A 56,275-nucleotide genomic window follows, 5' to 3' on the forward strand; every position below is an offset into this window, starting at 1 on the left:
CCGGCCCAGCACCGCCGGCCCCCTGTGTTCCCCGGGGGGGGCCCCGGGGGGGGGGGGGGGGGGGGGGGGGGGGGGGGCCCCCCCCCCCCCCCCGCGACCGCCGGACCGGAGCGGCCCGGCGGGAGGCTCCCGTCAGGCGGCCAGCAGTGCCTCGATCGCCGCCACCAGCTCCGGGGCCTCCGGCTCCGTGCGGGGGCGGATGCGGGCCACCGGCTCACCGGCCGGAGAGATCAGGAACTTCTCGAAGTTCCACTGCACGTCGCCCGCCTCGCCGTCCGCGTCCGGGAACCGGGTCAGCTCCGTGTACAGAGCGTGGCGCCCGGCACCGTTGACGTCGACCTTCTCCAGCAGCGGGAAACTGACCCCGTACGTCGTCGAGCAGAAGGTCTGGATCTCCTCCGCGCTCCCCGGCTCCTGGCCGGCGAACTGGTTGCACGGCACACCGAGCACGGTGAAGCCCCGGTCCCCGTACTCCTTCTGCAGCCTCTCCAGGCCCGCGTACTGCGGGGTGAGTCCGCACTTGGAGGCGACGTTCACCAGCAGGACCGCCTGGCCGCGGTAGGCGCCGAGGGTGGTCGGCTCGCCGGCGAGCGTGCGGAGCGGAATGTCGTGCAGCGTCATGAGGGTCTCCTTGTGAGTCGCTTCCGATGCCATTCTTGCGCCCACCGGTTCATCGGTGTGCAGGCGGTCGCCCGGCGGCCCGGACCGGGGGTGCCCCGGCCCATGGGCCGCACCGCGCGGAGCGCCACCGTCCGGCCTGCGACGCACGGACGGGTGAGGGGCGCGGAGAAGCGCGGCGCCGGACTACGAGGCCGCCGACGCACCCGCCGTCCCGTTCTGCGCACCGTCGATCGCCTTGTAGTAGAAGGTGGTCGGCTTCAGGACACCGGCCGGGTCCCCGGCGTACCGCGGAACGGATCCGCACTCGGTCCAGCCCGCAGAACGGTAGAGACGCTCGGCGGGACTGCCGGTCTCGGTGTCCAGGACCAGCAGCGTCAGGCCGGCCGCGGCCGCCGCCTCCTCGACGGCGGCGAGCAGTGACCGGCCGAGCCCCTGACCGCGCCGTGAGGGGCGCACCATCACCTTGGTCACCTCGGCTCGATGACGCCCGTTCGGCAGCGAGGCCAGGTTCAGTCCGATGGTCCCGGCCACCCGCTCGCCGTCCCGGGCGAGCCAGACGCGCTGATGGCCCGCGTCGACTTCGGCGGCGCGCCCCCGCCACCAGGCCGCGGCCGCCTCGCGGTCCAGCGGTGCCAGAAACCCCACCGACGCCCCGCTGTCGACGGTCTCCACCAGAAGGGCGGCCAACTCGTCGGCGTAGGTGATCAGTTCGGGGCCGGAAACGGCAACGATCTCGGTCATGGCAGGGGTCCTTTCACGGCAGAACGATCATCACGGCATAGCGCACCCGGTCCGGGCCCGGGCAGTGGAAGCGCGAAGGGCCACGCAGCCGGAACCGCAGGCAGTCACCCCGGCGCACGGTGTGGACGGTGTTCTCGACGGTGATCTCGACCGTCCCCTCCAGTACCCAGATGTGCTGCTCCAGGCCGGGCACCGGAGCGTCGTCGTACGCGATCCCGGCGCCCGCATCTAGCACGCCCTCGATGATCTCGGCGCGCAGGGCCGAATGCGGGGGCGACACCGAGCGGCGTACGAAGCCGGACGCCTCGTCCCGCCAGACCGGTTGCTGTCCGGCGGGTACCAGCTGCGGCGGCTCGGCCTCCACGTCCATCAGCAGTCTCGACATCGTCCGCTCGTACACCGTGCACAACCGCCCGAGCTGGGCGGCGGTCGGGCTCAGCTCGCCGCGCTCCAGGCGCGACAGCGTCGAGCGGCTGACACCGCTGCGCCGGGACACCTCGTCCAGTGACCAGCCGCGCCCGGCGCGGAGCTCGCCCAGCCGGGCCGCCAGCCGGGCATCGACGGCGGCGGCCGCCGCCTCCTCAGCGCTTCTCACATCTGGGACTGTATCCCAGATGTGAGAAGAGCAGGTGGGCGAGGCTCGGGCGGCCGGAGTGCCGACCCGGAGGGGTCGTGCCACGCTGGGGCGGGGGATTCGGGCAGTCGGTAGGCCGACGGCTCTGCCACTCCAAGGAGACCCACATGACCACCAGCAGCGTCAACCGGCCGGGAGCGGGCAGCGCCGACCGAGGTCCGGGGCGCCCGGCCCAGTCCGGCTGGACCGTTCTCGCGGCATCCCTGATGATCTTCGGCGGGGCGATGGCGATCTTCGAGGGCATCTCCGCCATCGCCAAGGACGACCTGTTCCTCGTGACGCGCCACTACGTGTTCCAGTTCAGCCTGACCGGCTGGGGCTGGATCCACCTCATCCTGGGCATCGTTCTCGTCATCGCGGGCTGCGCCGTGTTCGGCGGAGCCGTGTGGGCGAGTTACTTCGGCGTCGCCATCGCCGGACTGGGCGCGATCGCCAACTTCCTCTGGCTGCCGTACTACCCCATCTGGGCCACCGTGCTCATCGCCATCAACTTCTTCATCATCTGGGCGCTGTGCGCCGGGCTCCATCATGAGGCCGACCTCGGCACGAAGAGGGCCTGAGAGGTCCGCGATGGGGCACACGAACCACCGTGCACGCGGGTCGGCCGCGAGCGGCTCCCACGGCAACCCCTGCGGCAGACGGCCCTGTCGGGGATGAGTAACCGGGACTCGCCGCCTAGGGTGCGAATCATGCCGGAGAGCGCAACGTCCAAGGGCGACGCGGCGGGGCGCGAGGCGGCCCCGGCGCCCGACCCCCGCCGCTGGCAGGCACTTGCCGTGTGCCTCGTGGCGGGCTTCATGACGCTGTTGGACGTGTCCATCGTCAACGTCGCCCTGCCTTCCATCCGCAACGGCCTGCGGAGCCCGGAGTCCGATCTGCAATGGGTCCTCTCCGGATACTCCCTGGCCTTCGGACTGCTCCTCATTCCGGCCGGACGGCTCGGTGACGCCCGGGGACGCCGCGTGGTGTTCCTGGCGGGCCTGGCCGTGTTCACCCTGGCTTCGGCGGCGTGCGGAGCCGCTCAGTCCAGTCTCTGGCTGGTCGTCGCCCGCGTGATCCAGGGCCTCGGCGGTGCCATGATCTCGCCGCAGATCTCCGCGCTGATCCAGCAGATGTTCTCCGGCCGGGAGCGGGGCCGAGCGTTCGGAATGTTCGGCACGGTGGTCGGCATCTCGACCGCCGTGGGACCTCTGCTCGGCGGGCTCCTGATCCAGGCGGCAGGACCGGGCGAGGGCTGGCGCTGGGTCTTCTACGTCAACATGCCGCTCGGCATCGTCTGCTTCCTGCTCGCCCGGCGGCTGCTGCCCGACACACCGTCGGCGAGCCGCGTACGACCGAGCGAGCTCGACCCCGTCGGCGTACTCCTCCTCGGCGCGGGTCTGCTGGCGCTGCTGCTCCCCTTCGTCCAGGCGCAGCAGTGGCCCGGCGACGGGAAGTGGCTGCTGCTGGCCGTGGCCGTGGCGCTGCTCGCCGCCTTCGCCTGCTGGGAGTCCCGGTGCGGCAGACGGGGCACAGTGCCCGTCCTCGACCTCTCGCTGTTCCGGCTGCACTCGTACTGGCTGGGCTGTCTGCTCAGCCTGCTGTACTTCGCCGGATTCACCTCCATCTTCTTCATCAGCACGCTCTATCTGCAGGCCGGTCTGCACTCCACCGCGCTCCAGGCCGGACTGGCCATCACCCCCTTCGCCGTGGGGGCCGCCGCCGCCGCGGGGCCCGGCGGCCGGATGGTCAGCCGCTACGGGCGGCCGCTGGTCGTCTTCGGGCTGTCCATGGTCGTCGTCGGGCTGGCGGGCACAGTGGCGGCCGTGCACCTCGTGCCGGGCCGCGGGGTCGCCTGGGCGATGGCCGCGCCCCTGCTCCTGGCGGGGCTGGGGAGCGGCCTGGTCATCGCCCCGAACCAGACCCTGACCCTGTCGCAGGTGCCGGTGTCCACCGGCGGCAGCGCCGCCGGGACGCTCCAGACCGGCCAGCGCGTCGGCTCCGCGATCGGGATCGCCGCCGTCGGCTCGGTCTTCTTCGCGCGACTGGAATCCAGGAACTGGACCACCGCGTACGACCTGGGGCTCGTGGTCTCGGTCGCCTTCGTGCTGGGGGCGCTCGTCCTGGCACTGGCGGATGTGACGGTCTCCCGGCGGGCACGAGCACGTACGAACGAGGTGTCCGGACCCGGCCCGTCCGAGCGAGAGGGATATCACGATGACCACCCCGACCGGCAGTGACCCGGGCAGCAATGCGGCCTACGGTCACCAGCCCTTCAAACGCTCCGCGAGCCATTTCCCCGACCGGATCACCGCAGACGGCAGGGACGGCTGGCCGGTGGAGGCGGGCCGCTACCGGCTGGTCGTCAGCCGCGCCTGCCCCTGGGCGAGCCGCGCCCTCGTCTCCCGGCGGCTGCTGGGACTGGAGGACGCGCTGTCGCTCGCCGTGGCCGACCCGATCCAGGACAGCCGCAGCTGGCGCTTCACCCTGGACGAGGACGGCCGGGACCCGGTGCTCGGCATCGCGTACCTGAGCGAGGCGTACGACGCCCGCGAGAGCGGCTACCCGGGCGGTGTCAGCGTGCCCGCGATCGTGGACGTACCCAGCGGGAAGCTCGTCACCAACGACTACCAGCAGATCACCCTGGACTTCGCGACCGAGTGGACCGCGCTGCACCGGCCCGGGGCGCCCGATCTCTACCCCGAGGGGCTGCGTGACGAGATCGACGAGGTCATGGACGGCATCTACCGAGACGTCAACAACGGCGTGTACCGGGCCGGGTTCGCCGACGGACAGGACACCTACGAAGCGGCATACCACGATGTGTTCCGACGGCTGGACCTCGTCTCCGAACGCCTCAAGGACCGGCGCTACCTGGTGGGGGACACCCTGACGGAGGCCGACATCCGGCTGTTCACCACACTCGTCCGCTTCGACGCCGTCTACCACGGCCACTTCAAGTGCAACCGCTCGAAACTGACCGAGGACCGCGTGCTCTGGGCCTACGCCAGGGATCTCTTCCAGACCCCCGGATTCGGCGACACGGTCGACTTCGACCACATCAAGCAGCATTACTACCGGGTGCACACCGGCATCAACCCCACCGGCATCGTGCCCCTCGGGCCCGATCTCTCCGGCTGGCGGACCCCGCACCACCGCGAGCAGCTCGGCGGCCGCCCGTTCGGCGACGGCACTCCACCGGGCGAACCGCACCCGTCCGGTTCCGCCCGTTCCTGACGGGGCGGGCGGCCTGCTCAGGGCGCCGGTTGCGCGTCGCGCCCGTCCGGGACGGCGGCCGGCTCCGGGGCGAGCCGGAGCGAGACGACGTACGCCACCACGACCGAGACGATCACCAGCGGCATGACGGTGAGCCCCGACGTCCCCAGCAGCAGAGTGGCCAGCAGTACCGAGGTCATCGGAAGTTTCAGCATCGCCACGCACATCGCCCCGATGCCCATGGCGAACCCGGCCGTCAGGTTCAGCCCGGGAAGATGGGAGAGAGCGGTGCCGCCCGCAGCACCCACGAACATCGCGGGAAAGACGGGACCTCCCCGGAAACTGCTCAGGCACGCGCAGTACGCCAGCGCCTTGCAGACGAGGAGCAGCAGGAGCGTGCCCACCGAATAGCGTGCGCTCCCGGCGAGCAGCGGGTCCAGAGCGCTCTGCCCCGAATAGAGCACCTCGGACGCGTCGTTCCCCGAGCCCTCCGCGTACACCAGCGCGAGGACGCCGACCACCAGACCCATCAGCGCGGTACCCACCACCGTCCGTCGCTCGACCCGGTCCTGCAGACCGAGGGCGAGCCGCCGGATCCCCTCACCGACGACGGCCGCCACCACCCCGAAGACCACCGCCCAGCCGAACTGGGCGATGTCGGGCAGATGGGCCTTCGGCACGTGGTGGAGCTTCAGGGAGTACGTCCCCAGGCCGGTCCAGGAGCCGAGACCGGTGAAGATGAGTGCCCCGACGCCGGAGGCGAGCAGTCCCGGTACGAGAACCATCCCCAGCACCGCCCCGCCGAGCCCCGACGCCTCCATCAGCAGGAACGCCCCCAGCAGCGGCGACCCCAGCAGTGCGCTGATGGCCGCGAAGCTCCCGGCGGCCCCCACCGCACCACTCGCGTCCGGCCCCATGTCCCGCTTCAGCAGGCGCACGGCCCACACGGCGAGCCCGCCGCCGAGAGCGATGAGCGGTGCCTCGGGGCCGAGCACGGCGCCGAGACCGAGGGAGGCCAGGGCCGCGAACGCGATACCGGGCAGCTCCTTGGACGTGGGGGCACCGGTCAGTTTCATGCCTTCGGCCGGTCTGTGCCCGCATGTGCCGGGCAGATGACGGACGGCCGCCCCGACCAGCAGGCCCGCGACGGCCATCAGCGGGACCGGCCACCACGTCGGTGTGGCGCGGAAGCCGAGCGACTTCGGGAGATCGGCGTAGGTGAGCAGCTGGAGTTCGTGGACGATCGCGAGGAAGCCGAAGGCCAGCGCCGAGATCGGGATCCCGAGCAGTGCGGCCTTCACCAGAAGTCCCACGTAACCGCGGGTACGGACGAGCGCCAGGGGATCCGGGCGTGCGGTGGGGGGTGCGCCGACGGGCTCGGCCGACATGGTCATTGTCTCCTCAGCGTCGGAGGCGCCTGGCACACGCCGGCCGCGAGCATGCAGAACGTGATATCACGCGAGGCCGGCACGGCCGGGGCGCCGGACCGGGGGAGTGCGATCACCCGCGCATTTCCATCCGCATGGCTCCGGCGGGCAGCGCACGGACGTACCGGTCACAGCCGGTCGCCGGCCGGCTCGGACGCCGGAAGACGCCCCGCCCGCACAGCATCGGCCAGCGTCCGGTGGTCCCGTTCGTTCACATCGGCGTAGCTCTCCGAGAACTGCTCGACGGCGCGGTCGAACGGGTCGCCGCGGCCCAGGTACGCGGCGATGGCGATCCGGTCGCCGGACCTCGCATGGGCGCGGGCCAGCGTGCTGCCGCAGACCTCGCCCAGCGTCCGCATCCCGTCCGGCACCATCGACTCGGGGTCGACATCGCCCTTCCAGTCGCGCAACTGGCGTACATAGAAGTCGCGGCGCCCGCCGTCGATCCCGGCGACGCGTTGCCAGCCGAGGAAGATGTCACTCGCCGCCTGCATCAGCCGCTGCCCCGCCACCACCCGCTCGCCCTGGTTCCGGTAGCTGCTGGGGCCGGCGTACGGGGCGAGCACCGAGGCGCCGGCCTCCTTGGCCTGGAGGACGAGGGGATCCCCGCCGTCCCTGCCGAGCAGCAGGACGATCCAGCAGCGGGTGCCGACGCTGCCGACCCCGACCACCTTGCGGGCGACGTCCACCAGCCGGAAGTCCGCGAGCAGGAACCGCCGGTCCGACGGGAGACTCCGCCCGTAGCCGGCGATCAGTTTGCGGAACCGCGCCATCATCTCCTCACCCCCGGCATCGGGGAACAGATCGGCCAGCGGCACGAGCAGGGGCGGGTCCGCGGCGATCCGGAGCCGGCCGCCGGCCACCTCGGTCAGTTTGTCGAAGGCCTGCAGACTGTCCCGGGTGCGGGCCCTGGCGACCGCCCGGGCCAGGTTCCTGCGGCCGCGCTTCGGCAGCTGCTGCGCCGCTACGGCCCGCAGGCGGTCCTCATCGGTCCGCGCGTACCACACATCGAGATTGCACATCCCGGCGAACCTGATCATCGACTCGCGGTACGACCGCACCGCCGCCCGCACGATCCCCGCGCGCTCCCGGTCGGTGAAACCGTTCGTCCGGCCCGCGACGGCGAGACTGGCCGCGAGCCGCTTGACGTCCCACTCCCAGGGGCCGGGCAGCGTCTCGTCGAAGTCGTTGACGTCGAACAGCAGCCGACGTTCCGGTGAGGCGAACAGCCCGAAGTTCAACAGATGTGCGTCCCCGCACAGTTGGGCCCTGATGCCGGAGTCCGGGGTGGTGGCGAGATCGGCTGCCATGATCGCGGCGCCGCCCCGGAAGAAGCGGAACGGCGATTCGGCCATCCGGCTGTAACGGATCGGGACGAGCTCGGGAACCCTTGTCGCGGACTGTGCTCCGAGGATCTCCAACGGGTCCCGCCGGCCGGCCGGCGGAGCGAACTCGGCGTGACTCGAACGGGGTGCACCGCGGCGGGCGGCCTTCCCCCGGGCCGCCCGCTCCGCAGGCGTCCTGTGCGGCGCGGCGCCGTCCGACGAGGTGGCGTCCTGGGCCATGGAGGACCCTCCTGACCGCCCGCGTGCGGCACCCGGGCATGTGGGCTTCCCTCCCCGATCATCGCGGGTCGCCCCGGTTCCGGCATCATCTGGCCGCCCCGCGCGCCCCGACCGCGCGCCGCGGCCGGATGCCGTCCGCCCCAGGACGGCCCGTCTCACGACCGCCTGTCGTCCCAGGCGCTCCCCAGCCAGCCGTCGAAGGTGCGCAGCAGCGCCACCAGCGCCGCCCCCAACCGCCAGTCGCACCACTGCGCGTGCAGCGAGAGGCGGTCGTCCTGGAACTCCAGCGGGGTCTCGCTGCCGCAGCGCCAGAAGATGCGGCGGGGCCCGCGTGCGACGTCACCACCACCGTTGAGGAGGCTGCCCACGGCAATGGCCGTCTGGACGGGGAACAGCAGCCACCACACGTACCACCAGAAGATCCGCCCCTTGAAGCCGACCGACTCGGGGCAGCCCGTCTGCGTGACCGTCCAACGGGTCCGCAGGCCACGGCCGGACAGCGCCTTCTCGCGGACGAACGTACCGAGGGGCTCGCCCTGCACGCCGAGCACCTGATACGTCGCCACACCGTCGCCCGCGGACACCGTGGTCACCGTGGCGAGCCGTGCCCGGCGCTGCGGATCGGCCCACAGGACGAAGGAACGGGTGCCGTCCTTCCTCGCCGCCAGATACCCCGGTATGCCGTCCGGCGGCAGTTCGCGCTCCGGGTAGGCGACGTCCCGTGCGGTGGCGCCAGGTGTGTCCGCGTACCTGATGACCTGACCGACGGGGCCGATGCCGTCCGGTTCGGAGCCCTTCTCGTCCCGGGGGACGTACTCCAGGGTCAGCACAGCGCTCATTCGCGAACTCCCTCGTCTTACTCCATCCGGGAAGTCGCAGAGTAGACGGCGGACTTGAGAAGATCACCACGTGGAGAATCCAGAACCGTTCCCCGGCGCCGACGCAGCTGCCCCGGCCGAGCCTGCTCCCGGCCGCCCGGTCCGCTGCCGTCTGTGCGGACGCCCGCTCACCGGCACGGATTCACGCCGCGCCGGCCTCGGTCCCGGCTGCGACGCCAAACTGCACCCGGCGGCGCCGGACATCCGCACCCGCCGGCACGTGGTCGAACAGGACCCGCTGCCCGGCACCTGAAGCAGCGGCTACTCGCCCAGGCGGCGGAACAGCCCCTCCTGCACCACCGAAACCAGCAGATTGCCGCCGCGGTCGTAGATCCGGCCGCGTGCCAGTCCCCGTCCACCCACGGCGACCGGCGACTCCTGGTCGTAGAGGAACCACTCGTCGGCCCGGAACGGCCGGTGGAACCACATCGCGTGGTCCAGGGACGCCATGTCGAAGCCGCGCGGCCCCCACAGCGGCTCCACCGGGATGCGCACCGCGTCGAGGAGCGTCATGTCGCTCGCATACGTCAGGGCACAGGTGTGCACCAAGGGGTCGTCGCCCAGCGGGCCCACCGCTCGCATCCAGACCGCGCTGCGCGGGTCCGCGCCCTCGATCTCCTTCTGCGTCCAGCGCAGCCGGTCCACGTACCGGATGTCGAACGGCTGGCGCCGGGCCATCCGCTCCAGCGCGTCCGGCAACGCCCCCAGGTGCTCGCGGACCTCCTCGGCGATGGTGGGCAGCTCCTCCGGGTCCGGGACCTCCCGGGCGGGCGGCAGCTGATGTTCGAAGCCCGCCTCCTCCGGCCGGTGGAACGACGCCGTCAGATTGAAGATCGTCCGGCCCTGCTGGACGGCGGTGACCCGACGGGTGGTGAACGAGCGGCCGTCCCGGACCCGCTCCACCTCGTAGACGATCGGCACGCCGGGACGGCCCGGCCGCAGGAAGTACGCGTGCAGCGAATGGACCGGTCGGTCCCCGTCGGTGGTGCGGCCGGCCGCCACCAGTGCCTGACCGGCGACCTGCCCCCCGAAGACCCGCTGCAGGGACTCCTCCGGGCTGCGCCCGCGGAAGATGTTGACCTCGATCCGCTCCAGGTCGAGCAGGTCGACCAGGCGCTCGGCGGGGTTCGTCATACGGTTCGTCTCCACTTTCGCAACAGTGCCTTCGTCATCGCGCCCCACTCACAACTGGCCGACCGAGGTGACCCGGACGACGGCCCGGCCCTCTTCGTCGGAGGCCGCCAGATCGACCTCCGCGCTGATGCCCCAGTCGTGGTCGCCGTTGGGATCGGCGAACGCCTGCCACACCCGCCACAGGCCGTGTGCGGCGTCCTCCTCGATCTTCAGCAGCTTGGGACCCCGTGCGTCCGGACCGGTGCCCAGATCCTCGTACTCGTCCCAGTAGGCGTCCATCGCCTCGCCCCAGGCGTCCTCGTCCCAGCCCGCGTCGCCGTCCAGCTCGCCGAGCTCACGGACCTTGTCCAGAGCGGCCAGTTCCACCCGGCGGAACATCGCGTTGCGGACCAGCACCCGGAAGGCGCGGGCGTTCGCCGTGACCGGCTTGACCTCGTCGGCCCGCTCCTGCGCCTGCTCGGCGGTCTCCACCTCCGGATTGGCGAGCTGCTCCCACTCGTCGAGGAGACTGGAGTCCACCTGCCGGACCATCTCGCCGAGCCAGGCGGTCAGGTCCTCCAGGTCGTCGGACTTGAGGTCGTCGGGGATGGTGTGCTCCAGCGCCTTGTACGCCCCCGCCAGATACCGCAGCACGATGCCCTCGGTGCGCGCGAGCTCGTAGTTGGAGGTGAACTCCGTGAACGTCATGGCCCGTTCGTACATGTCACGGATCACGGACTTCGGCGAGACGGGATGGTCGCCCACCCACGGGTGGCTCTTGCGGTACACGTCGTACGCATGCCACAGCAGCTCGCTCAGCGGCTTCGGGTAGGTGACGTCCTGGAGCCGCTCCATCCGCTCCTCGTACTCGACGCCGTCCGCCTTCATCTGTCCGACCGCTTCGCCGCGTGCCTTGTTCTGCTGGGCCGCAAGGATCTGCCGCGGGTCGTCGAGCGTCGACTCGACGACGGAGACCATGTCCAGGGCGTACGAGGGCGATTCGGCGTCCAGCAGGTCGAACGAGGCCAGCGCGAACGTGGACAGCGGCTGGTTGAGCGCGAAGTCCTGCTGGAGATCGACGGTGAGCCGCACGATGCGGCCCTCCGCGTCCGGCTCGTCGAGCTGCTCCACGACGCCGCCGTCCAGCAGCGAGCGGTAGATCGCGATGGCCCGGCGGATGTGCCGCAGCTGCGCCTTGCGCGGCTCGTGGTTGTCCTCCAGCAGATGCCGCATCGCCACGAAGGCATTGCCGGGACGGGCGATCACGGACAGCAGCATCGTGTGCGTGACCCGGAAACGGGAGGTCAGCGGCTCCGGATCGGACTGGATCAGCTTGTCGAACGTGGTCTCCGACCAGGCGACGAACCCCTCGGGGGCCTTCTTGCGGACCACCTTGCGCTTCTTCTTCGGGTCGTCGCCCGCCTTCTTGACGGCCTTCTCGTTCTCGATGACGTGCTCGGGCGCCTGCGCGACGACGAAGCCCGCGGTGTCGAAGCCGGCCCGGCCCGCCCGGCCCGCGATCTGGTGGAACTCACGGGCGCGCAGCGTACGGACCCGGGTGCCGTCGTACTTGGTGAGCGCCGTGAACAGCACGGTGCGGATCGGGACGTTGACGCCGACGCCGAGCGTGTCCGTGCCGCAGATCACCTTCAGCAGACCCGCCTGGGCGAGCTTCTCCACCAGACGGCGGTACTTCGGCAGCATGCCCGCGTGATGGACCCCGATGCCGTGCCGCACATAGCGGGAGAGGTTCTGGCCGAACTTCGTGGTGAAGCGGAAGTTGCCGATCAGATCGGCGATCTTCTCCTTCTCCTCCTTGGTGCACATGTTGATGCTCATCAGCGACTGCGCCCGCTCGACGGCCGCGGCCTGCGTGAAATGCACGATGTAGACCGGCGACTGCCGGGTCTCCAGGAGTTCGGTGAGGGTCTCGGTGATCGGGGTCAGCCGGTATTCGTAGCTGAGCGGTACCGGCCGGGTCGCGGAGCGCACCACGGAGGTGGGGCGGCCGGTACGGCGGGTCAGGTCCTCCTCGAACATCCTGACGTCACCGAGCGTCGCGGACATCAGGATGAACTGGGCCTGCGGAAGCTCCAGGAGCGGGATCTGCCAGGCCCAGCCGCGGTCCGGCTCCGCGTAGAAGTGGAACTCGTCCATCACGACCTGGCCGATGTCGGCGTGCTTGCCGTCGCGCAGCGCGATGGAGGCCAGGACCTCGGCGGTGCAGCAGATCACCGGGGCGTCCGCGTTGACGGAGGCGTCGCCGGTGAGCATGCCGACGTTCTCGGTGCCGAACAGTTTGCAGAGGTCGAAGAACTTCTCGGAGACCAGTGCCTTGATCGGAGCGGTGTAGAAGGTGACCTTGTCCTGGGCCAGCGCCGTGAAGTGCGCACCGGCCGCGACCAGGCTCTTTCCCGAGCCTGTGGGGGTCGACAGGATCACGTTGGCCCCGGAGACCACCTCGATCAGTGCCTCCTCCTGAGCAGGGTAGAGGGTGATGCCCTGAGTCTCGGTCCATGACGAGAAGGCCTCGAAGAGGGCGTCCGGGTCGTCGGTCGGGGGCAGCTGATCGATAAGGGTCACCCCCCCATCTTGCCTGCCTTCTGCACGGATGAGGGAACCGGCCGACCGTACGAAGATCACGGACGGTACGCTGCCCACTCAACTCGGCCGCTTCGCAACGGCGATGGCGGCCGGACAGACTCTTGGGGGCGGAAGCACCATGATGGGACCGGCACACTCTCTGTCCGGGGCGGCGGCCTGGCTGGGGGTGGGTGCGGCGGCAGCAGCCGCGGGCCACACGATGCCGTGGCCCGTTCTGGTCGTCGGCGCACTGATCACGGCGGGCGCCGCGCTCGCCCCGGACCTCGACCACAAGTCCGCGACGATCTCGCGGGCCTTCGGACCCATCTCCCGCGGGGTCTGCGAGATCGTCGACAAGCTCTCGCACGCCGTGTACAAGGCGACCAGGGGGGCCGGCGACCCGCGCAGGAACGGTGGCCACCGGACCCTCACGCACACCTGGCTCTGGGCGGTTCTGATCGGCGCCGGGGCCTCCGCCGCCGCGATCACCGTGGGGCGGTGGGCGGTCCTCGCGATCCTCTTCGTCCACCTGGTCCTCGCCGTCGAGGGACTGCTGTGGCGGGCCGCCCGGGTCTCCAGCGACGTCCTGGTCTGGCTGCTCGGCGCGACCAGCGCCTGGATACTCGCCGGCGTCCTCGACAAGCCGGGCAACGGCTCGGACTGGCTCTTCGCCGCCCCCGGCCAGGAGTACCTCTGGCTCGGGCTGCCGATCGTCCTCGGCGCCCTCGTCCATGACATCGGCGACGCGCTGACCGTCTCCGGCTGCCCGATCCTGTGGCCGATACCGCTGGGCCGCAGGCGCTGGTACCCGGTCGGGCCGCCCAAGGCGATGCGGTTCCGGGCCGGCAGCTGGGTGGAGCTGAAGGTGCTGATGCCGGTGTTCATGGTGCTCGGAGGAGTGGGCGGGGCGGCCGCCCTCAACTTCATCTGAGACCGCCCGGCGCCCCGGACGCTGCTCGTGCGCGGGGCGCGCACCTCGCGGAATCGCCGGATGCCCGTGGTGGAGCACGATCCACCCGGGCGCACCGCGGCGTGGTTACCGTACGGCCATGACCGCATCCGCGCAGCGCCCGCTTCTCTTCCTCGATGTCGACGGACCGCTCATCCCGTTCGGGGCGACACCGCGACAGCGTCCGGAAGGGTATCCGGTGTACCCGGCGCCCGGCCCCGCCGCGGACGGCATGAATCCGCTGCTGAGCAGGATCGACCCCGGGCTGGGGCCACGGCTGGCGGCGCTGTCGTGCGAGCTGGTGTGGGCGACGACGTGGATGGACGAGGCGAACGAGTGGGTCGCTCCGCGGCTCGGACTGCCGGAGCTGCCCCTGGTGGACTGGCCGGACCCGCCCGACGCACACGAACGGGACGGGCTGCACTGGAAGACCCGCGCCCTCGTCGACCGGGCGGCCGGGCGGCCGTTCATCTGGGTCGACGACGAGATCGGCGACGCCGACCGTACCTGGGTGGCCGCGCACCACCGCGGACCGGCGCTTCTGTACCGCGTCGACCCGGCTTACGGCCTCACGGACGCGGACTTCGCCGCTCTCGGGGCGTGGCTGGGCGCGCACCGATGACGATCCGCGCCCGCCTTCGCCCTCCGACGTCCCCGGTCAGCCGTGCCAGGACCGCCACAGCGCCGCATACGCGCCGTCCGCCGCCGCCAGTTCGTCGTGGCTGCCCCACTCGCTGATCCGGCCGTTCTCGACCACCGCGATCACATCTGCGTCGTGCGCGGTGTGCAACCGGTGCGCGATGGCCACGACCGTACGACCGTCCAGCACGCGCGCCAGTGAACGCTCCAGATGCCGGGCCGCCCGCGGATCCAGCAGCGAGGTCGCCTCGTCCAGGACCAGTGTGTGCGGATCGGCCAGCACCAGCCGGGCCAGCGCGATCTGCTGAGCCTGCGCCGGGGTCAGGTTCAGACCGCCCGAGCCGACCTCGGTGTCCAGACCGTCGTCCAGTGCCCTCGCCCAGTCGTCCGCGTCGACGGCGGCGAGCGAAGCCCACAGCTCCGTGTCCTGTGCACCGTCACGGGCCAGCAGCAGGTTGTCGCGGAGCGAACCGACGAACACGTGGTGTTCCTGGTTGACCAGCGCCACATGCGTGCGTACCCGCTCCGCGGTCATCCGGGACAACTGCGCACCGCCCAGCGTCACTTCGCCGGTACGCGGGGCGTAGATCCCGGCCAGCAGCCTGCCGAGCGTGGACTTGCCCGCGCCCGACGGTCCGACCAGCGCGATCCGGGTGCCCGGCGAGACGTCCAGCGACACCTTGTGCAGCACGTCGACACCGGCCCGGTACCCGAAGTGCACCTCGTCCGCCCGGACGTCCCGGCCGTCCGGGGCGAGCGAGGTGTCGCCCGCGTCGGGTTCGATGTCCCGCACGCCGACCAGCCTGGCCAGCGACACCTGCGCGACCTGCAACTCGTCGTACCAGCGCAGGATCAGGCCGATCGGGTCGACCATCATCTGCGCGAGCAGTGCACCGGTCGTCAGCTGCCCGACCGTGAGCCACCCCTCGATGACGAACCAGCCGCCGAACATGAGCACCGCGCCGAGGATCGTCACATACGTGACGTTGATGACCGGGAAGAGCACCGAGCGCAGGTACAGCGTGTACCGCTCCCACGCCGTCCACTCCTTGATCCGCCGATCCGACAACGCCACCCGGCGCGCGCCCAGACGGTGAGCCTCCACCGTCCGTCCGGCGTCCACGGTCTCCGCGAGCATCGCCGCGACCGCCGCATACCCGGCCGCCTCGGAGCGGTACGCCGACGGCGCCCGGCGGAAGTACCAGCGGCAGCCGACCACCAGAACCGGAAGGGCGACGAGGACCGAGAGGGCCAGCGGCGGAGCGGTGACGGTGAGAGCGCCGAGGAGCAGCCCCGCCCACACCACTCCGATCGCCAGCTGCGGTACGGCCTCCCGCATCGCGTTGGCGAGCCGGTCGATGTCCGTGGTGATCCTGGAGAGCAGGTCACCGGTCCCGGCCCGCTCCAGCACGCCCGGCGGCAGCCCGACCGACCTTACGAGGAAGTCCTCGCGCAGGTCGGCCAGCATCTCCTCGCCGAGCATCGCGCTGCGCAGCCGCATCATCCGGGTGAACACGGTCTGTACCACCAGCGCGAGCCCGAACACCGCGGCGGTGCGCTCCAGATGGAGGTCGGTGACCCCGTTCGACAGGTCCTCGACCAGCCCGCCCAGCAGATACGGACCGACGATCGAGGCGACGACCGCGACCGCGTTGACGCAGATGAGTACGGCGAACGGCCTGCGATGGCGCCGCATCAGGTCCCGTACGTAGCTCCGTACGGTGGCAGGTGTACCGACCGGCAGGGTCGTTGCCGACTGCGGGGCGGCCGGGTCGTACGCCGGCCGTGCGACGCCGATCATGCCCTCTCCTCGATTTCTTCGACTTCTTCGATGTCTTCGACGGTCCGGATCGCGTCGATCCCGTCCGCCGCGGCCAGGGCCGCGATCTCGGCGTCGGTCTCGCGGGTGACGACCGCCCGGTACCGCGGCTCGGTGAGCAGCAGCTCCCGGTGCGTGCCGACGGCGACCACCGTGCCCCGGTGCACGAGCACCACTCGGTCCGCGAGGTCGAGCAGCAGCGGTGACGAGGCGAACGCCACGGTCGTACGACCGGTGCGCAGCGCCTTGATACCGGCGGCGACCCGGGCCTCGGTGTGCGAGTCGACGGCGGACGTCGGCTCGTCGAGGACCAGCGCCTCCGGGTCGGTGACCAGCGAGCGGGCCAGTGCGAGCCGCTGGCGCTGGCCGCCGGAGAGGGACCGGCCGCGCTCGGTGATCCGGGTGGCCATCGGGTCGCCGTCCGTGTCGACCGAAGCCTGTGCCAGTGCGTCCAGCACGTCACCGCACTGGGCGGCGGCGAGCGCGTCCTCGGCGGTCACCAGACCGGACGACGGCACGGCCAGCAGTTCCCGCAGCGTCCCGGAGAGCAGCACCGGGTCCTTGTCCTGGACCAGCACCGCGGTCCGGGCGGCCGCCAGCGGCAGTTCATCGAGGGGCACCCCACCGAGAAGCACCGACGGGACCTTCTCCGGCGTGCCGGCCGGCGCGTCGCCGTGCTTGTCCGGCTCCGCGTCCGCCTCGGCGTGTCCGCCGAGCCGTTCGGCGAGCCGGCCCGCTTCGTCCGGATCGCCGCAGACCACCGCCGTGAACAGGCCGGCGGGAGCCATCAGCCCGGTGGCCGGGTCGTACAGGTCGCCGGCCGGCGCCCCGTCGACGGTCGACGGCTCGGCGGTGCGGTGCAGCGAGAGGACCCGTACGGCCCGCTTGGCGGACGGCCGCGAGAAGGAGTACGCCATCGCGATCTCCTCGAAGTGCCGCAACGGGAACAGCATCAGTGTCGCCGCGCTGTACACCGTGACCAGTTGACCGACCTCGATCCGGCCGTCGCGGGCCAGCGAGGCCCCGTACACGACCAGCGAGATCAGCAGGATGCCCGGCAGCAGCACCTGGATCGCGGAGATCAGCGACCACATCCGCGCACTGCGGACAGCCGCCTTGCGGACCTCCTGCGAGGCACGCCGGTAGCGGCCCAGGAACAGCTCCTCGCCGCCGATGCCTCGTAGCACCCGCAGCCCGGCCACGGTGTCCGACGCCAGCTCGGTGGCCTTGCCGGCCTTCTCGCGCTGGAAATCTGCGCGCCGGGTCGCGCGGGGGAGCAGCGGCAGCACGCCCAGTGCCAGGAGCGGCATGGCGAGCGCCACCAGCACGCCCAGCGACGGCAGATAGAGGACGAGCCCGACGCAGATCAGTACGAGGGCGGCGGCCGCGGCCGCGAAGCGGGAGAGCGCCTCGACGAACCAGCCGATCTTCTCGACGTCGCCGGTGGACACCGCGACGACCTCGCCGGCGGCGACCCGACGGGTCAGTGCGGAGCCCAGCTCCGCGGTCTTGCGGGCCAGCAGCTGCTGCACGCGGGCAGCGGCCGTGATCCAGTTGTTGACCGCGGTGCGGTGGAGCATGGTGTCGCCGACCGCGATCAGCGTTCCGAGGACCGCGATCAGGCCGCCCGACAGCGCGAGCCGGCCGCCGGACCGGTCGACGACCGCCTGCACGGCGAAGCCGACGCCCAGCGGGAGCCCGGCGATGGAGCACTGGTGCAGCAGACCCCAGGACATGGATGTGAGCTGTCCGCGGATCTGGTTGCGGCCGATCCAGAGCAGGAAGCGTGGGCCTGACCGGACATCGGGATCGCCGGGATCCTGGTACGGAAGATCGCGAATCTGCATGACGTCCCATGGTTCTGTCGATCGGTTCGATCGGTTCGTCCGGTGGCTGAATGAAACCGTGCAAGGTTCACCCGGGGACACCGGTCGGGGCAACGGGTTTTCTCCATGGAATGCGCATTTCGCGCCATGGTCACGGAACGGACAGCCGACGCGGCCTCGGGGACCGGTGTCCTCCGGACCGGAGTCATGGGAAAACCGGACACGGGCGACGACGCCGCGGACCGGCAGCGGGCCCGGCGAGGGGCCCGCTGCCGGCCCGGAGGCGTCTGTGCGCGGACGGCGGTGAAGAAGGAGTCAGGGGCGTGTCGCCCGCTCCAGCTCCATCAGGACCGAGTGGTACTCGCGCCCCGTGGCCCGGTCCATGCCGATCTCGCACATCCGGTTCGCGGAGAGATACGCGTCGTACTCGCGGGAGTTCACCTCCGCCGCCTCCTTCGCCGTCGCCGACGCCGTCAGCTCCTTGTGCAGCATCCCGCGGTCTCCCGCGAACGCGCAGCACCCCGCGTCGTCCGGGACGACGACCTCCTCCGCGCATGCCTCGGCGACCGTACGCAGCTGTTCCACGTCGCCCAGATGCTGCATGGAGCACGTGGGGTGCAGGACCGCCGAGCCCGTCTTCCGCAGGATCTTCAGTTCCGGCAGCAGTTCGTCGGCGGCCCAGACGAGGGAGTCGACGACGGTCAGCTCCCGGTGCAGCTCCCGGTTGTCGGCGGTGAGATACGGCACCACCTCGTGGGCGATACCGAGCGTGCACGACGAGGCGTCGACGACCAGCGGCAGCTTTCCGCCGCCGGTCCAGCCCCAGGCGGCCTCCACGATGCGGTTGGCCATCACGGCGTTGCCCTCGTCGTACCCCTTGGAGTGCCAGATGGTCGCGCAGCAGGTCCCCGTGACGTCCTCCGGGATCCACACCGGCTTTCCCGCGCGTTCCGAGACGGCGACCACGGCCTGCGGCAGTGACGGGCCCCGGTGGCTGTCGGGGCCGCCGAAGATCCGGTTCACGCAGGCCGGGTAGTAGACGGCGCTCGCCCCGGCCCGTGCGGTGAGAGGCAGCTTGCGGGCTGCGGCTCCGGGGATCTCCGGCAGCCACTCGGGTACCAGATCGGGTCGTACGGCCTTGCGGGCGAGCCCTGTGACGGTCTCCAGCAGCCGGTCGCCGATCCGCTCCGCCGCGGCGACCGCGAGCCGTGCCGATACCTCCACCGTCTTGAAGTTCTTCGCCGTGAGAGCCGCGATCCGCTCCTCGCGCGGTGAGTGCCGCTGATGCCGGAAGTCCTTCATCATGGCACCGGTGTCGATGCCGACCGGGCAGGCGAGTTTGCAGGTGGAGTCGCCGGCACAGGTGTCCACGGCGTCGTAGCCGTACGCGTCGAGCAGTCCGGTCTCCACCGGGGAGCCGCTCGGCTGCCGCATCATCTCCCGCCTCAGCACGATCCGTTGGCGCGGGGTGGTGGTCAAGTCCTCGCTGGGACAGGTCGGTTCGCAGAAGCCGCATTCGATGCAGGGATCGGCGATCGGTTCGACCTCGGGGATGGTCTTCAGGCCGCGCAGATGGGCCTTCGGGTCACGGTCGAGGACGATCCGGGGCGCCAGCACCCCGTCGGGGTCGATGACCTGCTTCGTGCGCCACATCAGTTCGGTCGCCTTGGGGCCCCACTCCATTTCCAGGAAGGGCGCGATGTTGCGGCCGGTGGCGTGCTCCGCCTTGAGCGATCCGTCGAAGCGCTCCACGGTCAGCCGGCAGAAGTCGTCCATGAACGCGGCGTACCGGTCGACGTCGGACGGCTTCGCCGCGTCGAACGCGAGCAGGAAGTGCAGATTGCCGTGTGCGGCGTGGCCGGCGACGGCGGCCTCGAAGCCGTGCTCCGACTGGAGCCGGAGGAGCGCCTCGCAGGCGTCGGCGAGCAGCGAGGGCGGGACCGCGAAGTCCTCCGTGATCAGGGTCGTGCCGGACGGGCGGGAGCCGCCGACCGCGGTGACGAACGCCTTGCGGGCCTTCCAGTAACCGGAGATGACCTTGGCCTCGCGGGTGAACTCGTTGGTCACCGAGGCGACCGGCGCGACCAGGTCCAGCCCCGCGACGACCGCGGACGCCGCCCGCTCGTAAGCCTCCTGCGCCGGCTCGTCCGGGGCCCGGAACTCCACCAGCAGCGCCGCGGTCTCCTTGGGCAGCTCGGCCCAGTCCGCGGGCACGCCCTGCACGCTGACCGAGGCCCGCAGCGTGTTGCCGTCCATCAGCTCGACGGCGATCGCCCCCGCCTCGTTGAACCGCGGCACCGCGGCCGCGGCGGCGGTCAGTGAGGGGAAGAAGAGCAGCGCGCTGGAGACCCTCCGGTCCAGTGGCAGCGTGTCGAAGACGACTTCGGAGATGAAGCCGAAGGTGCCCTCGGAGCCGACCATCAGCCCGCGCAGGATCTGTACCGGGGTCGAGCCGTCCAGGAAGGCGTCGAGCCGGTAGCCGTTGGTGTTCTTGATTTCGTACTTGGCGCGGATCCGGGCCGTGAGCTCCGCGTCCGCCTCGATCTCCCCCTTCAGGGCCAGCAGCCCTTCGCACAGCTCCGGCTCGGCGTGCGCGAGCTTCTCGTCGGCCGCCGGATCGGCGGTGTCGACGACCGTGCCGCTCGGCAGCACGAACGTGAGCGAGGAGACGGTGCGGTACGAATTGCGCGTGGTGCCCGCGGTCATCCCGGACGCGTTGTTGGCGACAACCCCGCCGATGGTGCACGCGATGGCGCTGGCGGGGTCCGGGCCCAGCAGCCTGCCGTACCGGGCGAGGGTGGCATTGGCGCGCATCACCGTGGTTCCGGGGCGGATACGGGCCTGCGCGCCCTCGTCCAGAACCTCGATGCCCGCCCAGTGGTGGCGGACGTCGACGAGGATGTCCTCGCCCTGCGCCTGGCCGTTGAGGCTGGTGCCCGCGGCGCGGAAGACGACTTCGCGGCCCCTGTCGTGCGCGTACGACAGGATCGCCGAGATGTCGTCGATGCTCTCCGGGACGACGACGACCTGCGGGACGAACCGGTAGGGGCTGGCGTCGGAGGCGTACTTCACCAGGTCGGAGACCTTCCAGAGCACCTTCTCCGCGCCCAGCAGCGCGGTCAGCTCACCGCGCAGCGGTTCAGGCGTGCCCGATGCCTGGGCGTCGAGCACCCGGTCGTGGGAGGGGGTGCGTGCCGCACCTGGGCGGAGGGCTTCCGGCTTCGGCTCCAGCAGCGGCATGGTGATGGTCCCCTCGGTGGATCGGCGTGGTGCTGCCACCTTTGTATCAGCGAAGATCCACACCCTCCATGCTCGGTGCGGCATCCCCGGCGCCGCCCGGTGGTCCGGCCACGGGACGGGCCTGCGGACACCGGGGCGGTACTCAGCAGCGGCGCTCCGGCATCCCGGCCACCAGAGCGGACAGCAGCCCGCCGAGCACCTCGCGCTGATCGGCGGTCAACGGAGCCAGGATCTCCTCCGCGGCCGCCCGGCGCGCGTCGCGCAGCGAGCGGAGCGTGGCACGGCCCTCGTCGGTGATCTCGATCCGGACCACCCGGCGGCTGTCCGGGTCCGGGGTCCGGCGCACCCGGTCGCTCGCCTCCAGCGCGTCGACCAGACTGGTCACGGCGCGCGGGACGACGTCCAGACGCTGGGCGAGATCCGCCATCCGGGGCGGGCCGTCGTAGTGGGCGACCGTGCGCAGCAGCCGGAACTGGGCCGGGGTGATGCCGATCGGCTCCAGCTGGCGGCTCTGGATGCGCTGGAGCCGACGGGTCAGCCGCAGCAGCTGTTCGGCCAGCAGGCCGTCGGAGTCGGGGGATTCCATGGGTGAACAATACCAGGACCTGGTTCATTGTGAGTATAGGTAACAATGAGCTATGCTCTCAAAAGTCCTGGCTGCCGCCCGCGGCGGTCCTCCCGTCACGCCCCGCCGAAGGAGCCCATGAAACCCGACGAACCCACGTGGACACCCCCGCCCAGGGACGCCGCCCAGCCGCCCGCCGAGCTGCGCCGCATCCTCCGTCTCTTCCGCCCGTACCGGGGTCGGCTCGCACTGGTCGGACTGCTTGTCGGCGCGTCGTCGCTGGTGTCGGTCGCCTCGCCGTTCCTGCTCCGCGAGATCCTCGACACCGCCATCCCCCAGGGGCGTACCGGACTGCTGTCGCTGCTCGCCCTCGGCATGATCCTCACAGCCGTGATGAACAGTGTCTTCGGTGTCCTGCAGACCCTGATCTCCACCACGGTCGGCCAGCGGGTCATGCACGACCTGCGCACGGCGGTCTACACCCAGCTGCAGCGGATGCCGCTCGCCTTCTTCACGAAGACCCGCACGGGTGAGGTGCAGTCGCGTATCGCCAACGACATCGGGGGCATGCAGGCGACCGTCACCTCCACCGCCACCTCGCTGGTCTCCAACCTCACGGCGGTCGTCGCCACCGTCGTAGCCATGCTGGCACTCGACTGGCGGCTCACTCTCGTCTCGCTCCTGCTGCTGCCGGTCTTCGTCTGGATCAGCCGCAGGGTCGGCCGTGAGCGCAAGAAGATCACCACGCGGCGCCAGAAGCAGATGGCCGCCATGGCGGCCACGGTCACCGAGTCGCTCTCCGTCAGCGGCATCCTGCTCGGCCGGACGATGGGCCGGGCCGACTCCCTCGTCAAGGATTTCGCCGAGGAGTCCGAGCGCCTCGTCGACCTCGAAGTGCGCGCCAGCATGGCCGGGCGGTGGCGGATGTCCACGATCGGCATCGTCATGGCCGCGATGCCCGCCGTCATCTACTGGGCCGCGGGCCTCGCCCTGCAGTCCGGCGGACCCGCCGTCTCCATCGGCACGCTCGTCGCCTTCGTCTCGCTCCAGCAAGGCCTCTTCCGGCCGGCCGTGAGCCTGCTCGCCACCGGAGTGCAGATGCAGACGTCCCTCGCGCTCTTCCAGCGGATCTTCGAATACCTCGACCTGACGGTGGACATCACCGAGCCCGAGAAGCCCGTCCGGCTGGACAGCGTCCGCGGCGAGGTCCGCTTCGAGGACGTCGATTTCAGCTACGACGAGAAGAGCGGCCCGACCCTCAGCGGCGTCGACGTCACCGTGCCGGCCGGCGGCAGCCTGGCCGTCGTCGGGCCCACCGGCTCCGGCAAGTCCACCCTCAGCTACCTCGTCCCACGGCTGTACGACGTCACCGGCGGCCGGGTCACGATCGACGGTGTCGATGTACGTGACCTGGACTTCGACACACTCGCCCGGGCCGTCGGCGTGGTCTCCCAGGAGACGTATCTCTTCCATGCGTCCGTGGCGGACAACCTGCGCTTCGCCAAGCCGGACGCGACCGACGCCGAGATCGAGGCGGCCGCCCGTGCGGCGCAGATCCACGACCACATCGCCTCGCTGCCCGACGGCTACGACACCCTCGTCGGTGAGCGCGGTTACCGCTTCTCGGGCGGTGAGAAGCAACGTCTGGCCATCGCCCGCACCATCTTGCGCGACCCGCCCGTACTGATCCTCGACGAGGCGACCAGCGCCCTCGACACGCGTACCGAATTCGCCGTGCAGGAAGCGATCGACGCACTGTCCGCAGGCCGCACCACCATCACCATCGCGCACCGCCTCTCCACCGTTCGCGACGCGGACCAGATCGTCGTCCTGGACGGCGGCCGGGCAGCCGAGCGGGGCAGTCACGAGGAACTGCTGCGGCAGGACGGCCGCTATGCCGCGCTCGTCCGCCGGGACACCCGGCTCGACCCCGTGGCCGGCTGACCGGTCCACGGGCGTGAACCGAGCGGGAGGGGGTGGCGGACCCGCATACGCGACGGCGCCGCCGCTCCCGTGGGACGGGGAGCGACGGCGCCGACTGGAGCAAAGGTCAGACGAGCCAACCCACGAAGTGGACGAAGCCGGCAAGCAGGTTGGTGATGAAGTTCATCCGGTTCTTCTCCTCGTACATGGTGCATCTCTGGGACAGCACAGTCGCGGTCTGCAGCCCGTTGCCTGTGCACTGCAATCATCCGGTGGCGCAGGGGAGTTGAGCGACGAATGACGATACGATCACACGTTCAAGCGAACACCCGATCCCCTGTTCGTGTGTTCTGATCACGAGTTCTGACCGCGCGGTACCGATCTGTCGTGGTGACTGGGCACTTCGGTTGGCGGATGAGCGGTGCGGTTGGCGAGCCTGAGCAGTTCGGATGGCGCCGCGCAGCCGACCGCAGGGACACGAGCCCGGAAGCAGCGCGTGTGACCCAGCGTGTCGCGCTGCCCGCGAACGTGCGCGAAGCCGCTGAGGCCGAGCCCGTCGATGAAGGGCGGATCGATCTCCAGGACCGGCCGGACATGTGCCCAGACTTCACAGGCCGGCTCGGAGCCTCCGGAACCGCGCCTGAGCGCCACCGGTCAAGGCAGCGCGGAGGTCCCGGACCAGAAGTCCGGGAGCGGGTACCGCCGCTCGCGTCGAACGGCCGTCAGTTCAGGCTCCGGGCCCGGCGGCGGCGCACGATGAGGAGCGTGCCCGCACCCGTAACCACCGCCGCGGCAGCCGCGCCCATGATCGCCGGCGTCGCAGAAGAGCCGGTCTCCGCCAGGTTGCCGCCGTTCGTCGTCGTCCCGTCGTCGCCGGCCGACGATGACCCGCCGGCCGAGCCGTCCGAGCCATTGGTCGAGCTGCCCGTCGATCCGCTCGATCCGCTCGATCCGGACGCCCCGCCGTCCGTGACGTCCAGCGTGATGTCGGCCCTGTCGTTGGCCTTGTCGGGGTCGAACGGCCGCGCCTCGGTGCTCAGCGCCACCGAGCCCTTGGCGCCCGCCACCTGCTTGTCGATCTTCAGCTCGAAGGTGTAGGTCTCCCGACCGCCCTCATTGACCGACCGCTGACTGGTGCCGCAGGCGTACGCCTCGCCCTCGGCCTCGCAGAACCCGTGAGGCTTGACGACCGACGTTCCGGCGGGAGGCGTGATCATCACCCTGACGAGCGGTTCCCCCTCCTTGGTCAGCACCCAGGCGGGCCCGGCGTTGGTGAACTTCACCTTCATCGTCACCGTGTCACCGACGCTCCCCTTCAACGCGGCACCCGTCACCTGGTAGTCGGCCGTGTTGACGGAGGTGACGGGCACATCGACGAAGCGCGCGGACCCCTCGCCCCCGGCCTGCTCCTCGACCAGCTTCACCGCCGGTGCGGTTCCCGCCACCGGCGGAGTGCCGTTCTCGTCCGCCCCCGGATCGACGTCCTCGACACGCACGCGCAGCTCGTCGTTGAGCGCCCGGTCCAGTGCCTTGACACCGAGAGGCTTCTCGGGTGTGTAGACGACGCCCGGCTCCACCACCTGGTCGAACGCGCACACCGCGATCCACCTCTCGGGCATCTCGTCGTAGGACGGGACCTGCTGAACCCGGCAGTTGGAGGGAACCTCCGCGAAGTCGAGCCCTCGGGTGACGGAGTAGGAGACCCACACCTTCTCGGCAGCCTCGGTGCCCTTGTTCGCCACGGTGACCGGCAGATCGAAGCTGCTCCCCGGCTTCACCCCGCCGATCGGCTCGATGCCTCCGATGACCAGTTCGGGTGCGGTCTCATCACCGAAGGCGGCAGGAGCCGCGCCCAGCGCGATCAGGCCGGCGGCACCGACGGCGGCGACAGCGGCACGGGAGACGCGACGGTTGTGTGGGGGCATCGGCATCGAGAGAACCTCTGTCGGGACGCGGGCAAACGAACGGTGTCTTCCAGGGGAACAGCCCTTCGATCGCTAGACTCCCGCCGCCCCCGAACGGTTGCACGCCCGCTGCCTTCCTCCGCCTTGCGATCGCACCCACGGGCGGGCGGTAACGCGCCGATGTCGACACCGATCGCCGGTGCGAGGTCGTCGGAGAAGGATCGGCTGCCCGCCGGCTGAGCCACTGAGTCCCGCCGACCGACGTGCTCACCTCACCCGCCGGCTGAAGCGCTCGGTCTCAGTCGTCGAGGCCGGGGCGTCGACGGAGTGGGACGGCCTGTCCCCGTTGCCGGCTCCTCCGGCCAGGGACGATGGCCCGGCGATGCCCGTACTGCCGGCATCGGCAGGAGTCCCGTCAGACCGGGGTGGCGACGTACTCCGCCCCGCGCCCGCCGGTCCCGTTCTCCGCGCCCGCCAGCAGGCGCTTGACCGCCCGCACCGCCGCCCGTCCCGCCCGGTTGGCACCGATGGTGCTCGCGGACGGTCCGTACCCGACGAGCTGGATGCGGGCGTCCCGCACGGCCTGAGTGCCCTCGACCCGGATGCCGCCGCCCGGTTCGCGCAGCCGCAGCGGCGCGAGATGGTCGATGGCGGCCCGGAACCCGGTTGCCCAGAGGATCACGTCGGTCTCCACCGTCCGGCCGTCGTCCCAGGCGACCCCGGCCGGGGTGATCCGGTCGAACATCGGCAGCCGGTCGAGCACCCCCTCCGCGCGGGCACGTCGCACGGCGTCGTTGAGCGGCAGGCCGGTCACGCTCACCACGCTCTGCGGCGGCAGCCCCCGCCGTACGCGCTCCTCCACCATGGCCACGGCGGCCCGCCCGAAATCCTCATCGAACGGCCCCTCGCGGAAGACCGGCGGCCGGCGCGTCACCCAGAACGTCTCCGCCGCAACCTCGGCGATCTCCATCAGATGCTGGGTGCCGGAGGCGCCACCACCGACCACGACCACCCGCTGCCCGGCGAACTCCTGAGGTCCGGGGTAGTCCGCGGTGTGCAGCTGACGGCCACGGAAGGTCTCCTGGCCCGGGTAACGCGGCCAGAACGGCCGGTCCCAGGTGCCCGTGGCGTTGATCAGGGCGCGCGTGGCATACACGCCCTCGGAGGTCTCGACGAGCAGCCGGCCCCCCTTGCCCTCGCGTACCGCGCTCACCTCCACGGGCCGATGGACCCGCAGGCCGAAGGTGCGCTCGTACGTGTCGAAGTACGCGCCGATCACCTCGGACGAGGGCCGGCTGTCGTCGGCGCCGGTCAGCTCCATCCCGGGCAGCGCATGCATACCGTGAACCTTGCCGTAGGTGAGGGACGGCCAGCGGAACTGCCACGCGCCGCCCGGGCGGGGCGCGTGGTCGAGCACGACGAAGTCGCGTTCGGGCTCCAGGCCCGCTCGCCGCAGATGATAGGCACCGGATAGTCCGGCCTGTCCGGCGCCTATCACGACCACGTCCACTTCACGTGCTGTACCGACCCCAGAGTTGTTCACGCTTCTACCAACTCTTCGGGAGGTGCGGATCTTCCCCGTTCAGCGACCCCCGGCTATCAGCAGCGGGGCACCGCCGGGCGCGGAGGCCGGACGCCCGTTCGCCGCCGGAACCCTCAGCAGCGGCGACGCCGGTACGGTCGACAGCAGACCGCGTGCCGCCAGCTCAGGCGTCACGCCCTCCCCGAACCAGTACGCCTCCTCCAGATGCGGGTAGCCGGAGAGCACGAAGTGGTCCACCCCGAGTGCGTGGTATTCCTCGATCCGGTCCGCGACGTCCGCGTGACTGCCGACCAGTGCCGTCCCGGCACCGCCTCGCACCAGACCGACGCCCGCCCACAGATTGGGCGAGATCTCCAGCTCGTCCCGTGACCCGCCGTGCAGGGCCAGCATCCGCTGCTGCCCCACCGACTCGCTCCGCCCCAGCGCCTGCTGCGCCGCGGCGATCGTCTCGGGATCGAGATCACCCAGCAGCCGGTCCGCCGTCGCCCACGCCTCCTTCGCCGAATCGCGCGAGATGGTGTGCAACCGGATCCCGAACCGGACCGTACGGCCCTGCTCCTCCGCGAGCCCACGGATCCAGTCGATCTTCTCCTTCACGGCTGCCGGCGGCTCGCCCCAGGTCAGATAGACGTCGGCGTGCGCGGCAGCCACCGGCCCGGCCGCCGCCGACGACCCACCGAAGAAGATCTCCGGCAGCGGGTCCGGCGGCAGCGCCGTCAGACCGCCCTCCACCTGGTAGTGCTCACCGTCGAAGTCGTAAGGACGCCCGCTCCACGCCCCCCGCACCACCGACAGGAACTCCGCGGTCCGCGCATAACGCCGGTCGTGGTCCAGATGGTCGCCGAACCGCCGCTGCTCGGTCGAGTCTCCGCCCGTCACCACGTTGAGCAGCAGCCGCCCCCGGGTGATCCGCTGGTAGGTCGCCGCCATCTGCGCCGCGAGCACCGGTGAGATCACCCCCGGGCGGAACGCCACCAGGAACTTCAGCCGCTCGGTGTGCTGCGCCAGCGCCACCGTCGTCAGCCAGGCGTCCTCGCACCAGGTACCGGTCGGTGTCAGTACCGCCTCGAAGCCCAGTTGCTCGGCCGCCTTGGCGATCTGCGCCAGGTACTCGATGTCCGGCGCCCGCACCCCGCTCACCGGAGTGATGCGGTCCCGCTTGATTCCGCCGTCGGTGTAGGCGTGCCGGTCGACGAGCGTGCGGCCGTCACCGCCCGTGGGCAGGAACCAGTGCAGATGAACAGTCATGACGAGGCCTTTCCGTAGGAGCGCGGTGCTGCCGATGACGCGGGCAGATTGCGGTTGAACCGGGTGTCGACGTAGTCCTTGAAGGTGAACCGGCGAGGAATGAGCTTCAGATCGGCGAAGGTGTCGGCGATCGCCTGCTCCGACGCGACCGCCGCCGGGTCGACGGCGACAGGAACCCGCGTCCCGTAACTGCGCTTGACCGCGTCGTACGCCACGGCGTACGGCAGGCCGGTCTCCTTCGCCCAGACCTTCGCCCATGCCGCCGGGTGCTTGAACACCCAGCCCTGCGCCCGCTGCAGACGGACCAACAGGTCAGCGATCGCCTTGGCCTTCCCTGCATCCTTCAGCGCGGCGGGCGAGGCGACCTGGAACCCCAGGCCGTTCACGATCCCCTCACCCGTCGTCAGCACCCTCGCCTTTCCGCTCCGCAGGATCTGCGAGGTGTACGGGTCCCAGATCGCCCAGGCGTCGACCTTTCCCCGGCTGAACGCGGCCAGCGCATCGGCGGGCTGAAGGTAATTCAGCTTGACGTCGGAGATGCCGAGTCCCGCCTTCTTCAGCGAGGCGACGAGCTGGTAGTGGGCGGAACTGCCCTGGGCCACCGCGATCGACCTGCCCTTGAGCTGTGCCGTCGTCTTCACCGGAGAGTCCTTCGGGACCGCGATCACCTCACCCGCCGACGAGCCGTGGGTGGCGCCCACCACCACGATCTTCGAGTGGGCACCCGCGGCGAAGACCGGCGGTGTGTTGCCGACCCCTCCGATGTCAACGGCCTCGGCGTTCACCGCCTCCAGAAGCGGCGGACCGGAGCTGAAGGTCGACCATTTGATCCGGTAGTCCAGATCGTCGAGCTCTCCCGAAGCCCGCAGAATGGCCTCGTAACCTCCCTTCTGGTCGCCGATGTTGAGCGTGACGCTGCCCTTTCCGTCGGTGCTCTCCGCAGTGGAGGCGGACGAGGCGCCACCGCAGGCGGTGAGCAGCAGGGCAAGCGGCAGAAGCAGAGCGGGCAGGGTGCGGCGCCTCATGACAGGCCTCTCTTGTCGAACGTCGGACTCATCAGGAACAGGCTTGGATCAGGCGGCCTTGACGGGAGCCGGGGCGGTCTCGACCCCGAGCTCGGTCAGCAGCCGGGCACGCAGCGCGGCGAATTCGGGACCGCCCACGGTGCGCGGACGGTCCAGGGCGACGGCTGTCTCGTACGCGATCGCCCCGTCCCGCATCACCAGCGCGCGATCGGCCAGCAGCAGTGCCTCGTCCACGTCATGCGTGACGAGCAGCACCGCACAGCCGCGCCGCTGCCAGAGCTCGGCGACCAACTGCTGGGCCTTGATCCGGGTCAGCGCGTCGAGCGCGCCGAACGGCTCGTCGAGCAGCAGCAGATCCGGCTCGCGCACCAGAGCCCGCGCCAGCGAAGCACGTTGGGCCTCGCCACCGGAGAGAGTCCTGGGCCAGGCACCCGAGCGTTCACCGAGCCCGACTTCCGCCAACGCCTGTTCCGCCACGGCGCGTTCGGGCTTGCCCGGCAGCCCGAGCACCACATTGCGCCAGACGCGCTTCCACGGCATCAACCGAGGCGCCTGAAAGGCGACGGCCCGCCGCTTGGGTACCAGTACCGTGCCCGTGATCTCCCGGTCCAGCCCGGCCAGCACGCGTAGCAGTGTCGACTTCCCGCAGCCGCTGCGCCCCAGCAGGACGGTGAACTCGCCTGCGCGCAGGGTCAGATCGAGCCCGTCCACAACGTTCCGGCCGTCGAAGGAGCGGGTCAGCCCTGTCACCTGTACGGCGGCGTCGGTGGCGTGGGCACTCACTGGCCCGTGAAGGTCGGTCGCCATTGCAGCAGCAGCCTTTCGAGTGTCCGGACGATGACATCGGCGGTGAGGCCGAGGAAGGCGTAGACGACCAGGCAGACGACGATGACGTCGGTGCGGAAGAACTCGCGTGCCTGGTTCATGAGAAAACCGATTCCGTCATCGGCGTTGACGGACTCGCCGAAGACCAGCGCCAGCCATGCGGTGGCGAGCGAGTAGCGCAGCCCGGTCATCGCCCCTGGCAGTGCACCCGGCAGCACCACATGCCGGATCAGCCCCCAGCGGCCGAGCCCCAACGACTCTCCTGCTTCGATGAGTTGCTGATCGACGCCGCGGATTCCGGCGTACACGTTGAGGTACAGGTGGAAGGCCACGCCGAGTGCGATGAGCGCCACCTTCGGGGCCTCGCCGATCCCCAGCCAGATGATGAACAGCGGGATCAATCCGACCCAGGGAACGGTGCGCAGCATCTGCACGGTGGCGTCCACCAGATCCTCGCCGAGCCGGGAGAGTCCCGAGATCAGTGCGAGCGTGGTGCCGACGACGCCCCCGAGCAACAACCCCACGGCGACCCGCTGGAGCGAGATGGCCATCGCGGACGGCAGGGTCCCGTCCGCTATCAGATCCGATCCGGCGCGGGCGATGGTGCCGGGGGAGGCCAGCACGTCGGGATGCAGCACACCTGTGGCGCTGAGCACCTGCCACAGCACCAGGAGCAGGACCGGCCCGATCGTGCGCCGTAGCGGGCGGGGCACCGTCCGCAGCCGCGAGCCTCGGGCGGACACCGGGACCACGGGTTCCAGGTCGACCGCCCGGCACACGGAAGGTGTGCGTATTTCATCTGATATATCCGGCGGGGCGGGGGCATGGCCAAGGGGCATGAGAGCTCCACGAGCAGTCCACGGACAGAAAGGAGACACGCCTCGACGCCCTGTCAGGGACCCGTCATCACACGGGAACTACGACACGGGAAGCGCGAGGGAGGGCGTGGCGGGGCGCACGCGACAGCGGGTTGGTTCGCGGCCGGGCAGGACGGGGAGAAGCCCGCCGGTCACCGGCGGCACATGGCTGAGAGAACGTCAGCAGCCGCGACAACAGGCGGCGGAGGCCACCCGCAGCAGGTCGATGTGACCGCGCGAAGTGAGCAGAGCTGAACGGAACATGCCGCCGAACGTAGCGAGGCGCACCGGAACGGGTCAATGGCGTCTCGGCACGTGGACGCCCCATCGTGCGCCACGAGCGAGAAGATGGAGGCATGTCCGACAACTTCGCTACCAGCGTTCTGAACATCACCACGGGTACGAGCGAGACGGTCACCGACCTCACGCACGACTGCGAACAGTTCCTCGCCCGCGCCGCCGGAGGCCGGGACGGCCTGCTCAACATCTTCGTGCCCCACGCCACCGCGGGGATCGCGGTCCTGGAGACCGGTGCGGGCAGCGACGACGACCTCCTCGCCACCCTGCACACGCTGCTGCCCGCCGACGACCGCTACCAGCACCGCCACGGCAGTCCCGGCCACGGCCGCGACCACGTACTGCCCGCCCTCGTCCCACCGCACGCCACCCTGCCGGTGATCGCCGGACGACTCGAGCTCGGCACATGGCAGTCGGTGTGTCTGGTCGACACGAACATGGACAATACGGACCGGCAGGTGCGGCTGAGCTTCTTGGGCTGACCAAGATCGCTCGCGGAGGTCCTGCCGCCGATTCTCAGTACTCTGCACGCTTGAACGGCGAGCGACTTGCACGGTACGGTCGCCGCCGCGGTGGACCGGCTCGGCCGCAACGTGGTCGACTGCCTGAACACCGGCTACAAGATGAGGGACGAGAAGAAGCTGCTCGTCACGTACGGACGCGACGGACGATATCCGCCCGTATCGCGTCCGGCGGGCAGGTGCCTACGCGGTCACTCCGGGGCGCGCATCGATCGGTCCTTGACCCGCCTCCGGGGCCCGGGGTGCACCTTGAAGCATGGGCATTGCCGTAGCGTGATTGCCTGCCGCATGGAATGTCCATGTGTCCGGTCGGCCCGTGCGAGGGATTCCGGTGGCGAGCGATGGGACCGTGATGAGCGAACTGACGAAGCCCAGAATCGTGGTTCCGGAGGGTGTCGCGACCACCGAGTTGACGATCCGGGACCTTGTGGTTGGGGATGGAGCCGAGGCGCAGCCGGGCAGGGTCGTCCAGGTTCACTATGTAGGGGTCACGTTCGCGTCCGGAAGGGAGTTCGACTCCTCCTGGGAGCGTGACCGGCCGTTCAAGTTCGCCGTGGGCGGTGGCAAGGTCATCAAGGGCTGGGACCGCGGGGTAAGGGGAATGAAGGTCGGCGGCCGGCGCGAGATCATCGTTCCCCCGCGCCTCGGCTACGGCAACCAGTCACCCTCGCCGTTGATCCCGGCGGGCTCGACGCTGATCTTCGTCGTGGACCTGCTCACGGTGGTGGGCGGGCCCGCCGGAGCGAGGCCCGGCTTGACCGGCTCGGCCTGAACCTGGCGCTTCTGAGGGGCTGGGGGCCCTGTCGCTCCCACGTAAGGACAGATGCACTCATCGACAGACACCTCCTCAACCCATGGAGCGTGAGGTGACGGCCTGCCAAGGGTGTGCCCGGTCTCGGATTCCGGCACATGGAGACCAGCAGGCGGACTGGCGTCGGCCTGGTCGAGACGCTCGGGCCTACGCTCGGCCTGGATGGGGGGATCCCGAGACGATGCTGCCAGCAGATGCGTCTGCTCCCGGGCGATCAGCCGGCCGACAGCGGCACATGGAGCGCCACCGTCGAATACCTGGCATCTGGCCACAATCTGAGGGGGATCGGCCGCTGCGCGGGAAGATGAGGAAAGTGGCTGACTGCGGCTGGCTGCACAGACGCCCCGACGGGAAGTTGGCTGGCGATACGGGCGATGCCGACGCCCTTGTCGTACAGGGCGAGGGCCTTGGGGAGCACCCGCTGAGTTTCCGGTTCGGCCTCAGTCATGGCTGCGGCAATCGGTGACATCGACCCGCAGTTGGGCACAGGCGAGCAAGGTGGGTCGGCTGTGCCAGAACAGGTCGGTGCGGGCCGACGGTTCAGCTCGACGCGAGTGTGCGCTGGTGATGGTCAGCGGCGGCCGGTGGCCAGGATGACGAGGAACTGGCCGCCGCCCGGCTCGATGTCGGCGGTCACCGGCAGCCCCGGTACCAGTCGGGAGAACCGGTCCACCAGCCAATCCGCCGCCTCCTGGGCGTCCCGCTCGGTCGGACAACGGCCCACCATCTCGCGGCCCCCCTTGCGCTCCAGCCTCCCGGCAACGGTGATCAGCGCCGCGGGTTCGACCACGTACAGGCGGTCCGGCCAGGCGATGACCACCTTGACCGCGCCCTTGCGGGTGTTGCATCCGCGGTGCGCGAGCCGCTCGGCGACCTTGGCCTTCCGGTCGGCAGTCCGGCTGTCGACGCTGGGCCCCCGCGGGTCGTTCACCGACTCGTCGGGGTCGACCGCTTCGTCACACACCCAGCACCGCCAGCCGTCGCGCTCGGCCACATCATCAAGGAGACTCATCCGAGCAAACTAGCCTGCCCGGCCGCCACCCCGCGCACCAGGGCCCCGGCAAGGTCTCCACACCGGCCGACAATGCTGCAACGCCTGGCAACCAGCGTCACCGATGCTTTGCCCTGTGTGAATGCCGATACGTTGATGGCCCACCAAGGTATCGAGGCGGTGGGCCCGAGGGTCATCAAGGCATCGACGGGGAACTCTGGTGGGCCTGGGCCGTCACCTTGATGACCAGGGGCACCGGAGGGTAGTGACGGCCCGCTGCGGCGTGGAGCTCGCGGTGGATCTGCTGGATGTCGTGGTCGCCGATAAGTGGGCATCGCGGACCGGGACGTCCAGCGTGACCCTGGCACGCTCCCCGGTGGGGTGCGCAAGGGCGGAGGCATGAGCGTCGGTGACGGTGCCGCTCGAGGTGGCCGTGGCTGGCACCGCGCGAGAGACGCAGACGCACATCTTGCCGGTGTCCGTCTTCTGCTCGTCGCTGAAGAACACGTCGCGATGGTCGACGCGACCCTGCAGGCCGAGCACCTTCACCTGGCACAGGTCGCATTCCCCCTTGCGGCAGTCGGACATGACATCGACGCCCGCTTCTTCCAGGGCCTCCAGCATCGACTGCCCGGCCCCGACCGTGGCCTCCACACCGAGCGCCGGTACGGAGACCACGAACTCCTCGGGCTCGTACCACCCGCAGTTGCCGAACGTCTCGTGGCGCCGATCGGCGGCGGGCAGTTCCCTCGCCTGTCACCTGCGGCGTACCGCGTCCATGAGCCGGATGGGCCCGCACATGTACAGCTCGGTCGGACCGGCGGCCGCGACTTCGTCGACCAGCCCCGCGGAGTCGAGGCTGGTGCCCTTCGGCGAGACCGTGCATGAACTCGGAGCCGCCTCGCGACCGAGGGGCGCGGTGGGCGCTGATGGTGAGCCTGCGACCATCCTCACCGGTGGAGACCACGGAGTAGGAGCGGGTGTCCTCGCGGCCCGCGCACACCCGCCCGATCGCCAACCGCAACGCGGCCGGCTCCTCACGTTCACTGCCCAGTCGCCGGGCGGCTCCTTCTGCAGGTCCAGTTTTCCGACACCCTGGCGGTGTGCTGGTGGGCCCGGCAGACCGTGGAGTCGACGTTCACCTCCCAAGTGATCAGGCCCTTCGCGTCGGCCTCGCCCTGGAGCTGGGTAACGATCCGCCCACGTGCCATCGCGCTGCATGACGATCGTCTGACCCACCCTGCAGTCCCCTGTCCCGCCCGCACCCCCCTCTGTCGTTGACCTGCACCCGTCTGACCTTTCTGCGCAGTCCCCCGAAAGCCCTGACAAAGCCCTGAACCGGCCTCCCTTGAATGTGACCCCCGCACCCCGGAGGCTTGAAGTCGCGGGTCAGCGTGGGCATTTGAGTGAGGCCGGACGCGTCATGCACCGCGGCTATGTCATGGTCATTACATGAACGGGGAGTAGCTACGCATGCACAGCACCTTGATCGTCGCCAGGCTGGAACCGGGCGCGAGCACGAACGTGGCCGGCCTGTTCGCCGATTTCGACGCGACCGAGATGCCGCACAGGATGGGGACCAGACGGCGCCAGCTCTTTCACTATCGGGGGCTGTACTTCCACCTCCAGGACTTCGACGAGGACAACGGGGGAGAGCTGATCGAGGCGGCGAAGACCGACCCCCGGTTCGTCGGGATCAGCAACGACCTGAAGCCGTTCATCGAGGCGTACGACCCGGCGACCTGGCGCTCACCGGCGGACGCGATGGCGACGCGGTTCTATTCATGGGAGGCGTCCGCGTGAGCGCGCGTCGCGTCGTCATCACGGGGCTCGAGGTTCTGGCGCCGGGTGGCGTGGGCGCCAAGAACTTCTGGAGCCTGCTGAGTGAGGGGCGTACGGCGACTCGGGGAATCACTTTCTTCGACCCTGCGCCGTTCCGCTCCCGCGTCGCCGCCGAGATCGACTTCGATCCGTACGAGCACGGCCTCACCCCGCAGGAAGTGCGCCGCATGGACCGGGCCGCCCAGTTCGCGGTGGTCGCGGCGCGCGGCGCGGTCGCGGACAGCGGGATCGAGTTCGCCGAGCTCGACCCGTACCGCACCGGCGTCACCATCGGGAGCGCGGTCGGCGCCACGACGGGCCTGGACGAGGAGTACCGCGTCGTCAGCAATGGCGGCCGGCTCGCCCTCGTCGACCACGCATACGCGGCACCGCACCTCTACGACCTCCTGGTGCCCAGCTCCTTCGCCGCCGAGGTCGCCTGGGCGGTCGGCGCCGAGGGTCCCGCCACCGTCGTATCCACCGGCTGCACCTCGGGCATCGACTCCGTCGGGTACGCCGCCGAGCTGATCCGCGAGGGAGCGGTGGACATCATGGTCGCCGGCTCGTCGGACGCGCCGATCTCCCCGATTACCGTGGCCTGCTTCGACGCGATCAAGGCCACCACCCCCCGCCATGACGACCCGGCCCACGCCTCCCGCCCCTTCGACGGCACCCGCAACGGGTTCGTGCTCGGCGAGGGCGCGGCCGTGTTCGTGCTGGAGGAACTCGACAGCGCCCGCAGGCGCGGCGCCCATGTCTACGCGGAGATCGCCGGGTACGCGACCCGTTCGAACGCGTACCACATGACCGGACTGCGCCCCGACGGCGCGGAGATGGCCGAGGCGATCAGCGTCGCCCTCGACGAGGCGCGGCTGCCCGGCGAGGCCATCGACTACATCAACGCGCACGGCTCGGGCACGAAACAGAACGACCGCCACGAGACCGCCGCGTTCAAACGCAGCCTCGGCGCGCACGCCTACCGCACCCCGGTCAGCTCGATCAAGTCGATGGTGGGCCACTCCCTGGGCGCGATCGGCTCCATCGAGATCGCCGCCTCCGTCCTGGCCATGGAGCACGACGTCGTCCCGCCGACCGCCAACCTCCACACCCCCGACCCCGAGTGCGACCTCGACTACGTGCCGCTCGACGCCCGCGACCAGCTCACCGACGCGGTACTCACCGTCGGCAGCGGGTTCGGCGGGTTCCAGAGCGCGATGGTGCTGGCCGAGCCGGAAAGGAAGCAGGTGTGAGTACGGCGACCGTCGTGGTGACCGGACTTGGCGTCGCCTCGCCGACCGGGCTCGGGACGCGTGAGCACTGGGCGGCCACGCGCGAGGGCCACAGCGGCATCGGCCGCCTCACCCGCTTCGACCCGTCCGGCTACCCGGCGAAACTCGCCGGCGAGATCACCGGGTTCACCGCCGAGGAGCACCTGCCGGGCCGGCTCATCCCGCAGACCGACCGGATGACCCGGCTCGCCCTCGCCGCCGCCGACTGGGCGCTGGCCGACGCGGGCGTACGCCCCGACGAGCTGGCCTCATTCGACATGGGCGTGGTGATCGCGAGCGCGTCGGGCGGCTTCGAGTTCGGCCAGAACGAACTGCGCAAGCTGTGGAGCCAGGGCAGCCAGTACGTGTCCGCGTACCAGTCGTTCGCCTGGTTCTACGCCGTCAACAGCGGCCAGATCTCCATCCGCAACGGCATGAAGGGCCCCAGCGGCGTCGTCGTCAGCGACCAGGCCGGCGGCCTCGACGCGGTCGCCCAGGCCCGCCGGCAGATTCGCAAGGGCACCCGTCTTGTCGTGTCCGGCGGCGTCGACGCCTCCCTGTGCCCCTGGGGCTGGGTCGCGCAGCTCGCCGGTGGCCGGCTCAGCACCAGCGAGGACCCCGCCCGCGCCTACCTCCCCTTCGACCGCGACGCCCGCGGCTATGTGCCCGGCGAGGGCGGCGCGATCCTGATCCTGGAGGCCGCCGAGGCCGCCCGCGAACGCGGCGCGCACTCCTACGGCGAGATCGCCGGGTACGGCGCCACCTTCGACCCCAAGCCCGGCAGCGGGCGCCCGCCCGGCCTGCGCAAGGCCGTTGAACTCGCCCTCGCCGACGCGGGCGCCCAACCCGCCGACGTGGACGTCGTGTTCGCCGACGCGACCGGTGACCCCGACCTCGACCGCGCCGAGGCCGACGTGCTCACCCAGGTCTTCGGCCCGCACGGCGTCCCGGTCAGCGTCCCCAAGACGATGACCGGCCGCCTCTACTCGGGCGCCGCCCCCCTCGACCTGGCCACCGCCCTGCTCGCCCTGCGCGACGGGATCGTCCCCGCCGCCGTCAACGTCAAGCTCTCCCCCGAGTACGACATGGACCTCGTCGTCGACCAGCCGCGCCGCCTCGGCCTGCGCACCGCGCTGGTCCTGGCCCGGGGATACGGCGGCTTCAACTCCGCCGTCGTCCTGCGGGCGCCCGCACCGCACTGACCGCCCCGCCCAGAAGGACCGTTTCCCCGCCGTGCCCGCATGCGCCCTCACGCACCCCGAATCCTCGCACGCGCCACCCACCCAGCCAGCCCCCACCGGAAGGACCTCCCCGTGTCTGCCGACCCGTTCACCCTCGTCGATCTCAAACGCATCCTCCTGGAAGCCGCCGGCGCCGAAGAGGGCGTCGACCTCGACGGCGACGTCCTGGACACCGAGTTCACCGCGCTCGGCTACGAGTCGCTGGCCCTCCTGGAGACCGGCGGCCTGATCGAGCGCACGTACGGCATCGCCCTCGACGACGACCTGCTGACCGACGCGCTCACCCCGCGCGCCCTCATCGGCGTCGTCAACGACCTGCTGACCGTCTCCCGCACCGTCTGAGAGGCCAACCATGACCACGACCACCACCGGCCGCGTCGCTCTCGTCACCGGCGCCACCAGCGGCATCGGCCTGGCCGTCGCCCGGCTGCTCGCCGTCCAGGGGCACCGCGTGTTCATCGGTGCCCGCGACGCGGAGAACGTCGAGGCCACCGTCAAGGAACTCGTCGCCGAGGGGCTCGACGTGGCCGGTACGACTGTCGACGTCCGCGAACCCGAGGCCGTACGGGACTTCGTGCGGGCCGCGCTGGAGCGGTTCGGGACGATCGATGTGCTCGTCAACAACGCGGGCCGGTCCGGCGGTGGCGTCACCGCCGATATCGCCGACGAGCTGTGGGAGGACGTCATCGAGACGAACCTCACCAGCGTCTTCCGGCTCACCCGCGAGGTCCTCACCACGGGCGGGCTGCGCCACAAGGACCGGGGCCGCATCATCAACATCGCCTCCACGGCCGGCAAGCAGGGCGTCGTACTGGGCGCCCCCTACTCCGCGTCGAAGCACGGCGTCGTCGGCTTCACCAAGGCTCTCGGCAACGAACTCGCGCCCACCGGCATCACCGTCAACGCGGTCTGCCCCGGGTATGTCGAGACGCCGATGGCGCAGCGGGTCCGACAGGGTTACGCCGCCGCCTACGACACCAGCGAGGACGCGATCCTGGAGAAGTTCCAGGCGAAGATCCCGCTCGGCAGGTACTCCACCTCGGAAGAGGTCGCGGGCCTGGTCGGATACCTCGCCTCCGACACCGCCGCCTCCATCACCGCACAGGCCCTCAACGTCTGCGGGGGCCTCGGCAACTTCTGACCAGGACCCACGACCATGACGAAGGAGCCCCGACCATGACAACCCGTGAGGTCGAGCACGAGATCACCGTCGGCGCCCCCGCGGCGGCCGTCTACCGCCTCATCGCCGACGTGGTGAACTGGCCCCGGATCTTCCCGCCCACCATCCACGTCGACCAGGTCGAGCACACCGGCGCAGAGGAACGCATCCGGATCTGGGCCACGGCACGCGGCGAGGCCAAGAACTGGACATCCCGCCGCACCCTGGACCCGGAGGGCCTGCGCATCACCTTCCGGCAGGAGATCAGCACCCCGCCGGTCGCCGCGATGGGCGGCTCCTGGATCATCGAACCCCTCGGCGACGACAAGGCCCGGGTCCGGCTCACACACGACTACCGTGCGGTCGACGACGACCCGGAAGGGCTCACCTGGATCGACGAGGCCGTCGACCGCAACAGCCGCTCCGAACTCGCCGCACTGCGCACCAACGTCGAAGCCGCCCACGCCGCCGAGGAGCTGACGTTCTCCTTCACCGACAGCGTCACCGTCACCGGCGCCGCCAAGGACCTCTTCGACTTCGTCAACGAGGCCGACCAGTGGGCCGAGCGACTCCCGCACGTCGCGTCCGTACGCCTCACCGAGGACACCCCAGGACTCCAGACCCTGGAGATGGACACCCGCGCCAAGGACGGTTCCACGCACACCACCAAGTCGTACCGCGTGACATTCCCCCACCACCGCATCGCCTACAAGCAGGTCACGCTGCCCGCGCTGCTGACCCTGCACACCGGCGTGTGGACCTTCGAGGAGACCGGGGAAGGCACCGTCGCCTCCTCCCAGCACACTGTCAGCCTCGACACCGACAACATCGCCGCCGTCCTCGGCCCCGAGGCGACCGTGGCCGACGTCCGGACGTACGTCCACACCGCTCTGTCCACCAACAGCCTCGCCACCCTCGGCCACGCCAAGGCGTACGCCGAGACGCTCGCGGGGGAGCGGGGCTGACATGCCTGACACGCAGGTCGTGGTCGTCGGCGCGGGCCCCGTCGGGCTGCTGCTCGCCGGGGAACTGCGCCTCGGCGGCGCCGACGTCGTCGTACTCGAACGGCTCGAAGAGCCCACCACCGAGTCGCGGGCCTCGACCCTGCACGCCCGCACGATGGAGATCCTCGACAGCCGGGGGCTGTGGGACGGGGCCGACAGCCCGGCGAGCGACTCGCGCGGGCACTTCGCCGGGATCCCGGTCGACCTGACACTGCCCGGCAGCCGGCCGGGGCTGTGGAAGGTGCCCCAGTTCGACACCGAACTGCTGCTTGCGCGCTGGGCCGCCGGGCTCGGCGCCGATGTGCGGCGCGGGCAGGAGGTGCGGGCGGTCACCGACACGGGCGCGTACGTCGAGGTCGAGACCGGCGACCACGTCGTACGCGCCGCCTGGCTCGTCGCCTGCGACGGCCAGGACAGCACCGTACGCCGCCTCCTCGGCGCGGACTTCCCCGGCCACGACGCGCGGCGCGAGCTGCTGCGGGCCGACGTCGCCGGGATCGAGGTCCCCGACCGACGCTTCGAACGGCTGCCGGACGGGCTGGCCGTCGCCGCGCGCCGGGCCGACGGGGTGACGCGCGTGATGGTGCACGAGCACGGCACGCCGGTGCCCGTACGGACCTGGCCGCCCGCGTACGACGAGATCGCGCGCGCGTGGAAGCGGGTCACCGGCGAGGACGTCAGCGGCGGCACCCCGTTGTGGGTGAACGCGTTCGACGACACGACCCGCCAGCTCACCCACTACCGGCACGGCCGCGTCCTGTTCGCGGGCGACGCCGCGCACCGCCAGCCCCCCATCGGCGGCCAGGCCCTCAACCTGGGCCTGCACGACGCCTTCAACCTGGGCTGGAAACTCGCCGCCGAGGTCACCGGCCGCGCCCACCTCGGCCTCCTCGACACCTACCACGCCGAACGCCACCCCGTCGGCGCTCGCACCCTCTCCGCCATCGAGGCGCAGGCGCTGCTGCTGTTCGGCGGCCCCGAGGTGGAACCCGTACGCGCCCTGCTCACCGAACTCATCGGCCACGAACCGGTCCGCGCCCACCTCGCCGCGACGATCGGCGGCCTCGACGTCCACTACGACGGCGTCGGCGCCCGCCTGCCGCACAGCACCGAACTCCTGTGCGCAGGACGGGGGTTGCTCCTCGGCCCCGCCGACATCCTGGGCGGCGTCCCCTACGCCCCCGCCGAGCACTGGACCCTCGTACGGCCCGACGGGCACGTCGTCTGGGCGGACCCGTCCGCCCCGCCGCCGCAAGAGGTGCTGACCCGCTGGTTCGGCCCATCAATGACGTAAGGAAACTCGCCATGCCCCTGATCTCGCCCGACGACGGCTACCTGACCGTCTTCAACCTCTTCGAGACGGACACCCGGCCCCTCCAGGACGACGTGCTCGACGCGATGCGCGACATCATCGACCACGCCGACTACCCCGGCTGGATCTCCTCGACGCTGCACTCGGGCGTGGACGAGCCGGGCACCGTCAACTACATCCAGTGGCGCAGCGCCGCCGACCTCCAGGCCCGGTACGAGGGCCAGAAGTTCCAGCGGAAGACTGTACCGCTGTTCCACAAACTCGCCCGGACCGTACGCCTGTTGAAGACCGAACTGGCCTTCACCCAGCACCACCCCGCGCTGGACCAGGGCATCGAGATCTCGCCGGAACGCGACGACTACACCGTCGTGATCGTCTTCGACACGCGCCCCGAGGACCAGAAGGACCTCCTGGAGACCCTCGCCACACCGGACGAGTGGATCACGACCGTGCCCGGCTACCGCTCGCACACCTACTTCCGGGGCGTGGAAGGCACATACGTCGTCAACTACGCCCAGTGGGACAGCAAGGAGGCGTACGACGCGTTCCACACCCTTCCAGAGGAGCAACGGCCGGCCGACATTCGTCAGGGCCGGGAGCGGGCGCGGTCCCTCGTCACCGGGCGGCAGGCCAACACCTACCAGGTGACACACTCCCGGTCGGCTCTGTCGGCGAAGGACTGACAGACATGGCCGACACCGACGTCATCGTCGTCGGCGCGGGACCGACGGGGCTGACGCTCGCCGGTGAACTGCGCCTGGGCGGCGCGCGCGTGACGGTCGTGGAGCGGCTCGCCGAGCCCACCGGACAGTCCCGGGGGCTGGGTTTCACCGCCCGCGCCATGGAAGCGTTCGACCAGCGGGGGCTGCTGCCGCGCTTCGGCACGCCGGAGACCAGCCCTGTCGGCCACTTCGGCGGGGTGCGGTTCGACTACACCGTCCTGCCGGGCGCCCACTTCGGGGCCCGGGGGATACCGCAGTCGCGCACCGAGGCGGTGCTGGAGGAGTGGGCGGTCGAACTCGGCGCGGTCGTCCACCGGGGGTGGGAGTTCACCGGGCTGGACGCCGGTGACTCGGCGGTGGAGATCACCGTACGCACCCCCGACGGGCCTGGGCGGCTGCGCGCCGCCTACCTCGTGGGCGCCGACGGCGGGCACAGCCCCGTGCGTGAGGCCGCCGGGATCGCGTTCCCCGGCACACCGGCCGCCCGTGTCATGTACCTCGCGGACGTGGTGGGCCGCAAGCTGCGGCCCCGGCCGCTCGGGGAGCGTCTGGAACACGGCATGGTGATGGCGGCGCCCCTGACCGACGAGGTCGACCGCATCATCGTCTGCCCCGACGGCGCCCCGCCCCGCGAGGACGCGGCGCCCGTCACGTTCGCCGAGGTCGCGGACGCCTGGCGGCGGCTCACCGGCGAGGACATCGCCGACGCCGACACCGAGTGGGTCAGCTCCTTCACCGACGCCACCCGGCAGGCGGCCACCTACCGCGCGGGCCGCGTCCTGCTCGCCGGGGACGCCGCCCACATCCACCTCCCGGCCGGCGGCCAGGGCATGAGCACCGGCATCCTGGACGCCGTCAACCTGGGCTGGAAACTCGCCGCCGAGGTCACCGGACGTGCCCACCCCGGCCTCCTCGACACCTACCACGCCGAACGCCATCCGGTCGGCGCCCGCCTGCTGCTGAACACCCGCGCTCAGGGCACGGTCTTCCTCGGCGGCCGGGAGTCCGACCCGCTGCGCGCCCTGTTCGCCGAACTCATCGCGTACGACGACGTCAAACGCCATCTCGCCGGTGCGGTGAGCGGTATCGACGTCCGGTACGACCTCGGCGGCGGCCACTCGCTGACCGGCGGGCGTGTCGCACACCGCGCCCTGGTCGGGCCCGCCGGGGAGACCAGCACCGCCCAACTCCTGCACCCCGCGCGCGGCGTCCTCCTCGACCTCGCCGACGACCCGGAGATCCGCACGGCCGCTGCCCCCTGGCACGACCGGGTGACCGTCACGACCGCCAAGCCGGCCGACGACCCGTACGACGAACTGGCCGGCCTGAACGCCCTGTTGATCCGTCCCGACGGGCACGCCGCGTGGGTGTCCGCCGCGCCCGGCGGCGAGGGGCTCACCGATGCCCTGCACCGCTGGTTCGGACCCGCCACCGACCGAAAGGCAGTACCGGCATGAGTGAAAAGACCCTCGCCGACCTGCGGGACAGGGCCGACCTCACCGCCCTCGCCGACCGCTACGTCACCCACCTCGACCGCGACCGGCACCGCGACGACTGGTTCGGCGCGGTCTTCACCGACGACGTCCACCTCACCTTCCCCATGGGCGAGTACAAGGGGATCGCGGGACTCACCGACTTCCAGGAGATGGCCCGTACGACCTTCGAGCGCACCCACCACACCGCGTCCAACTACTCCATCGACGTCGACGGCGACCGGGCCACGATCCGCGCGCACCTGACCGCCGTACACGTCCGCAAGGCCGCCGAGCCCGGCGTCCACTTCACCATCGGCGGGCACTACGAGGCCGGTGCGGTACGGACCGCCGACGGCTGGCGCATCGACCGGTTCGTCTTCGACCTGGTGTGGCACGAAGGGCAGGGCCCGCAGGGCGCGCCGGGACACTGACCTCGCGACTTTGCAGAGATCTGACGTACCGCGCAAAGACCTGACATCAGCGCGGCTTGTACCGCCCGACCGGCCCCAGCACACTTCAGATGGGCCTGTCGGTGTGTCCCGGTCGGACCCCACCGGCCGACCCCGCCGCCAAGGAGGAAGCTCCGCCATGCCCCCAGGCACCCGTGAACTGCCCCTGCCCGCACAGATGTTGCAGCTCGTCACCGCAGGATGGCTCGCCCAGGCGGTCAGTGCGACCGCCGAACTCGGCGTCGCCGACGCGCTCGCCGAAGGCCCCCGACCGCTCGCCGAACTCGCCGCCGCGACCGACACGCACGCGCCCAGCCTCTACCGGCTGCTGCGGGCCGGCGCCGATATCGGCCTGTTCGCCGAACACGACGGTCAGGTCTTCGAACTGACCGCGCTGGGCGACGCGTTGCGCGCCGACAGCCCGGTCAGCCTGCGCAACTTCGCGATCTGGACCGGACTGCCCGCCGAACGGCACGCCTGGGCCGGCCTCGCCGACGCCGTACGCACCGGGCACACCGCCTTCCCCGAGGTGCTCGGCAAGTCCGTCTGGGACTACCTCCGCGACCACCCCGACGTGCTCGGCGTCTTCGACCGGGCCATGACCGAGGCGTCCCGGCAGATCATCGCGCCGGTCGTCGCCGCGTACGACTTCGGGCGGTTCTCGACGATCGTCGACGCGGGCGGCGGGCGGGGCGCGCTGCTGGCCGCCGTCCTCGCGTCCGCGCCCAGGACGCGCGGGATTCTGTACGACCGGCCCGAGGTCATCGCCTCGGCCGGGCAGCCGCTGCGGGACGCCGGGGTGGCCGACCGGGCGGAGCTGGTCGCCGGGGACTTCTTCGAGTCCGTGCCGGGCGGCGGCGACGCCGTGATCCTCTCCAACATCATCCACGACTGGGACGACGAGCAGTCCCGGCGCATCCTGGCCAACGCGCGTGCCGCGCTGGCCGACGGGGGGCACGTGCTGCTGGTCGAGGCCGTGTTGCCGGACCGGCCTCGGCCGTCGCCGACGGTTTCCCTGATGGACCTCGACATGCTTGTTGTCGCCGGGGGACAGCAGCGTACGGCCGGTGAGTTCGAGGCGCTGCTGGCGGACTCGGGGCTCAAACTGACGCGCGTCGTGCCGGGTGGGCATTGCAGCGTGGTCGAGGCCGTACGGGTCTGACACGGGTGTGTGTCTCCGCTAACGCCCACCGAAATCCGTACCGAGGAAAGAAGCAGATGACAGAACAGCTCGCGCGCAAACTGTGGTTCGGGATCGGACCGGGGGTCGCCGTCGACGACGCGCCGGACGTCGTACGCCGGGTCGAGTACGCCGACCGGGCGGGGCTCGACTTCTTCGCCCTGTCCGACCACCCGTACTACGGCGACCGGCTGGAGGCGTACAGCACGCTCGGCCTGCTCCTCGGCCGGACCCGGACCATCACAGGCGTCACGACCGTCACCAACCTGCCGACCCGTCCGGTGCCGCTGCTGGCCCGTACCCTGTCGACGCTGTCCGCCCTCTCCGGGGGCCGGGTCGTCCTCGGCATCGGCGCGGGCGGCTACTGGGACGACATCGCCCGCTTCGGTGTCACCCGGCTCGGCCCGGCCGCCGCCGTACGTGCCCTGGAGGAGGCGATCGGCCTGGTGCGGGCGCTGTCCGACGGCCCGGCCCCGGTCACCCTGGACGGCGAGTTCACCCAGGTCGTCGGGCTCGACCCGACGCCGGTGCCCGCGCCGCTGGTCTGGACGGGGTCCGTGGGTCCCAAGTCCCTCGCGGTCACCGGGCGTTCGGCGGACGGCTGGATCCCCGGCAACGCGGCGGACTGGCACAGCGAGCGGTACCGCAGCTCACGGCCGCTGGTCGAGGAAGCCGCGTGCTCCGTCGGCCGTGACCCCGCGGGCATCGCGACTGTCTTCAACCTGCCGGCCCGCATCACCGACGCCCCCGTCAACGCCCCGCGCGACTCGTCCGGGCGGTGGCTGGGCGGTTCCGTCGGCCAGTGGATCACCGAACTGACCGAGGCCGTCCTCGAACACGGCGCATCCGGGTTCGTGTACTTCGCGTCCGGTGACCCCTCGGGCCAGGTCGGCCTCGGGCGGTGGGCCGAGGAGATCGTGCCGGCCGTGCGGGAGGCGGTGGCCAAGGGCTGACGAACGAGGACTCGCCCGCTGTCCCGAGCCCCCACCCCCCTCGCCGTTTCCTCTCGCCGTTTCCTCCGAGTTCCTTCGAGACCCGAGTAGTTCCTTCGAGAAAGGTCCTGAGATGCCCACCAGAACCACCCGCTCGCGCCGTCGGCTTTGTCTCGCGGGCGCGCTGCTCGCGGTCGTCCTGCCCGTCGCCGCGTGTTCGGGCGGGGGCGGGGACTCGGGCGTTGCGAGTGACGGGGCGCCGCGTGACGGGGGGACGCTGCTGGTCGGGGCCGAGGCGGATCCGGGATGCCTGGATCCGCAGCAGACGGGGCAGATCAGCGCGATCGACGTCACCCGATCCGTGGTCGACTCGCTCACCGCTCAGGATCCGAAGTCCGGCAAGATCGTGCCGTGGCTGGCGAAGTCGTTCACGACCAGTGCGGACGGCAGCGCGTTCACGTTCGTGCTGCGCGACGGCGTCACCTTCAGCGATGGCAAGTCCGTCGACGCGGCGGCGGTGAAGGCCACGTTCGACAACCTGGTGAAGCTGCCGGCGAACGGTGCCCCCAGCTATCTGATCGGCTACCAGGGCACGACCGTCACCGACGCGCACACCCTCACCGTCAGGTTCGCGACGGCCAACGCCCAGTTCCTCCAGGCCACTTCGACCGTCGGCCTGGGCATCCTGTCGCCCGCGTCGTTCACGGCCTCGGCCGCCGACCGCTGCCGGGGCAAGTTCATCGGCTCGGGCCCGTACATCCTGGACCACTACACCACCAACCAGGAAGTCGTGCTGAAGAAGCGGGCGGACTACGCCTGGCCGTCGTCCCTCGCCACGCACAAGGGCGCCGCCCGCCTCGACGAGGTGAAGTTCACGTTCATCCCGGAGGCCGGCGCCCGCACCGGCGCCCTCTCCTCCGGTCAGGTCGACATAGCCAAGGCCCTCCAGCCCACGGACGAGGCCCAGTTCAAGGGCAACGGCTTCCGCGTCCTGTCGGCGCCGGGACCCGGGCTCGTACCGCCACTCTCCCTCAACCACCAGAGGATCCTCGCCGACCAGAAGGTCCGCGAGGCGCTCCTCAAGGGCATCGACCGGCAGGGACTCGTCGACTCCGTGTTCAGCGACTCGTACAGGCCCGCCACGAGCGTGCTGTCCTCGACGACGCCGTACTACGAGGACTTCTCCAACAGGCTCCGCTACGACCCGCAGGGCGCCAAATCACTGCTGGGCGGTGCGGGTTGGAAGGAGGGCAAGGACGGCATCCGCGAGAAGGACGGCAAGCCGCTCGCCCTCACCTGGCTGATCCCCGCGCCGATGCCGCCTGCGAACGAGGCCGTGCAGCAGCAGCTCCGGAAGATCGGCGTCGACCTGAAGCTGAAGGCCGTCACCCCCGCCGTCTACGTCGAGCAGCAGCAGAAGGGCAACTTCGACCTCACCGCCGTCGGTGTCACCCGCGCCGACCCGGACGTCCTGCGCAACATCTTCTACACCAAGAGCGCCAACCTCTGGCACCTGCCGCCGAGCGAACTCGACACCTACTTGGAGCAGGAGGTCGCGGCGACCGACGCGAAGACCCGCCAGACCGCGGTGTCCAACGCGGTCCGCTGGATCCTCGACCACGCCGACACCGTCCCGCTGTACGAGGGCGCCCAGGCCCACGGAGTCTCCGACAAGGTCAAGGGCTTCACGCTCGACGCCTCCAACCGGTTCGACCTGTACGACACCTGGCTGGGCTGAGGGAGGTCGACTGTGCACACGGCCCTGTACGCGGCCACCCGGACACTGCGCGCGGTGTTCGTCGTCTGGGCCGCCTTCACCCTCACCTTCGTCGCGCTGCGGCTGCTGCCCGGCGACCCGGTCGCGCTCATGCTCAGCGGGCGCGGCGGCTTCGCCGAACTGACACCGCAGCAGGTCGCCCAGGCGCGCGCAGAACTCGGCTTCGACCGGCCGCTGATCGTCCAGTACGGCACCACGCTCGCCGGCACGCTCCACGGCGACCTCGGCGCGTCCCTCCAGACCGGGCAGCCGGTCTCCCGCATGATCGCCGACGCGATCCCGCCGACCTTTCAGGTCGGCACCCTCGCACTGCTGCTCGCGCTGACCCTGGGCACGTTGCTCGGTGTCGCCGCGAACCTCACCGCGAGCCCTCTGCTACGCCAACTCCTGCGCTCACTCCCATCGTTCGCGGTGTCCCTGCCCTCCTTCTGGGTGGGGCTCGTCCTGATCCAGTTCCTCTCCTTCCGCTGGCACCTCTTCCCCTCCCTCGGCGACAGCGGCTTCGACAGCGTGATCCTGCCCGCCTGCACCATGGCCATCCCGGGAGCCGCACTCGTCGCCCAGGTCCTCGGCAAGTCCCTCCACACGACCCTCCAGGAGCCGTACGCCGACACTGTCCGCGCCACTGGCGCGGGCCGGGCCCGGCTCCTCTTCGGCCACGGGCTGCGCAACGCGGCCATCCCGGCCGCGACCGTCGCCGGGATGCTCGTCGGCTCGCTGATCGGCGGCGCGGTCGTCGTCGAGACGGTCTTCTCACGGCCCGGCATGGGCCGCATCACCCAGTCCGCCGTCTCCGCGCAGGACCTGCCGGTCGTACAGGGGGTGGTGGTAGTCGCCGCTCTGGCTTTCGCGGTGGTCAACCTGCTGATCGATCTGCTCTATCCGGTGCTCGACCCCCGCATCCGTGCCACGGGACGGCTGGTGACCGCATGACGACGCTGACTCGATCGCCCGTCGAACCGGTCCAGGAGCCCGCACGGCTTCGCCGCGTGTTTTCGGCCCCACTCCGCTCACCCGGCGTCACGCTCTCCGTCCTCGTCCTCGCGCTGGTCCTCGGCTGGGCCCTCGTACCGGACTGGTTCACCTCCCGCAGCCCCCTCACCGGCGTACCGGCGGACCGCTTCCGACCGCCGAGCGCCCAACACCTCTTCGGAACCGACCAGTTGGGCCGCGACATCTACGCCCGAGTGGTCCACGGCGCCGCCCTGTCGCTCCGCGCCACCGCCCTGGCCATCCTCATCGCCCTGGGCGGCGGAGTGATCCTCGGGCTCGTCGCCGGGTTCTTCGGCCGCTGGACGGACGCGGTCATCATGCGGGCCGTCGAGGTCACGATGTCCGTCCCGCCGCTCCTGCTCTCCCTCACCCTCGTCACCGCGCTCGGCGTGGGCACCGGCCAGATCGCCGTCGCCATCGGCGCGACCAGCGTCGCCGCGTTCACCCGAGTCATGCGGGCGGAAGTACTGCGCGTACGGGCCGCACCGTACGTCGAGGCCGCGATTCTCTGCGGCACGCGATGGTGGCGCATCCTCCCCCGCTACATCCTCCCGTCCGCCATCGGTCCCGTGCTGGCCCTGGCCGCCCTCGACTTCGGCCTCGTCGTCCTCGCCATCTCCAGCCTGGGCTTCCTCGGCTACGGCGAACCCCCACCGGCCCCCGAATGGGGCTCCCTCGTCGCCGACGGCCGCAACTACCTCGCGACGGCCTGGTGGCTGACCACTCTGCCCAGTCTCACGGTCACGGTCGTCGTCCTCGCGGCGAACCGGCTGTCACGGGTGCTCGAAGCGGAAGGGGGGCATCGGTGAATCCGGTGGAACCGGTGCGTGATCACGACTCGGCGGGGGTTCGGGGGCTTGCCGGGTACGGCAGTGACCCGGCGCCGGGGCAGGACCTCTCCGCTTACGGCTCGGCGGGCGACCGGGGGTCTCGTGCGGCGGCCGGGTACGACGATGGCGCGGCCGGGAGTCCCGGTGCTCGCGCCGCGGTTCCCCCTGTGGAGTCGGCCGGGGATCCGCTGCTGGTCGTGCGAGGGCTGCGGATCGGGTACCGCGCCGCGAGTGGTACGCACCTCGCTGTGGACGGGCTCGATCTGAGAGCAGCGGCCGGGGAGATCACCGCTGTGGTGGGGGAGTCCGGGTCGGGGAAGAGCAGTACCGCTCATGCGCTGGTCGGGCTGTTGCCGGCCGGGGGTGTGGTGCTGGGCGGTTCTGTCCTGCTCCAGGGCGAGGAACTGACCGGGCTCGGGGAGCGGGCGTGGCGGGAGGTGCGGGGGCGGCGTATCGGGCTGATCCCGCAGGACCCCGGCGTCAGCCTCGACCCGGTCAAGCCGGTCGGCGCGCAGGTCACCGAAGTGCTCCGGGTACACGGCCTGGCCACCCGCAGGGACGCCCCCGCCCGGGCCGTCGGCCTCCTTGCCGAGGCCGGACTGCCCGACCCGGCACAACGCGCCCGCCAGTACCCCCACGAACTCTCCGGTGGCATGCGCCAACGCGTGCTCATCGCCATCGCCACCGCCGCCCGCCCCCGCCTCCTCATCGCCGACGAACCCACCTCGGCCCTCGACGTCACGGTCCAACGCCAACTCCTCGACCACCTCCAGGAAGTCGTCACCACCACCGGCACCGCCATGCTTCTGGTCACCCACGACCTCGCGGTGGTCGCCGACCGGGCGCAGCACGTGGTGGTGATGTCGCAGGGGCGGGTGGTGGAGGCGGGGTCTGCCGGGCGGGTACTCGCGGACCCCGAACACCCTTACACACGCAAGCTGTTGGCGGACGCACCGACTCTCACGGCCCGGCCTCCGCGTGGCCGTTCCCACACGTCCGGCCCCGCTTCGGCGGATGCGCCCGGTGATGCGCCGCCGCTCATGGCCCGGCTTCTTCGCCGCGGCTCCCCCTCCCGCATGGCTGACCCCGCGTCAGCGGATGTGGTCACCCTCGCCGCTCGGCCTACCCCCAGCGAACTGGCTCCACCGGCCCCCCTGTTGAGCGTCACCGGTCTCACCCGGGCCTTTCCCGTCCGGGGGCCGGTGCTTTCAATACGTCGTACACGCACTGCCGTTGACGGGGTCGGGTTCGAGTTGGGCAGAGGGGAGACCCTCGGGGTGGTGGGGGAGTCCGGGTCGGGGAAGTCGACGACCGCGCGGATGATTCTCGGGCTGGAGCGGGTCGACAGCGGGACGGTGCTGCTGGACGGGGTCGATGTCACGACCGTGCGGGGAGCTGCGCGGCGGGCTCTCCATCGTCGTATCCAGCTTGTTTATCAGAATCCGTACGCCTCCCTGAACCCCCGTTTCAGCGTGGAGGAGTTGCTGACCGAGCCGTTGCGGAATCACGGGATCGGGAGCAGGGCGGAGTGGGGCGGGGAGGTGCGACGGCTGCTCGATGATGTGGCGCTGCCGGCCGGCGTGGAGCGGCGTAAGGCGGCCGAGTTGTCCGGGGGGCAGCGGCAACGAGTCGCCATCGCACGAGCATTGGCGCTCGGGCCGGAAGTACTGGTGTGCGATGAGCCGGTGTCCGCGCTCGACGTCACCGTTCAGGCCCGGATCTTGGAGCTGCTCGTCGGGCTTCAGGAGCGGCGTGGGCTGAGTTATCTGTTCATCTCTCACGATCTGGCCGTCGTCGCGCAGGTCAGTGACCGGATCGCGGTCATGCGCGGCGGCCGGATCGTGGAGAGCGGGCCAGCGGAGGAACTGCTGCGGGCGCCGCAACACCCTTACACGCGGGAGCTGTTGGCCGCCGTGCCGGGCCGCAGCGCGACGGAGGACATTCCATGCAGCTAGGGCTCATCACGTTCGGCAGTCTTCTGCCCGACCCGCTCACCGGTAAGACCCTCACCCAGCGCCAGCGGCTGCGGGACGTGGTGCGCGCGGCGGTGGAGGCGGAGGACGCCGGGTTCGCCTGGTACACCGTCGGCGAGCACCACTTCGGGGAGCGGGACGTCATCTCCTCGCCCGCGCTGGTGCTGGCCGCGATCGCGGAGCACACGTCGACGATCAGGTTGGCGACAGGGACCACACTCGTCGCCAACCGCGACCCCGTACTCGTCGCCGAGGACTACGCGCTCGTCGACCTGCTGTCCGGCGGCCGGCTCGAACTCATCGCGGGCGGCTCCTTCTTCCCCGAGCCGTACGCGGTGTTCGGCCAGTCCCTTGAGTCGAAGGCGGCGCGCAAACGGGAGAACACGGAGCTGCTGATCCGGCTGTGGACGGAGGAACGGGTCACCTGGCAAGGCGAGTTCAGGCCGCCGTTGGCTGAAGTCACCGTACAGCCGAGGCCGTTGCAGCCGAAGCCGCCGCTGTGGATCAGCGGCGGTGTCGGGGCGGAGTCCGTGCAGCTCGCGGTGGAACACGGGCTGCCGCTGGTCGTGGGGACCACCGCGCGTGAACCCGGCACGTTCGTACCGGTCTTCGACGCGTACCGCACCCTGTGGCGGGAGAGCGGACGCACCGACCCGCCCGGCAGGCTCGGCGCCGCCAGCCACGTCTTCGTCGCCGAGTCGTCCCAGCGGGCGCGCTCCGTGTGGGCCTCCTACATGAACAACTACCTGACCGTGAAGAAGCCCGGCACCACGCACTTCACGACCCCGCCGGACTTCGACACGTACATCGGCGACAACGGGCCCGCGATCTGCGGCAGCCCCGCCGAGGTCGTCGACAAACTGGGCTGCCTGCACGAGCTGTGGGGTCACGACCTGCACCTACTCGCCATCGACGTCGGCGGCATCCCGTACGCGGAGGTCCAGACGGCCACCGAACTGACCGCCGCCGAGGTCCTTCCCCAGGTCGCCGGTCTCGGGACCGAGGCGGTGGCCGGTGCCTGAGCTGCCGCCCGTGGTCGACGCCGGGTGGGTGCGCGCCCACCGCGAAAATCTCGTCCTCGCCGACGTCCGCTGGTTCCTGGACGGCCGCAGCGGCTACGACGCTTACCTCACCGGCCATCTGCCCGGCGCGGTGTGGGTCGACGTCGACACGGTCCTGTCCGCCCCGCCCGACGAGACCGGCGGACGCCACCCACTGCCCGAACCCACCGAGTTCGCAGGGGCGTTAGGCGCGCTCGGCATCGGGGATGCTACGACCGTGGTGGCGTACGACGCCGACGGCGGGCCGTACGCCGCCCGGCTGGTGTGGCTGCTGCGCCGCACCGGACGGCCCGCCGCCCTGCTCGACGGCGGGCTGACCGGATGGCCCGGCGAGACCGAGACCGGCGCCGTCGTGCTCCCCGAGGCGCGGCTGACGCCGGTGAAGTGGCCCCAGGAGGCGCTGCGGAGTGCCGATCAGGTCTCGGCGGGCGACGCGATCGTCCTCGACGCCCGCGCCGCCGACCGGTACTCCGGTGCGAACGTCCTCCCGACAGACGTCCGTTCCGGCCACATCCCCGGCGCCCACAGCGCCCCCTGGAGCGCGAACCTCACGCCGGACGGCACATTCCTGATGCCCGCTCAACTTCGCGAGCATTACCGTGCGTTGGGGGTCGAAGACGGCACCGACGTCGTCGTCTACTGCGGCAGCGGAGTCACCGCCTGCCACGACCTCCTCGCCCTCGAACACGCCGGCATCACCCGCACAGCCCTCTACCCGGGCTCCTGGTCCGCCTGGTCGACGGACCTGTCCCGCTCGGTGGCGACGGGCGTGGAGCCCGGGTAGGGGCCGGCGTTCACCAGCCCGTCCCGAACCTCGCCATCGGCTCGATCAACTCCCGCTCCTCGTACGCGAGATGCGACAGGAGCGTGTCTGTGAGCAGGTCCATCGCCGCCCGTAGCGCCTCCCGTCCCTTCTCGCCGCCCTCCTCGCGGACGAAGGCGACCAGTTCGCGGTCGATGTGCTCGATCACCCCGTGGATGGCGTGGTGTTCCTCGGTGAGCCGGTCCAGCACCTCGCCGAGCCGGGGGTCGGAGCGGCGCAGGTAGGGGAAGAGGTCCTCGTCCTCCCGGGTGTGGTGCATGGTGGTGATCCGGCAGTACGACGCGCAGTACGCGCCGAGCGTCCAGGAGCTCTGCCGCAGGCTCAGCCGCTGGATCTCCGACCGCGCGTCCCCCGGGGCGAGGGTGTCGGCCAGCACCTCCCGCACCACCTCGCCGAGCCGATCGAGATCGGCGCGGAGCTGGTCGTGCGCGGCGACGAGATTCCGGGCCGGCTCCTGCTCGCGACGCAGATAGCGCCGCTCCGGGTCGGCGGGCGGCCCGACGGGGCGCGTCGACTCGTCCCACAACCGCTCGGCGGACCGCCACGCCTTCGGGGGCGGGGTGGGCCGTACGGTCAGCGGATCCCCGGAGGGGGTGGCTCGGGGGCGGTTCGAGGCGAAGGTGGCCGGGACCGGGGCCCCAGCAACACCTGTACGCCGCCCGGCGACACCGTCCCGGCCGCCCGCCGCGTCCGCGACAGCCGTACGCTGCCCGGCGGTTGCCGCCCCGACGCCGGGCGCCGCGCCCGAGTTGTCCGCCGAACTCGGCTTGTTCGCCGCGCGCTTGCGTTCCTCCGTCACCAACTCCCTTGTCGCCGGTGCCACGTCCGTCGCGAACGCCTGGAGCAGGGCCGGTTGATGGGCGGGCAGCAGGAAGCTGCTGGTGCCGTGTTCCAGGGTGAGCGCGGCGAGTTGCTCGGGCCAGGCGTCAAGTGGGCCTTGCGGGAACCCGTCCGGCCCCGGTGAGAGGTTGTACAGTCGGCGGACCTCGGAGGGGTCGCGGCCGGCGGCGACCGCCGCCTCGTCGACGACCCGGTTACCTGCGGCGAGGCGGCCCGGCGGTACGTGCGGGACGCTGGGCAGCCAGCCGTCCGCCGTCGCGCCGGTCAGCTTCAGCATTCGGGGGCCGACGGCGCCGACCCAGATTCCGATGGGGTGCGCGGGTACGGGGCCTGCGGTGGCGCCGTCGAGCCCGTAGTGCTCGCCGGGTACGTGGACCCGGCGGCCCTCGCTCCACAGTGCCCGGATGACGTCGATGGCCTCGCGGGTCGCCCGCACCGCCTCGCCGGGGCTGCGGCGCGGTCCGCCGTCGGCGGCGATGGCGTCCCAGTACGCCCCGGCACCCAGCCCCAGCTCGACCCGGCCCCCGCTGAGCAGGTCCAGGCCGGCGGCGGTGCGTGCCAGCACGGCGGGCGGGCGCAGCGGGAGGTTTGCGACGTTCGGGAAGACCCGTACGCGAGTGGTGGACGCGGCGATCACCGCGAGCGCCATCCACGCCTCGAGCAGTTCCGGCCGGTACGGGTGGTCCGGCACGCTCACCAGATCCAGTCCCGCCCGGTCGGCGACCCGGGCCAGCGCCACCGCGTCATCGGCATGCCCCGCACTCGGCACCAGGACGGCACCGAAGAGGAGGTCGTGTCCGTAGTCAGGCATATGCGCGCGAACTCCTGTATATCGGTACGGCGTTGTGGCAGCGGTGTCGGCGTCTCCCGGCAGGCGGGGCGGGCAGGGAGGCGACGACTGGCGGGAACGGCAAGGGGGTTGTGCTCGGAACACGTGAGGGGGTGCGTCCTGGTCCCCATGGCTCCGCCACGCCCCCTCCCCGCCGTGAAGCCACCCGCGCCGGGCCTCCGCATACCAACCCCCTCAAGCCGCCGACCGTGACCGCTCCTTACCCGGAGTCGCCGTCACCGGTGCCGGAGTCCTGCCCCAGAACTTGCCCGGCCCCGCCAGCGCGGCCAGCGTCGCGACGCCCAGGGCGATCGCCGACATGACGAACGCGGTGGTGTAGCCGGACTCGGCGGGTATCCGGGTGCCGGGGATCGTCTTGGAGACGACGATCGACGCGGCGAGCTGGGCGCCGAGGGAGCCGCCGATCGTACGCATGATCGTGTTGATGCCGGTCGCCTCGCCGGTCTGGCTGCGGTCGACCGCGCTGACGACGAGGTTCGCGAGGGCGGCGAAGGCGAAGCCGACGCCGATGCCGAGGACCCCGGAGCCGACGTACATGGTCCACTCGGTGTCGTGCGCGCCCGCGTAGACCGCGAAGCCGACGACGCCGATCAGGCAGGCCAGGACGAGCGGCAGCTTCCAGCCGACGGCCGCGCCGATGCGCCCGGCGAGGGGACTGGCGATCAGCATCGTCACGGCCATCGGCACCATGAACAGCCCGGCCTCGGTGACGGACGCGTCGAAGCCGTACCCGGCCTCGGACGGGGTCTGGGCGAGCAGCGGCACCAGCGTGAACGCGCCGTACATGCCGAACCCGATGATGAGCGCGGTGATGTGACTGGTCAG

The 56,275-nt window shown here is 71.0% G+C and carries 51 protein-coding genes and 1 pseudogene (1 of these 52 cut by a window edge); 27 read left to right on the forward strand and 25 right to left on the reverse strand.

Features of this window, described 5'->3' with window-relative positions:
* Positions 1–132: 132 nt before the first annotated feature.
* From ACFVXE_RS09145 to ACFVXE_RS09155, 3 genes are all read right to left on the reverse strand, one after another.
* On the reverse strand, positions 133–621 hold the full coding sequence (locus ACFVXE_RS09145) for a glutathione peroxidase (protein ID WP_389670378.1): 489 nt from the start codon (positions 619–621) through the stop codon (positions 133–135).
* A gap of 183 nt (positions 622–804) precedes the next feature.
* Entirely contained in the window at positions 805–1,362 is a 558-nt protein-coding gene (locus ACFVXE_RS09150; RefSeq protein WP_389670379.1) for a GNAT family N-acetyltransferase, read from the reverse strand.
* Positions 1,363–1,375: 13 nt separating this feature from the next.
* Positions 1,376–1,957: a helix-turn-helix domain-containing protein gene (locus ACFVXE_RS09155; protein ID WP_389670380.1), complete on the reverse strand. Its 582-nt coding sequence runs from the start codon at positions 1,955–1,957 to the stop codon at positions 1,376–1,378.
* A gap of 146 nt (positions 1,958–2,103) precedes the next feature.
* On the opposite strand from ACFVXE_RS09155, the gene ACFVXE_RS09160 reads away from it, so the two are divergent.
* From ACFVXE_RS09160 to ACFVXE_RS09170, 3 genes are all read left to right on the forward strand, one after another.
* A complete protein-coding gene (locus ACFVXE_RS09160) occupies positions 2,104–2,556 on the forward strand; it encodes a hypothetical protein (RefSeq protein WP_389670381.1) in 453 nt (150 codons plus the stop codon).
* A 129-nt stretch (positions 2,557–2,685) separates the two neighbouring features.
* A complete protein-coding gene (locus tag ACFVXE_RS09165; protein WP_389670382.1) occupies positions 2,686–4,215 on the forward strand; it encodes an MFS transporter in 1,530 nt (509 codons plus the stop codon).
* Complete coding sequence (locus ACFVXE_RS09170; RefSeq protein WP_389670383.1) at positions 4,193–5,212, forward strand: glutathione S-transferase family protein; 1,020 nt, start codon at positions 4,193–4,195, stop codon at positions 5,210–5,212. The genes ACFVXE_RS09165 and ACFVXE_RS09170 overlap by 23 nt, the downstream gene beginning before the upstream one ends.
* 17 nt (positions 5,213–5,229) lie before the next feature.
* Here the strand turns inward: ACFVXE_RS09170 and ACFVXE_RS09175 are convergent, their stop codons facing one another.
* From ACFVXE_RS09175 to ACFVXE_RS09185, 3 genes are all read right to left on the reverse strand, one after another.
* Positions 5,230–6,579 carry a chloride channel protein gene (locus tag ACFVXE_RS09175; protein WP_389670384.1) on the reverse strand — a complete coding sequence of 450 codons (1,350 nt, stop codon included), beginning with the start codon at positions 6,577–6,579 and terminating at the stop codon, positions 5,230–5,232.
* A gap of 167 nt (positions 6,580–6,746) precedes the next feature.
* On the reverse strand, positions 6,747–8,183 hold the full coding sequence (locus ACFVXE_RS09180) for a DUF2252 domain-containing protein (protein ID WP_389670385.1): 1,437 nt from the start codon (positions 8,181–8,183) through the stop codon (positions 6,747–6,749).
* A 155-nt stretch (positions 8,184–8,338) separates the two neighbouring features.
* On the reverse strand, positions 8,339–9,022 hold the full coding sequence (locus ACFVXE_RS09185; RefSeq protein WP_389670386.1) for a hypothetical protein: 684 nt from the start codon (positions 9,020–9,022) through the stop codon (positions 8,339–8,341).
* Between the two features lie 70 nt (positions 9,023–9,092).
* Here ACFVXE_RS09185 and ACFVXE_RS09190 point away from each other — a divergent pair, with 70 nt between their 5' ends.
* The gene (locus tag ACFVXE_RS09190) at positions 9,093–9,314 is read left to right on the forward strand and encodes a DUF6011 domain-containing protein (RefSeq protein WP_389670387.1); all 222 of its coding nucleotides are present in this window, start codon (positions 9,093–9,095) and stop codon (positions 9,312–9,314) included.
* Positions 9,315–9,322: 8 nt separating this feature from the next.
* Here ACFVXE_RS09190 and ACFVXE_RS09195 read toward each other — a convergent pair whose 3' ends face one another.
* Both ACFVXE_RS09195 and ACFVXE_RS09200 read right to left on the reverse strand, forming a co-directional pair.
* Positions 9,323–10,195, reverse strand: a complete 873-nt coding sequence (locus tag ACFVXE_RS09195; protein WP_389670388.1) for an acyl-CoA thioesterase — start codon at positions 10,193–10,195, stop codon at positions 9,323–9,325.
* Between the two features lie 48 nt (positions 10,196–10,243).
* The gene (locus ACFVXE_RS09200; RefSeq protein ID WP_389670389.1) at positions 10,244–12,757 is read right to left on the reverse strand and encodes a DEAD/DEAH box helicase; all 2,514 of its coding nucleotides are present in this window, start codon (positions 12,755–12,757) and stop codon (positions 10,244–10,246) included.
* 139 nt (positions 12,758–12,896) lie between these two features.
* Here ACFVXE_RS09200 and ACFVXE_RS09205 point away from each other — a divergent pair, with 139 nt between their 5' ends.
* Together ACFVXE_RS09205 and ACFVXE_RS09210 are read left to right on the forward strand one after the other, a co-directional pair.
* Entirely contained in the window at positions 12,897–13,688 is a 792-nt protein-coding gene (locus tag ACFVXE_RS09205) for a metal-dependent hydrolase (RefSeq protein WP_389670390.1), read from the forward strand.
* Positions 13,689–13,806: 118 nt separating this feature from the next.
* Complete coding sequence (locus ACFVXE_RS09210; RefSeq protein WP_389670391.1) at positions 13,807–14,328, forward strand: HAD domain-containing protein; 522 nt, start codon at positions 13,807–13,809, stop codon at positions 14,326–14,328.
* A 36-nt stretch (positions 14,329–14,364) separates the two neighbouring features.
* Here the strand turns inward: ACFVXE_RS09210 and ACFVXE_RS09215 are convergent, their stop codons facing one another.
* From ACFVXE_RS09215 to ACFVXE_RS09230, 4 genes are all read right to left on the reverse strand, one after another.
* Positions 14,365–16,146, reverse strand: coding sequence for an ABC transporter ATP-binding protein (locus tag ACFVXE_RS09215; RefSeq protein WP_389670392.1), 1,782 nt, complete (start codon positions 16,144–16,146; stop codon positions 14,365–14,367).
* Positions 16,143–18,011, reverse strand: a complete 1,869-nt coding sequence (locus tag ACFVXE_RS09220; RefSeq protein WP_389670393.1) for an ABC transporter transmembrane domain-containing protein — start codon at positions 18,009–18,011, stop codon at positions 16,143–16,145. The genes ACFVXE_RS09215 and ACFVXE_RS09220 overlap by 4 nt, the downstream gene beginning before the upstream one ends.
* 294 nt (positions 18,012–18,305) lie before the next feature.
* Positions 18,306–21,230: an FAD-binding and (Fe-S)-binding domain-containing protein gene (locus ACFVXE_RS09225; RefSeq protein WP_389670491.1), complete on the reverse strand. Its 2,925-nt coding sequence runs from the start codon at positions 21,228–21,230 to the stop codon at positions 18,306–18,308.
* Positions 21,231–21,372: 142 nt separating this feature from the next.
* Positions 21,373–21,816, reverse strand: a complete 444-nt coding sequence (locus tag ACFVXE_RS09230; protein ID WP_389670394.1) for a MarR family winged helix-turn-helix transcriptional regulator — start codon at positions 21,814–21,816, stop codon at positions 21,373–21,375.
* 117 nt (positions 21,817–21,933) lie between these two features.
* Between ACFVXE_RS09230 and ACFVXE_RS09235 the strand changes: the two genes are divergently transcribed.
* A complete protein-coding gene (locus tag ACFVXE_RS09235) occupies positions 21,934–23,739 on the forward strand; it encodes an ABC transporter ATP-binding protein (RefSeq protein ID WP_389670395.1) in 1,806 nt (601 codons plus the stop codon).
* 701 nt (positions 23,740–24,440) lie between these two features.
* Here the strand turns inward: ACFVXE_RS09235 and ACFVXE_RS09240 are convergent.
* The 7 genes from ACFVXE_RS09240 to ACFVXE_RS09270 form a co-directional block, all read right to left on the reverse strand.
* On the reverse strand, positions 24,441–25,649 hold the full coding sequence (locus ACFVXE_RS09240) for an LAETG motif-containing sortase-dependent surface protein (protein ID WP_389670396.1): 1,209 nt from the start codon (positions 25,647–25,649) through the stop codon (positions 24,441–24,443).
* Between the two features lie 388 nt (positions 25,650–26,037).
* Positions 26,038–27,165, reverse strand: coding sequence for an NAD(P)-binding domain-containing protein (locus tag ACFVXE_RS09245; protein ID WP_389670397.1), 1,128 nt, complete (start codon positions 27,163–27,165; stop codon positions 26,038–26,040).
* A 39-nt stretch (positions 27,166–27,204) separates the two neighbouring features.
* Complete coding sequence (locus ACFVXE_RS09250) at positions 27,205–28,413, reverse strand: LLM class flavin-dependent oxidoreductase (RefSeq protein ID WP_389670398.1); 1,209 nt, start codon at positions 28,411–28,413, stop codon at positions 27,205–27,207.
* Positions 28,410–29,438 carry an ABC transporter substrate-binding protein gene (locus ACFVXE_RS09255; protein WP_389670399.1) on the reverse strand — a complete coding sequence of 343 codons (1,029 nt, stop codon included), beginning with the start codon at positions 29,436–29,438 and terminating at the stop codon, positions 28,410–28,412. The genes ACFVXE_RS09250 and ACFVXE_RS09255 overlap by 4 nt, the downstream gene beginning before the upstream one ends.
* A 48-nt stretch (positions 29,439–29,486) precedes the next feature.
* A complete protein-coding gene (locus ACFVXE_RS09260; RefSeq protein ID WP_389670400.1) occupies positions 29,487–30,245 on the reverse strand; it encodes an ABC transporter ATP-binding protein in 759 nt (252 codons plus the stop codon).
* Complete coding sequence (locus ACFVXE_RS09265) at positions 30,218–31,102, reverse strand: ABC transporter permease (RefSeq protein WP_389670401.1); 885 nt, start codon at positions 31,100–31,102, stop codon at positions 30,218–30,220. Before ACFVXE_RS09265 ends, ACFVXE_RS09260 begins: the two co-directional genes overlap by 28 nt.
* A gap of 198 nt (positions 31,103–31,300) precedes the next feature.
* Complete coding sequence (locus ACFVXE_RS09270) at positions 31,301–31,384, reverse strand: putative leader peptide (RefSeq protein ID WP_311307964.1); 84 nt, start codon at positions 31,382–31,384, stop codon at positions 31,301–31,303.
* Positions 31,385–31,476: 92 nt separating this feature from the next.
* Between ACFVXE_RS09270 and ACFVXE_RS09275 the strand changes: the two genes are divergently transcribed.
* Together ACFVXE_RS09275 and ACFVXE_RS09280 are read left to right on the forward strand one after the other, a co-directional pair.
* Complete coding sequence (locus ACFVXE_RS09275; RefSeq protein WP_389670402.1) at positions 31,477–31,899, forward strand: secondary thiamine-phosphate synthase enzyme YjbQ; 423 nt, start codon at positions 31,477–31,479, stop codon at positions 31,897–31,899.
* A gap of 391 nt (positions 31,900–32,290) precedes the next feature.
* Complete coding sequence (locus tag ACFVXE_RS09280) at positions 32,291–32,710, forward strand: FKBP-type peptidyl-prolyl cis-trans isomerase (RefSeq protein ID WP_389670403.1); 420 nt, start codon at positions 32,291–32,293, stop codon at positions 32,708–32,710.
* A 253-nt stretch (positions 32,711–32,963) separates the two neighbouring features.
* Here ACFVXE_RS09280 and ACFVXE_RS09285 read toward each other — a convergent pair whose 3' ends face one another.
* The 4 genes and pseudogenes from ACFVXE_RS09285 to ACFVXE_RS09300 all read right to left on the reverse strand — a co-directional run.
* Positions 32,964–33,197, reverse strand: coding sequence for a hypothetical protein (locus tag ACFVXE_RS09285; RefSeq protein WP_389670404.1), 234 nt, complete (start codon positions 33,195–33,197; stop codon positions 32,964–32,966).
* Positions 33,198–33,320: 123 nt separating this feature from the next.
* On the reverse strand, positions 33,321–33,761 hold the full coding sequence (locus tag ACFVXE_RS09290) for a hypothetical protein (protein ID WP_389670405.1): 441 nt from the start codon (positions 33,759–33,761) through the stop codon (positions 33,321–33,323).
* Positions 33,762–33,974: 213 nt separating this feature from the next.
* Positions 33,975–34,418, reverse strand: coding sequence for a 2Fe-2S iron-sulfur cluster-binding protein (locus ACFVXE_RS09295; protein WP_389670406.1), 444 nt, complete (start codon positions 34,416–34,418; stop codon positions 33,975–33,977).
* 397 nt (positions 34,419–34,815) lie between these two features.
* Positions 34,816–34,952 (reverse strand): annotated as a pseudogene (locus ACFVXE_RS09300) (IS5/IS1182 family transposase); the annotation flags it as partial.
* Between the two features lie 261 nt (positions 34,953–35,213).
* Here ACFVXE_RS09300 and ACFVXE_RS09305 point away from each other — a divergent pair.
* From ACFVXE_RS09305 to ACFVXE_RS09390, 18 genes are all read left to right on the forward strand, one after another.
* Positions 35,214–35,543 (forward strand): TcmI family type II polyketide cyclase, encoded by a 330-nt coding sequence (locus ACFVXE_RS09305; protein ID WP_389670407.1) that lies wholly within the window; start codon positions 35,214–35,216, stop codon positions 35,541–35,543.
* A complete protein-coding gene (locus tag ACFVXE_RS09310) occupies positions 35,540–36,811 on the forward strand; it encodes a beta-ketoacyl-[acyl-carrier-protein] synthase family protein (RefSeq protein WP_389670408.1) in 1,272 nt (423 codons plus the stop codon). Before ACFVXE_RS09305 ends, ACFVXE_RS09310 begins: the two co-directional genes overlap by 4 nt.
* Positions 36,808–38,031: a ketosynthase chain-length factor gene (locus ACFVXE_RS09315; RefSeq protein WP_389670409.1), complete on the forward strand. Its 1,224-nt coding sequence runs from the start codon at positions 36,808–36,810 to the stop codon at positions 38,029–38,031. Before ACFVXE_RS09310 ends, ACFVXE_RS09315 begins: the two co-directional genes overlap by 4 nt.
* A gap of 111 nt (positions 38,032–38,142) precedes the next feature.
* Positions 38,143–38,412 carry a phosphopantetheine-binding protein gene (locus ACFVXE_RS09320; protein ID WP_389670410.1) on the forward strand — a complete coding sequence of 90 codons (270 nt, stop codon included), beginning with the start codon at positions 38,143–38,145 and terminating at the stop codon, positions 38,410–38,412.
* A gap of 10 nt (positions 38,413–38,422) precedes the next feature.
* The gene (gene fabG, locus ACFVXE_RS09325; protein ID WP_389670411.1) at positions 38,423–39,211 is read left to right on the forward strand and encodes a 3-oxoacyl-ACP reductase FabG; all 789 of its coding nucleotides are present in this window, start codon (positions 38,423–38,425) and stop codon (positions 39,209–39,211) included.
* Between the two features lie 35 nt (positions 39,212–39,246).
* Positions 39,247–40,194: an aromatase/cyclase gene (locus ACFVXE_RS09330; protein WP_389670412.1), complete on the forward strand. Its 948-nt coding sequence runs from the start codon at positions 39,247–39,249 to the stop codon at positions 40,192–40,194.
* Between the two features lies 1 nt (position 40,195).
* Positions 40,196–41,527, forward strand: coding sequence for an FAD-dependent monooxygenase (locus tag ACFVXE_RS09335; protein ID WP_389670413.1), 1,332 nt, complete (start codon positions 40,196–40,198; stop codon positions 41,525–41,527).
* A gap of 11 nt (positions 41,528–41,538) precedes the next feature.
* On the forward strand, positions 41,539–42,228 hold the full coding sequence (locus tag ACFVXE_RS09340) for an antibiotic biosynthesis monooxygenase (RefSeq protein ID WP_389670414.1): 690 nt from the start codon (positions 41,539–41,541) through the stop codon (positions 42,226–42,228).
* A gap of 5 nt (positions 42,229–42,233) precedes the next feature.
* On the forward strand, positions 42,234–43,724 hold the full coding sequence (locus ACFVXE_RS09345) for an FAD-dependent monooxygenase (protein ID WP_389670415.1): 1,491 nt from the start codon (positions 42,234–42,236) through the stop codon (positions 43,722–43,724).
* Positions 43,721–44,173, forward strand: coding sequence for a nuclear transport factor 2 family protein (locus ACFVXE_RS09350; RefSeq protein ID WP_389670416.1), 453 nt, complete (start codon positions 43,721–43,723; stop codon positions 44,171–44,173). Before ACFVXE_RS09345 ends, ACFVXE_RS09350 begins: the two co-directional genes overlap by 4 nt.
* 157 nt (positions 44,174–44,330) lie before the next feature.
* Complete coding sequence (locus tag ACFVXE_RS09355; RefSeq protein ID WP_389670417.1) at positions 44,331–45,353, forward strand: methyltransferase; 1,023 nt, start codon at positions 44,331–44,333, stop codon at positions 45,351–45,353.
* Positions 45,354–45,409: 56 nt separating this feature from the next.
* A complete protein-coding gene (locus tag ACFVXE_RS09360; protein ID WP_389670418.1) occupies positions 45,410–46,324 on the forward strand; it encodes an LLM class flavin-dependent oxidoreductase in 915 nt (304 codons plus the stop codon).
* Between the two features lie 112 nt (positions 46,325–46,436).
* Complete coding sequence (locus ACFVXE_RS09365) at positions 46,437–48,041, forward strand: ABC transporter substrate-binding protein (RefSeq protein WP_389670419.1); 1,605 nt, start codon at positions 46,437–46,439, stop codon at positions 48,039–48,041.
* Between the two features lie 12 nt (positions 48,042–48,053).
* Entirely contained in the window at positions 48,054–49,013 is a 960-nt protein-coding gene (locus ACFVXE_RS09370) for an ABC transporter permease (RefSeq protein ID WP_389670420.1), read from the forward strand.
* The gene (locus ACFVXE_RS09375) at positions 49,010–49,882 is read left to right on the forward strand and encodes an ABC transporter permease (protein ID WP_389670421.1); all 873 of its coding nucleotides are present in this window, start codon (positions 49,010–49,012) and stop codon (positions 49,880–49,882) included. Before ACFVXE_RS09370 ends, ACFVXE_RS09375 begins: the two co-directional genes overlap by 4 nt.
* Before the next feature lie 188 nt (positions 49,883–50,070).
* Positions 50,071–51,858: a dipeptide ABC transporter ATP-binding protein gene (locus ACFVXE_RS09380; protein ID WP_389670422.1), complete on the forward strand. Its 1,788-nt coding sequence runs from the start codon at positions 50,071–50,073 to the stop codon at positions 51,856–51,858.
* Positions 51,849–52,898 carry an LLM class flavin-dependent oxidoreductase gene (locus ACFVXE_RS09385; protein ID WP_389670423.1) on the forward strand — a complete coding sequence of 350 codons (1,050 nt, stop codon included), beginning with the start codon at positions 51,849–51,851 and terminating at the stop codon, positions 52,896–52,898. Before ACFVXE_RS09380 ends, ACFVXE_RS09385 begins: the two co-directional genes overlap by 10 nt.
* Positions 52,891–53,721, forward strand: a complete 831-nt coding sequence (locus ACFVXE_RS09390; protein ID WP_389670424.1) for a sulfurtransferase — start codon at positions 52,891–52,893, stop codon at positions 53,719–53,721. Before ACFVXE_RS09385 ends, ACFVXE_RS09390 begins: the two co-directional genes overlap by 8 nt.
* Before the next feature lie 10 nt (positions 53,722–53,731).
* Here the strand turns inward: ACFVXE_RS09390 and ACFVXE_RS09395 are convergent, their stop codons facing one another.
* Positions 53,732–55,411 (reverse strand): LLM class flavin-dependent oxidoreductase, encoded by a 1,680-nt coding sequence (locus ACFVXE_RS09395; RefSeq protein WP_389670425.1) that lies wholly within the window; start codon positions 55,409–55,411, stop codon positions 53,732–53,734.
* A 213-nt stretch (positions 55,412–55,624) separates the two neighbouring features.
* Positions 55,625–56,275, reverse strand: the final stretch of a protein-coding gene (locus ACFVXE_RS09400) for an MFS transporter (RefSeq protein WP_389670426.1). The gene runs 804 nt beyond the window's last position; 651 of the gene's 1,455 nt are visible here — the last part of the coding sequence; the start codon falls outside the window, past its right edge; the stop codon is at positions 55,625–55,627.

The organism is Streptomyces sp. NPDC058231 (genome assembly GCF_042882275.1).
Classification (GTDB): domain Bacteria; phylum Actinomycetota; class Actinomycetes; order Streptomycetales; family Streptomycetaceae; genus Streptomyces.

Excerpts from the sequence above, each read along its gene's own strand:
- ACFVXE_RS09145 (WP_389670378.1), bottom strand. The coding sequence starts at position 621 with ATGACGCTGCACGACATTCCGCTCCGCACGCTCGCCGGCGAGCCGACC.
- ACFVXE_RS09150 (WP_389670379.1), bottom strand. The coding sequence starts at position 1,362 with ATGACCGAGATCGTTGCCGTTTCCGGCCCCGAACTGATCACCTACGCC.
- ACFVXE_RS09160 (WP_389670381.1), top strand. The coding sequence starts at position 2,104 with ATGACCACCAGCAGCGTCAACCGGCCGGGAGCGGGCAGCGCCGACCGA.
- ACFVXE_RS09165 (WP_389670382.1), top strand. The coding sequence starts at position 2,686 with ATGCCGGAGAGCGCAACGTCCAAGGGCGACGCGGCGGGGCGCGAGGCG.
- ACFVXE_RS09170 (WP_389670383.1), top strand. The coding sequence starts at position 4,193 with ATGACCACCCCGACCGGCAGTGACCCGGGCAGCAATGCGGCCTACGGT.
- ACFVXE_RS09175 (WP_389670384.1), bottom strand. The coding sequence starts at position 6,579 with ATGTCGGCCGAGCCCGTCGGCGCACCCCCCACCGCACGCCCGGATCCC.
- ACFVXE_RS09180 (WP_389670385.1), bottom strand. The coding sequence starts at position 8,183 with ATGGCCCAGGACGCCACCTCGTCGGACGGCGCCGCGCCGCACAGGACG.
- ACFVXE_RS09185 (WP_389670386.1), bottom strand. The coding sequence starts at position 9,022 with ATGAGCGCTGTGCTGACCCTGGAGTACGTCCCCCGGGACGAGAAGGGC.
- ACFVXE_RS09195 (WP_389670388.1), bottom strand. The coding sequence starts at position 10,195 with ATGACGAACCCCGCCGAGCGCCTGGTCGACCTGCTCGACCTGGAGCGG.
- ACFVXE_RS09205 (WP_389670390.1), top strand. The coding sequence starts at position 12,897 with ATGATGGGACCGGCACACTCTCTGTCCGGGGCGGCGGCCTGGCTGGGG.
- ACFVXE_RS09210 (WP_389670391.1), top strand. The coding sequence starts at position 13,807 with ATGACCGCATCCGCGCAGCGCCCGCTTCTCTTCCTCGATGTCGACGGA.
- ACFVXE_RS09215 (WP_389670392.1), bottom strand. The coding sequence starts at position 16,146 with ATGATCGGCGTCGCACGGCCGGCGTACGACCCGGCCGCCCCGCAGTCG.
- ACFVXE_RS09220 (WP_389670393.1), bottom strand. The coding sequence starts at position 18,011 with ATGCAGATTCGCGATCTTCCGTACCAGGATCCCGGCGATCCCGATGTC.
- ACFVXE_RS09225 (WP_389670491.1), bottom strand. The coding sequence starts at position 21,230 with ATGCCGCTGCTGGAGCCGAAGCCGGAAGCCCTCCGCCCAGGTGCGGCA.
- ACFVXE_RS09230 (WP_389670394.1), bottom strand. The coding sequence starts at position 21,816 with ATGGAATCCCCCGACTCCGACGGCCTGCTGGCCGAACAGCTGCTGCGG.
- ACFVXE_RS09235 (WP_389670395.1), top strand. The coding sequence starts at position 21,934 with ATGAAACCCGACGAACCCACGTGGACACCCCCGCCCAGGGACGCCGCC.
- ACFVXE_RS09240 (WP_389670396.1), bottom strand. The coding sequence starts at position 25,649 with ATGCCGATGCCCCCACACAACCGTCGCGTCTCCCGTGCCGCTGTCGCC.
- ACFVXE_RS09250 (WP_389670398.1), bottom strand. The coding sequence starts at position 28,413 with ATGACTGTTCATCTGCACTGGTTCCTGCCCACGGGCGGTGACGGCCGC.
- ACFVXE_RS09255 (WP_389670399.1), bottom strand. The coding sequence starts at position 29,438 with ATGAGGCGCCGCACCCTGCCCGCTCTGCTTCTGCCGCTTGCCCTGCTG.
- ACFVXE_RS09260 (WP_389670400.1), bottom strand. The coding sequence starts at position 30,245 with ATGGCGACCGACCTTCACGGGCCAGTGAGTGCCCACGCCACCGACGCC.
- ACFVXE_RS09265 (WP_389670401.1), bottom strand. The coding sequence starts at position 31,102 with ATGCCCCTTGGCCATGCCCCCGCCCCGCCGGATATATCAGATGAAATA.
- ACFVXE_RS09270 (WP_311307964.1), bottom strand. The coding sequence starts at position 31,384 with ATGTTCCGTTCAGCTCTGCTCACTTCGCGCGGTCACATCGACCTGCTG.
- ACFVXE_RS09275 (WP_389670402.1), top strand. The coding sequence starts at position 31,477 with ATGTCCGACAACTTCGCTACCAGCGTTCTGAACATCACCACGGGTACG.
- ACFVXE_RS09280 (WP_389670403.1), top strand. The coding sequence starts at position 32,291 with ATGAGCGAACTGACGAAGCCCAGAATCGTGGTTCCGGAGGGTGTCGCG.
- ACFVXE_RS09285 (WP_389670404.1), bottom strand. The coding sequence starts at position 33,197 with ATGACTGAGGCCGAACCGGAAACTCAGCGGGTGCTCCCCAAGGCCCTC.
- ACFVXE_RS09290 (WP_389670405.1), bottom strand. The coding sequence starts at position 33,761 with ATGAGTCTCCTTGATGATGTGGCCGAGCGCGACGGCTGGCGGTGCTGG.
- ACFVXE_RS09305 (WP_389670407.1), top strand. The coding sequence starts at position 35,214 with ATGCACAGCACCTTGATCGTCGCCAGGCTGGAACCGGGCGCGAGCACG.
- fabG (WP_389670411.1), top strand. The coding sequence starts at position 38,423 with ATGACCACGACCACCACCGGCCGCGTCGCTCTCGTCACCGGCGCCACC.
- ACFVXE_RS09330 (WP_389670412.1), top strand. The coding sequence starts at position 39,247 with ATGACAACCCGTGAGGTCGAGCACGAGATCACCGTCGGCGCCCCCGCG.
- ACFVXE_RS09335 (WP_389670413.1), top strand. The coding sequence starts at position 40,196 with ATGCCTGACACGCAGGTCGTGGTCGTCGGCGCGGGCCCCGTCGGGCTG.
- ACFVXE_RS09340 (WP_389670414.1), top strand. The coding sequence starts at position 41,539 with ATGCCCCTGATCTCGCCCGACGACGGCTACCTGACCGTCTTCAACCTC.
- ACFVXE_RS09345 (WP_389670415.1), top strand. The coding sequence starts at position 42,234 with ATGGCCGACACCGACGTCATCGTCGTCGGCGCGGGACCGACGGGGCTG.
- ACFVXE_RS09350 (WP_389670416.1), top strand. The coding sequence starts at position 43,721 with ATGAGTGAAAAGACCCTCGCCGACCTGCGGGACAGGGCCGACCTCACC.
- ACFVXE_RS09355 (WP_389670417.1), top strand. The coding sequence starts at position 44,331 with ATGCCCCCAGGCACCCGTGAACTGCCCCTGCCCGCACAGATGTTGCAG.
- ACFVXE_RS09360 (WP_389670418.1), top strand. The coding sequence starts at position 45,410 with ATGACAGAACAGCTCGCGCGCAAACTGTGGTTCGGGATCGGACCGGGG.
- ACFVXE_RS09365 (WP_389670419.1), top strand. The coding sequence starts at position 46,437 with ATGCCCACCAGAACCACCCGCTCGCGCCGTCGGCTTTGTCTCGCGGGC.
- ACFVXE_RS09375 (WP_389670421.1), top strand. The coding sequence starts at position 49,010 with ATGACGACGCTGACTCGATCGCCCGTCGAACCGGTCCAGGAGCCCGCA.
- ACFVXE_RS09385 (WP_389670423.1), top strand. The coding sequence starts at position 51,849 with ATGCAGCTAGGGCTCATCACGTTCGGCAGTCTTCTGCCCGACCCGCTC.
- ACFVXE_RS09395 (WP_389670425.1), bottom strand. The coding sequence starts at position 55,411 with ATGCCTGACTACGGACACGACCTCCTCTTCGGTGCCGTCCTGGTGCCG.